We start from the raw sequence: 47,369 nt of genomic DNA on the forward strand, positions 1-47,369 counted from the left end.
CCACGGCTTTCGCCGCGCCATGGTCACACCCCACAAAACACGGAATCACATGCACCTCCACCGTGCCACAAGAGGATCATTCTGCAAGGACCCCTAAGCCACCGATAGCGCGCCTCCGGTGTGGCCCGTCAGGGATGCACGCAAGTCACCCGTGCGTCTATCCCACAGACGTACCACTCCGTCATCGCCGGCCGAGGCAAGCGTCCTGCCGTCCGGGCTGAAGGCCACCGAGACGACGAACTTCGCTCGGCTGACGAGCGTCCTGTGCGGTGTGCCGTCCGAGGCGCTCCACAGCCGGATTCTGCCGTCCATACCACCAGTGGCGACGGTGGTCCCGTCCGGGCTGAAAGCGGCTGTAAACACCGGCGCACTGTGGCCGGTTAGGACGCTCCGCAGCGGGTTGGCGGCAGCAGCATGGAGTACGGAGACCGCTTCCTCGGTCGGGCTCACGCGGTACGCCTGGACCGCAAGCAGTGCCGCGACGTCGGGGTCGCTGTTCTTGATCGCGGCGTACTGCGCCGCCATCTCCTGCGATTGGGCGACCCGCTGGGCTGTGATGGCTGCCTTCCGTTGCCAAAAGGCGACGCCGACGGCGATGAGGGCAAGTCCCAGAAGGCAGGACAGGGCGACGTTCACCCGGTGTGTCCGGCGCAGTTCGGCCTGCTGATGCCGGCGGCTGCGGGCGAGGAAGGAGGAGACAGCGCTCGGCAGGCCGCGCTCTTTCGCCCAGTCGATGCCTTCGGCCAGGTCACTGCCGTCGAGCAAGTCGCCGGGATCGGAACTTTCCGTGTACCGCGCGTACTGCTTGCCGGCACGGTCCAGCCAGTTTTGGAACCGGTGATCGGCGGCGACCCAGCGCCGCAGGTCGCCCCACTCGCGGATGAGGGCTTCGTGCATGAGCTCGGCGGTCGCCGGGCCCGGCGTGCCGTCGGTCTGCGGCATGGTCCTGGTCGTCACGATACGCCGGTGGGTCAGGGCTGCGAGCACCCGGTCGAAGTCCCCGTCGCTGCCGGGGCCGGGCGCGGGGGCGCCCCCGGCCAGCTCACGCAGATCGGTGAGGAGCACCTGCCGGCGTGTTGCGGGGACGGCGTTGGTGGCGTCGGCCGGACGTACGAGTGCGGTGAGAAGGCGCTGGGCGATGGAGTGGTCCGCGGCGGGCAGGCGGTTCAGTGCCGTGTCGCACCAGGTGGTGAGGGATCCAGTGACGCCACCGATTCTGTCGTACGCGCGGTGCGTTAGCCGGCCGTCGTGGCGGCGTTCCCACAGCTGGCTGAGCGTCAGCTGGAGTAAAGGCAGGAGGGTGATGGGGGCCTGGCGGGTGGTGGCCGCGGCAGGATCGGCTGCCAAAACGCCGGCCACGATACGCTCCGCGAGGCCGTCCTCGACGTGTAGCCCGACCGCCCGGGCCGGTTCGGCAACGATGGCGTGCAGGTCCGGTATGCCCAGTGCGGCGGGCACGTTGAACAGCCCGGGCGTGGCCTCCTTCAGCAGCGCCGGGGTCCGGGCGGCCAGCAAGGGGTAGAAGTCGTCGCGCATGACGAGGATCACGATTGCCGCCGCCCGTGAGCGGATCAGCTCCACCAGGTGTTCTTCGGCGGCAGCGAGGTGCGTGTCCGCCTGTTCCCCGGAGTCGGTGAGGAGCTCCTCAAACTGGTCGATGACGACGATCGGCCGTCGGCCGCCGGGCCCGGCCGCCGACCAGCGCCGTACCGCGGGCAGGATGCCGTCGGCCGTCGCCCCGGGCAGCCCGGTCTGTTCCAGCTCAGCTGCCAGGTGCCTACCGGGCCGGGCCAGCAGTGGCACCCACCGGTCACTGCCGGGCAGCCCGCCGTCTGCCAGAGCGGGCAGCAGCCCTGCCCGGACGAGCGACGTCTTGCCGGACCCGGAGGGCCCCAACAGCAACAGCACCTGCTGGTGCCTGCGGAGCTGGGCCAGGCTCTCCGCCACAGCGGCCTGCCGTCCGTGGAACCAGGCAACGTGCTGCTCAGTGAACGGTTCGAGGGCGCGGTAGGGACAGCGGTCGTGCTCCGCGAGCTCCGGCCGGACGGTGCGCAGCACGTGCGTTGGCGTGGCGTAGGCGATGTTCAGGCCTCGGCTCTGCTTGTCTGGATGGGTGATCGAGGTGACCATCCCGATCACTAGGCCGGTGACATCGTCCAGGAGCGGCCCGCCGCTGAAGCCGGTCGTCAGGTCGTTGGCGTCGGTCAGCTGCAGTACGGCCTCCGGCCCCGACTCGGCGGGCAGAAGATCCCCGGCCCGCCCGTAACCGAAGTGCCCGCCACGCGGAGCCTGAGCGGGGAAGCCGAAGGAACGGACCCGGTGCCCGCGAGATCCGGCCGCGGACCCCAGCCTCACCGGCCGGACGCCGGCCGGGGGGTCCTTGTCCAGCCGCAGGACCGCGATGTCCTCGGAATCAGCGGCCCGCCATCCCTCGGGCATGACTCGGGCCGTTGTACGCGGTGTACCTGGAAGGTGCGGAAAGACCAGCCAGACTCTGCCGCCAGGGCCTTCTCCAGCCAGGGCCACCACATGGGCGCAGGTGAGCAGAACGCCTGGCGCGACGATAAACCCAGTGCCGGCGGTGCGGCCGTCCTGTGTCTCGATGCGGGCGATGGAGGAGGCCAAACCGCCCTTGCCGGAGCTCGCTGCTCCGTCGTCTCCCGGTGGATCGGTGCTCTCCGGCCCGGCGGCTTCGGGGCCGCTATATTCCGGTCCGCCGAGGCCTGTCTCGCCTGACCCCGACTCGTTCAAGGCAGCCATGTTCTTAGCCCGGGTCTCAGGCGGTGTTCCCGGCGGGTTCCGGACGCTGCCACAGCACCCTCACCTTGAAGTGAACGGCGGATTCGCTTTTGACGATGACAGCGCCCGCCTGTCCCGAGAGGTCCACACCGAATTCCACCTCTACCTCGTCCGGACCGGCCTGCCGCAACTGGTTCAGTACCGCAGCAGCCGCATCGCGCACGGGCTCCATCACTTGCTGCAGGGTCTGCGGCAAGTCGCGGACGGCGTCCCCGATCCTCCCGGCCTTCACTGGGCCTTCGTCCGACGGCTGCCGCGCCACCTCGAAGAGGATCTTGCCGCCACCCTCGATCGGAACACGTGCAAGTTCTGTCATCGCAACCCCGCCCCACCAGCTGTATCCATGCAATTACGCAGCGAACAAAGCGAAGTCAGGGTATCGACGACCGGGCAGCATGTGGCACCAAACCGGCATTCCGCTGGGGAGTTGGTCATCAGCTGCCACCTTGGCACCACAGAGCGAGCCAGCGACGACCGCTTGTAGACCTGATCAGCCGCGGCCGGTGGCCGGGCTTCATGCAGATCAGTTAGAGCGGCTGGAAGACGGGAGGGTCTGATGCACGATCCGGTGACATCTGAACTGGCTTGCCCTGTGAGGCGGGTGGGAACGATGGCGTTGTGCCGATCCGCGAGGATGTCGTGCGGATTGCGAGGAACCGCGGCCCGGGTGTGACGCTGGAGCAGGTTGCTGCAGACTTCGGTGTCCATGTGATGACGCTGTCGAAGTGGATGCGCCGCGCGGACATCGACGACGGGATGAAACCCGGAACGACCAGGCAAGAGAACGCGGAACTGCGGGAGGCCCGTCGGCGGATCAAGGTGCTGGAGCAGGAGAACGAGGTCCTGCTGCCGGGCCGCGGCCTACCTTTCGCAGGCGAATCTGCCGGGAAAAGGATCTACCCGCTCGTGAAGGAGCTGGCCACGGACGGGTATCCAGTCACGGTCACGTGCCGAGTCCTCAAGCTCGCCAGACAGCCCTACTACCGCTGGCTCGACCGGCCGGTGGCCGATGCCGTGCTGGAGGAGGCCCTTCGCGCGAGCGCGTTGTTCGATGCCCACCGTGACGACCCGGAGTTCGGCTACCGCTTCCTGGCCGATGAGGCCCGCAGCGCGGGGTCGGTCATGGCCGCCCGGATCGCGTGGCGGATCTGCTGGGACAACCGCTGGTGGAGCGTGTTCGGGCGCGGTGACGGTGGTGGGCAGCAGGGCGGGAGCGGCAGTGGGCCCAGGCACATGCAGGTGCTCTGGTCCCGTAGAGCGCCGCCGTCCGTGTCCCGGGGTCGGTGGTCGCCGGCGCACCGGAGGGTGTGGGTCAGTGGCGGGCGCTGCGGTGGTCGCCGCCGCGGTGGTCGCGGTGGTCGCGGCCCCAGGAGTAGTCGTCGACGAAGCGGTCGCGGTCGTTGCGCAGCGTGGCGGTGTCGTGGTCGTTGTTCCACACGTACTGGCGGCGGTCCTGGTACAGGTCGCTGTGACTGTCGTGGCCCTGGCCGGTGTGGATGCGGACGGTGGAGCGGCCTTCCAGCCGGTAGTGGTGGAAGGTGTAGGTGTGGCCGTCCTCGTCCGCCAGCGTCCACCCCTCCAGGTTCACGTCCCGACGGGAGTTGTTGGACCGCGAGGTCACGTACGGGGAGACGGTTCCAGTTTGGATCGCACGCTGATATCCACCCCCACCACCTCGCCGACCTCGCGGGCCATGACCGGTCCGGCGGCCTGGCGCACGGCAGCGAGGATGCGCTGATAGTCCGACGGGGCACGGTCTCCTCCGCATCCGGCGTGCGGTGCGGGATCAGCATCACCGCCCGACCGCCCACCTGCCCCGGCGCCGGGGCAGCCGAGGCGCGCTCGTCGGCGAGCTGCTCACTCACGCGGTCAAGGACACGTTCGGCGATGGCGAACTCGTCCCGCTCGGCCCGCACCTCCGCCAACTGCTTGGCTAGCTGCTCTTCGAGTTCGTCCAGTTCCGCACGACGCCCGGTGATCCGTTCCAGCGGTTCGGGATCCAGCATGCGTCGGATCGTAGAAGGCCGTCCGACCGCCACGGGAAGGAACCAGCGAACCGACCGCGACCGTTACTCACGCGCTCACCGCACTGAGCGTTCCAGTGCACCCCGATGATCGGAAACCCACTGATAGGCCGCCCGAACGTGCCTCACCGCCCCTGCGTCACGGAGCCGGGCCATGGCGACGTCACCGGCATCAGCCTGGGACTCGATGCCCCGCCAACACCGGTCCTGCCACCGCAAGATCGTGGACAGGAGACGTTGCCGGTCCGCCAACTCGTAGCTGTCAACGATCAGTTTCAACCGCCGGGCAGCCTCCTCGACATCGGTGACCGAAGCACCCAGATCGACGTACTGCCAGCAGACATGAGCGATGTCATGGATCCGCGCGCCCGGCGCCGCAAGGTCCCAGTCGATGAATGCCGCTGGTCGAAGCTCTCCCCCGCACAGCTGATAGACCGTGTTCTTCGGCGACAGGTCGTTGTGGCACACGACCTCTTGGTCACCGGCCAGCGGGGTGCCCGCAGTCAGGTCGTGGAACTCACGCACGAGCCGGACGACCGTCGCCAGACTCTCGTCGGATGAGACGGCAGCAGGTTGACGCGGCTCCCACGCCACATGCCCCTCGAGGTAACTGAGGACTTCACGGCCCTCGTCGTCCACACCGAGATACCGCGGAGCACCACTCCAGCCACGGGCTTGAAGCAACCTCAGCAGATCACCCACGAACCTCGTGCGAGCCGAGGCTGGACGGCGCACCGTGTCCCCGACACGAACGACCGCATTGACGAAACCTCCAGGCAAGGGCGACTCAGGCATCCGTCCACCCTGCCCGATCGTTACCTCGAACTGCCATTGACTTGTCCTGACGCTTGATCCGCCCCGGCACAACTCCGCCAGATGATCTACTCCGCAGACAGTCGTCCACGACCAGCGTGAGCACCCCGAAAACCGGTCACACCAGCCCGCTGACCAGCGGCTTCAAGTTGGCGGAGGCTCACTGTCGCGCACTGGTCCATGCCTGCGCCCTCGGAGCAGGCACCGTCCCCGCACAGCTGCAAAAACAACTCACCACCGCTGTCAGCGCCAGTGACATGACGGTCCGCCAAAGCCTCACCCGAAGGGGGCTCTTGCCCGCCGAGAGACAGGCCGACAGCCCCGCCCCGCTCGACTCACCATCGACCGCCGCTACGGCATCGCGGGAACGCAGCCCGGCCGATACGTTCACCAAGTCCTGAGGCGAGCCGAAGCCCGTCATCGTCACCATAGGAGACACCCGCACCGACGCCCCCCGCGCCGTCTAGCCCGGCTCCTCGGCCATGAATTCCGTGACCAGCTCCCCCGGATTGGCATCCGCGGTCAGCCCAAACATCACGTCCGGGTCGAACATGTCGTACAGGATCACCGGGACCGGCCGTCCCAGCACCTCCACGATCCGGCCGCTGTCGTGCAGGTGCCGAGCCGCCCCGACGCACACGTCATAGAACCACTCGACCAGCCGCTCAGGGCGATCGTCCGGCGCATCGTTGTCCTCGTACCAAAGCCCCCGAGACTGCGCCTCCCGCCGGTGCGACTCTGCACCGTCCGGATCACGCCCGACAGCCCTCACCCCTTCAAGCCCCGTCTTCGGAAAGAACGCGTAACTCCAGCGCGCCTCCCAGGCGTCTCCCGTCTCCTTTGCCGATTCCGCAGCGTCAGCCTCGGTCGTGTAGCCGATCGCCACATACGGAAACCGCGGATCCTGATCGACGCTGTCGATCCGGAACGTCACCGCGTAGATCCCGCCGTCCGCCGGAAACCCTCCGACGACCTCGCCGACGATCCGTTCCACATGCTCCTGAAACGCCATACGACCTCCTCCTCGAACAGGCCGCAGATCATAAACTGCCCGGCCCGCGATTGGATCTTGTATGCGGGGGCGCTACTCCCTCGGCTCCTACCTCGCCGTCCCGTAACTGCTTGTCACGGCGTGTCGGACATCGGAGCCTCAACTTCGTGTCGCTTCCTCGGCGGTCTGTCTTGATCGGAGCAGACCGCCGGGCTTGTGACCTGGGTCGTCGCGCACCTTCCGAGTCAGCAGCCCGCAGGTCTCCCACCTGTGTGGTTGCCAGGTGGGAGAGGACGAGCGCGGTGTCGGGCCGGAAGTACGGACACGCGTCGACGCCGCCGGCGAGAGTCTGGACGCGGGCTGCCGAAGCGGAACTCGCGTGGACAAGCCTCCGGGGGTGTGACCCGCTCGATCGCGCCGTGCGGTCGATGCGCTTTCCCGACCCGGTCGGACGGGCGGATCAGCGTAGTCCGGCGAAGAGATCGTTCTCGGGTATGGCCGCGCCGGTGGCGTCCTGGACACGTACGAAGGTCTCCATGCCCATCAACTCGCCGAACCTCTCCTTGCCCATCTTGAGGAAGAAGATGTTCTCGCCCTGACTGGCGTGCGCGGCCAACGCGTCGAACTTCTGACCGCTGAACGCGGTGGTGTCCACCCACGTGGTGATCTCATCGTCGGGGAGGCCGATCTCGGCCATCGCGGCGGCCTCGGCAGGATCCGGCTCCGGCATGTCCTCATGAAACTCGCGCATGATCTCGCCGAACCGCTGCATCATCGAGCGAGGCATCGTCGTCCAGTACACCTTCGGTGTCAGCGCGGTCATCTCCAGCGCCGCCATCGTGATGCGGTGGGCCTGGATGTGGTCGGGGTGGCCGTAGAAGCCGTTCTCGTCGTAGGTGACGACCACATCAGGTCGGTAGTGCCGCATGAGCTCCGCGAGTCGGGCCGCGCCTTCCTGCACGGGGGTCTGCCAGAAGGATCCGGGGGCGTCGTTGCTCGGCCAGCCCGTCATCCCGGAGTCGGCATAGCCCAGCATCTCCAGATCGCTGACCTTCAGGACGGCACAGCTCGCCTCAAGTTCTTGACGGCGCATCAAGGCGACCGCCGCCGGATCGTGCCCGGGATCGCCCGGCTTGACACCCCCCGGTCCGTCACCGCAACCGCCGTCGGTACACGTCACGAGAACCGTGCGGATGCCCTCCGCCGCGTACCGCGCGAGGACCCCTCCGGTTCCGGTGGCCTCGTCGTCGGGGTGGGCGTGTACTGCCATGAGCGTCAAGGGCCGGTCAGTCATGAAACAGTCCTCCTGCAGAAATACCTCTAGGTCCGAGTGCGCGACGGGCGTCCCGCGATCCTGGGGCCCGGATCCTGGCGGGGCGGACGACCTCGTGGTCCCCGTGTTCCCCGCCCGTGCGGCGCCGGTCCCTCGGTCGATGCAACCGTGCCGACCGGACCCGCTGTTCCCGGCGCGGCCGTTTGGTTTTCCAGGCGTTGGCGTTTCAACGCTGGTCAGTCGAGATCACCGCGAACGAAAGTTAGAGCGATGCCCACCGCGGCAGGTTCATCACCAACGAGCACCACACCATCCCTGCAGCCCGGCCCGGGGGCACCCGGGCCACAAGCTGACGGGGAAGCCCGACTGACTCAGCCGCCCAGGTAGACAGGCCCGTAATGGGCTGGCATCATCGCCTGCTTGCCAGCCTGCACGGCACCGATGCGGTCGACTCCCCCACTGTCGACATGTACACCTTCGCCTCCGGCACTCACCACCTGCCATCGACCAACACGGACATCCCCTACTCGCGGTTCCTCTCCGGCATCCGTGGTCGGCAAGGTCACCGCTTCTGGCCTGTACGGCCTCTGCCAGACCGGTGCTACGGACGGCCGACAGAACCTGGCCCGCTTCGTCTACGCGGGGTGCTGTTCACGCCGTCGCAGGCGAAGGCCCCGGCCGCGCTGCTGGGGCACGGCTCGGTGATCACCGCGAAGCTCCTGGTCGCCGTCCCCGCGATCGCCCCGTCCGCCACCTGCCAGATCCGCTTCGTGCAAGGAGGCCCTGCAGGTGACTGTCCAGGACCTGATCAAGGACATCACCGTGGCGGACCTGCCGACGTTCGCCCGCTGCATCCCCTCCCCGGCCGACTTCCTGCTCACGCAGACCGTGTTTGCCAAGGTGTGGGAGAGCCCGTCGGGCTACTGCGCGGGAGCTTCGGTCTACGGGATCAGACCCTACCCGGATGACTGCCGGTTAGATCGTCTTACGCATTCCTCACGATGCGCTGCCGGGACCGGGCTGCGTTACCCTGCGGCCAGCCAAGATCACACCACGTCGGGGGGGCGTTCATGACAGCGCAGGGCGAGGCAATCCTGGCCGAACTCAGCTCTCTTCCAGCTCACGTGCGCGCGGACTACATCCGCATTCTCGAGGCGGTCGTGCGGGTCGCCCCCAGAGCATGGACCCGTCGCAGGGGCGTCCGGCTGCAGTGGATCACACTCCATGACGGCGACGATGACGTCGTGGTGCAGATGGACTCCGGCGAACTGAGCAAGCACGTCGACTGGGACGGTCCACGATCCGCCCGCTCTTTTGCCGGCGCCCTGCGGGAAAAGCTGGGAACCAACCAGTGCGCCGCTCTGATCTATGGGAACGCGATCGACTCGCGCACGTGGGGTTGGGTCCTGCCGCTCCTGGTCGGGCAGCTTCCCAGGCTGGACACGGCGGTGATGGTCGATGTCGAACACCGCACGGGAGTCCGATCCACATTCTCGTTCCCGGTCAGCTACCGGCGTTTGCTCGTACGACGCCTACGGTTCCAGGAGGACGTACGCACGATCCTGCAGCGCGCCAGGAACGCGTGACCCAGTTCCGCGGCTGCCGGGCACCAACCGCTGCCAGCCAGAAAGGCGCTCGCAGTTACCGAGGCACCCATTCCGGTCAGATCACCGCCCCGAGCCACGCCCCAGCACCCCACCGGCACCTGCGCCCCCGCACCCTTGCGGGAGCTCCCCCCTCCCCCGGCCACCCCCGGGCCGGTGCCCCGCCGCCACGCCTCCGCGACTTGGCTGGAGGCACGATCAGCCATAAGGAACGTGGAGGAGCCGGCAACTCGGGGCACTGTGTGTATCACATCGCCGGCTCCGCCCAGCAGTCGGGCGGGACGAGAAAGCGCATAGGCCATCACTCGCGGAAATCCGAGGTGAGACGGGCGGTGCTCGTCACCCTGCCGACGTCGCCCGGACGGCCCCAGCGAGGGCATCGCCGATGGCTCGTGCTCCTAGTGCGTTGGGATGAAGAGGCGCGGCCGCACGAGTGGGGACCATGCCCTCGATATAGCGGTCGGCGGGGGCGGCGCAGATATCGTGACCGGTGCCGAGGGTGTAGGTGTCGACGAAGGCGGCGCCTTGTTCTTCGGCCGCCTGCTTCAGTACGGCGCTGAGGTGGTTGACCGCGCTTTGGATGTAGGTGGCGTCCTGCTTCCAGAAGGGCTGGGCGGGATAGCAGCCGTCGGTGGGGAGGTAGTTGCCGTAGCCGACGACGAAGACCTCCGCGTGCGGAGCCCGCCGGGCGATTTCGTCCAGGACGGCGGTGACGGCCGGGGCCCAGGCGTCGATGCGGGCCCTGACCTTGTCGGTGCCGCCGGCGGTGTTCTCTTCCGCGCAGCTGGTGCCGTGTGGCTGAGGCAGGATGTTGACGCAGCCCAGCACTTCGCTGAAGAGGCCTGTGTCGTTGCCGCCGATGGTGACGCTGACGATGTCGGTGTCCGGCGTCAGTGCGTCGTACTGGGGTGCCGTCCCCGGGTGCTGCGTGGTGCTCAGATGCTCGACGGTGGCGCCGGAGCAGCTGACGTCGGTGAGCTTCGCGGCGAGGGCCTGGGCCGCGATGTGCGGATAGTCGGCCAGGGAACGCAGGCACGCCGGATTAGCCGGGTCGACGGGCGGCACCAGCGGTGCCGCCGCGAAGGAATCACCGAGCGCGACGTACCGCAATGGTTCGGCCGCGGCCGACGTGGCCGTGACAGGTGCCGTGGCCGTTGCCGCACCAGCGGACAGAACAGTGGCCAGAGCTACGCGCAGGGTTGTCTTCAAGAACGCCTCCGATGGGGACGTGCGAGTCGTGGTCCTGCCTTGCTATGAGCATGTCCGAGCAGGCGTGCCGCCGCACGGCGGACCGCGGCATCGGCGGAAGTGACGGCCGCGGATGACGGATGCCGTACCTGACCCGCCACGGCGCCGTGGAAATCCTCGGCGGCTACCCGGACGAGGCGGCCACCAAGGCCTTGCTGGTGGCGCTGAAAGACGGCAATCCCGGCATCCGCCGGGCCGCCGCGTCCGACCTGACCGACCGGGCCGGTCCCGACGTCCACCCGGCGGTCCTGACCGCACTGCGGCAGCCGGAAAGAAACACTGGCCACCTGGGCGAAGCGAACCGCGCGACGCCCCGCAGCTGACAACAGTCGAAGACGCCGCGTCCTAACCTCTCCGCTCTCCTCAGCGCGGTCGGCACCGCCCCCATGACCGCCGCGCCAGCGACCCGCACCCGGTCGAGTGAAGACGGCCAGATCGCAGAACCATCGCGGGCGCCGGCGCGTAGTGCCGTGCATGAGGTAGATGCGCCCCGGTCGGAACCGTGGTGCCGTTCTGACCGGCCGCGTCCACCGCCTACCGCGCCAGCCTGGCCCGCCGCCGCGCCCTGGACCCCTACGAGGCCAGCACCACCACGAACGCGCCGTACGGGAGTCGCGGGCCGTCCTGCCGGGCTGGCAGAGAACGCACAGGGTGCGGCAACCGCACCCGACTTTCTGTCCTGTGGCGGACCGCCGCGCGGCCCCGCTGAAGGCCGCCCTGCTCGCGCGGTCCCACGCCGGGCCGACCAGCAAGATCCACCTGTCCGCAGTCCGGCGCTGCCGACCGATGGCAGGCAACACATCCCGCGGCCAAGACTTGGCGTCTCGCCACCTACCCCCGCAGGCTGACTTGATCAGTCTCTAGGATGCTCATCACCTTGCCGTGGATCCGGCCGGAACTGACGGCCGCCAGACCACCATGACGGCGGGGAGTGCGGCCTCAGCTTGCCTGGTGTTCATGATGACCCGGCAGGTCGATCTCGGAGGCCCAGCGGAAGACGTCCCTGCACGTGAGGGATGGCGCCGACGAGCGTTCGGCGAGGATGACCAGTGCATGGTACACGTGCTCAGTCGGATGAGCTGAAGGCTGTACTGCCCCGGTAGGTGTACAGGCGGAAGACCTCGACGGCCAGTTCGTCGCGGTCGTCGGCGAAGGTGCCCGGTAGTCCGGCAAGCAGTTCGAAATCCTGCTTGCCGATCGCCGCTTCGGCCACGGCGCTGAGGGGCAGAGCATCGAACTGTGCGGGGGACACGGAAGCGTCCACCGCAACAGCATGGGCGGCCAGAGCCACGAAGACCTCGATCAGCTGTCGTTGCCCCGCCCTGCAGGTGCTCGCGGCGACGAACCTGAGCCATGGCTCCTGATCCACCAGCGGCAGCAGGACACGGCCCAAGAGCGTGCAACGAACCCACAGCATGCCGTGGTACGAGGTCATGGTCGAGCCTCTCTCCAGCGAATCGAAGGTCTGAGGCTGGTGCAGCCGTCTTCCGCCGGCCCTCGAACTTTCCACTCCTCGCAGGGCACGTACAGACAGGGAGCAGTTCGCCGTATCGCTGCCCAGGGGAGCCGTCCGTGTTCACAAGATCGAGAACAGGGCCGAGTTCTGCGTGGTCACCGTGACGTCAGCGGGTTCGCATGCAGCAGCGGATCCGTCTGCCAGCGGAGTCTGGAAGAGCACGACAATCAAGATCCCCGACAGCGTCAGGCACTCAGTCGCGGTCGGTGGTCCGCCTCCCTCTGAAGACGCTGTTACTGATGGCCAGACCGGTTCGTTGACTGCTGGGAGTCTCCGGTTGGCGCGGGCCAATGCGGAGACCGGCCCACGGGAAGGCGGCCCGCGCACTGTGCGGTCCGCGCGGCGCGTGGGCGACTTCGGTCGGCGATCACCCGCAGAGCCGGCGTGCTCTCGGGCTGTTGCCCTTGAAGCGCTGACCCATGGCGATCTCCTCGCCGACCACCGACCAGACGGTTTCCTCGTCCTGGAAAGGGAGCGGATCCAAACTGCTCGTCTCCTGACGGATACGTTCGACCTCGCGCTCCAGGCGCTCGAAGCCGGCTTCTTCATCGCCGTCGTCGCTGAAGGTGAACTCTTCGAGCAGGCGCTGGAAGTGGAGGGCGACCTGGACGAGGGAGGAGACGTCTGTGTGGAGTTCCTGCACGGTCCCCTCGTCGGCGCCGAAGGCGTGCACCTTGCCGGACCCGGGGTCGAGGGCGAGGTGGGCGTTGAGCAGCCAGCCGATGACGGGCCATTCGCCCGCGTCCTCCGAGGCGTCCTCGAAGTCCTCGACGTCGACGACGTCCTGGACGAGGGGCAACAGGCCGTCGTTCTCGTCGGGCTGACGCAGCAGAAGCGTCCCGGTGGGGACGCCGACGGTCTGGAGGAGACGGGCGCCCTCGGTGTCCGCTGCGGTGGGCGGGAAGGCGGTGGCGGGCAGGTTCGCGAGCCGGTCCTCGCCGAACAAGCCGACGAGGGCGCTGCGGGTGATGTCGAAAAGCACTGGCGGAACTCCGAACTCGGCGGCGACACGGGCGCCGTAGGACTTTCAATGGACCGAAGCGGTCACATCTTCGCCGCCTCTCTGCCGGAAGAGCTCAGGAGCGCGCCGCCTCCCCTATCCCTCCCTCGTGCTTTGGCGGGCGCCCGAACGGGCGCATCGGCCCGAACCCAGGGTAAAGAGGTGCAAAGTCACCCGAGGAGGCAGGGGAGAGCGCTACAGGCTCCCGCTGCACTTGCTCAGCTTCAAAAGGGGGGATCCTTTGCGTACTCGTCTTGCTGCCTGCGCCGTTGCTGTCGCCGGCGCCTTCTTCAGCGCGCCGTCCGCTTCCGCGGCGACGCTGCCGTCGACCAACACCGCGCACCACTGCGTCCATCACACCCACCGGGGTGTGCGGCTGGACGCACCACAAGAAGCCCGCGGACAAGTACGAGACCGCGAAGTGCAAGGACGCCTCCCTGTCGTACTCGCGGCACTCGCAGGGCACCTGCTCCCACCACCACGGCGTCCGCCACTGGTTCAAGTAGACCATCCCCCGCAACGCGAGTCGCCTCCTGGGCACGCCCATCGCGGCACATTGTGGACGGATCCATGCCGGGGCTCGTCGGCCTTCAGCGGCGCATGGGCTGCTCACGCGTCAAGCAATCCTGGGCATCGCGGACCTGCAATCTGCGGTACCGCAGATTTAACTGAGACCGCGGGATCGGTAGCGTCTCAGTCTGCCTGCGGTACCTCTCCCTCCCTCTCCGGCGGGGCATATTCAGTGCTCGCCGCCGCGTCCAGGCCAGGCCCCTTCTTGTCTCCGTGAGACCGACACCGTCAACCGTTGTCAATCCAGATGTCTGAACGCATGGCGTCTCGGGTCTGCAAACGCAGGTCCAGGTACTTGCGCGTCAGCTCCTCGAACTGGTCGCTGTCGAGACGTGCCCCAGCGCTTACGGCGTCACGCATCATTCGGACTGCGCGACTACACTCCTCAGCCGGAGCGACAACGGTATGCGGAGCGAGAAGCTCCAACTCGTGGCGAGAGGCGTAGCAATGCGTGTAGGCCGCACGTGTCTGCCGGTATCGCTCGCCCGCATCAAGGCCGCGTGTGGCGGCAATATTCCGCAGATCGCTGCCAGCCTGGGCATGAGCTGCGAGGAACTTCGCATAGAGCTCCTGTCGCGTTCTGCGCCACTCAGCTGCCGCCTCTCGCTGAGTCTTCCGGCGCTCTACCAGCAGTGCTGATCCCATGGCGATCACGGCACCGGCAAGTGTGGCAAGTAGGGGTATCCAGGTCATCTCATAACGGTAGGGTGCATTAGCGGCCAACTACCCATCGACGTCCGGTAATTACAAACCAGTCGTAACCACCCTGATGGTCATCCTCCGGCTCTCCCCGACGACGCCAGCCAAGCGGCCGATGCTGCCTCAGTCGTTCTGAGACAGTCGGGGCTGATGGCCCAGAGACGCTGAGACTTCCTCGGTGGTGCTGAGAGAGAGCATGCGTCACCGACACCATCATCAAGTAGCCCGATCTGGTTGACCAGGTCCTGGAGCTACGCTGCCAGCTGCTCCGCGCGGCCGGTGCGCCGGTCTCGGCGAAGACACTGCTGGAGCGCGTCTGGGACGAGAACATCTCGCGCTGTTCGTCCCACTGGGGGTGCCATCGCCCGGATCCGCCCGAGGAAACGTGCCGTGCGGACGGCCGTGGGGGCCGCCGCGCTGCCGTTGGGGATCGAGGCCGCTCAGTACGCCGTGCCGTGGCTGCTGCGCGCCGCCGACGCCCAGGACATCGCCGGCAATCTGCTCGGCCTTGCCCTCGGCATGACCGCACTCGCCCTGCCGTGCCCCCGCGACCGCAGCGCACGGAGCGGGAGCCGGGGCGGTCATACCGTGAGCGCACTCGCTGACCCTTGGACAGGGAGCTAATCCTGTCCTGGGACCGCCATCTCCCCGAGGAGCGACCAGTCGTCCTGCGGAACCGTCGCGTTCACGATGCGCGGCGTCTCTACCAGATGGGGCGGCAGCGTCTGCTGCGCGGCCTTGAAGTGCGCTGACTGCACATGCGCGACCCCGGCCTCGTCGTCGCGGAAGGCCTCGACCAGGACGTACTCCGTCGGGTCCGCCACGCTACGGGACCAGTCGAACCACAGGCAGCCGGGCTCGGCGCGCGTCGCCCGGGTGAAGTCGGCGGTGATCTCGGACCAGCAGTCGGCGTGCTCGGGACGGACTCGGAACTTGGCGGTAATGAAGATCACGGGATTCCTTCGCTGATGTCTGTGTGTCCTGCGTGAAAACAGGCGTTGTGTACGGCACCGGCAGGACGACGAGCCGATCCAAAGGGAGGCGGGCTTTGCCGCCGTTCCCGCCGCGCCGTCAGGACTCATGGCGACACGATCGTACGAGCTCGGCTTGCCGGTGCCGGCTTGCGGACTCCACGACACCGAAGGCGTCGCGGTAATGGCGGATGATCGTTATGGCCGGAGTACCAACTTGCCGTCCGCGTACGGAAGGACCTTGGCGCGCGGCAGGTGCACGAGGACCTCCTCGCCGGCCGGTACTCCCTCCTCCCGCGGGGTCTTTGCCCTGACGAGCTGCCCGGCGACCTCGACCTCGAGCACGCGCTGCACGCCGTGGTCGCTGACGCCCCGCAGCCGGCCGGGGAAGGTGTTGGGGCCGGCGTCCGTGACGATCTTGACGTATTCGGGTCGGACGCCGACCTGGACCTCGGTCGTGCTCCGGGGGATGTCCCAGGCGGCGGACAGCGGTTGGCCGCCCAGCGCGAAGGGCCCGTCGTTCCGGTCCACGGTCAGGAAGTTCATCGCCGGTGAGCCGATGAAGTAGCCGACGTAGGTGGAGGAGGGCGCCTCGAACAGCTGCTCAGGGGTGCCTTGCTGCACGGCGCGGCCGTCCTTCATGACGAGCAGTTCCTGCGCGAAGCTCATCGCCTCGTACTGGTCGTGCGTCACGTAGATCACCGTGGGCCGGAACTGCTCGGTGATCTCTCGGATCTTGCGCCGCAGCGAGTGCTTCAGCTGCGGGTCGATCACGGTGAGCGGCTCGTCCATCAGAACGGCCGCCACGTCGTCACGGACCAGGCCGCGGCCGAGTGAGATCAGCTGCTTGTCGTCGGCGGTGAGCCCGCGAGCGGGCTGCCCCAGCCGGTCCTGCTGGTCCAGGGCCTCGGCGACCTGCAGGACCTTGGCGTCGATCCTCGCCTTGTCCCAGCGCCGGCACTGCAGCGGGAAGGCGAGGTTGTCGTACACCGTCATCGACTTGTAGATGACGGGGAACTGGAAGACCTGGGCGATGTTGCGCGCCTTCGTGGGCAGGGCGGTGACGTCGACGCCGTCGAACAGCACCCGTCCCCGGGATGGTCCGACCAGGCCGGACAGGATGTTCAGCAGCGTCGTCTTGCCGCAGCCCGAGGGCCCGACCAACGCATAGGTCTTGCCGGACTCGAAGGCCAGGTTCAGTGGCTTGAGAGCCCACCGCTCCTCCTCGGCACCCGGCGCGTACGCGTGCCCGACGTCGACGATGTCCAACTGCGCCATGTCAACGCCCTTCCACTGAAGCGAGATCGTATGAAGGTGTGCGCACGAGCGTCCCCTGCTCGTCGAAGGCGAACAGCCGGTCGGGACGGAGCCGAAGTCTGACCAGGTCGCCCAGGGCGACATCGTGGATGCCCTCGATCTGTACGACGAAGGGAGTCTCGCCGACGACCACATGGACGAAGGTCTCGGAGCCGGAGATCTCGACGAAGGTGACCTCGCCCTCGACCCCGCTGGGAGCCAGGCCGACATCGGTGGCGCGCAGGCCGAACTGGTAGGCGGCGTCGGGCAGGTCGGCCAGGTGCGCGGAGACGTGCGTGGCCTGGAAGCCGGCCACCGTGACCTGGCCGCCCTCGACCCGACCCGGGAAGATGTTCATGGGTGGGTCGTTGATGATGGACGCCACCGTGGTGGTCGCCGGGCGTTCGAAGACCTCCTGCGGGGTGCCGGTCTGGAGGATCCGCCCCTCGTGCATGACCAGGACCACGTCCCCGAGCATCATCGCCTCGGCGGGTTCGGTGGTCGTGTAGATGACGATCGTGTCGCCCTGGTCCGAGAAGAGGGCCTTGAACTCGTCGCGCAGCTGTTCGCGCAACTTGTAGTCCAGGTTCGCCAGTGGCTCGTCGAGCAGGAGGATGCCAGTACCGCGGGCCAGGGCGCGAGCCATCGCGACGCGCTGCTGCTGGCCGCCGGAGAGCTGGGAGGGCTTGCGCTTCTCGAAGTCCGCAAGCCCCACGCTCGCCAGGCTCTGCCGGACCCGTCGCTGGATCTCGTCCCGTGACAGCTTGGCCCGCTTCAGCGGGAAGGCCACGTTGTCGAAGACATTGAGATGCGGGTAGTTGATGAACTGCTGGTAGACCATGGCGGTGTCGCGCCGCCACACCGGCGTCTTCAGGAAGTCGGCTCCCGCCCGGGTCAGCGAGCCGGAGTCCACTTTCTGCAGGCCGGCCAGGGCCCGCAGCAGCGTCGTCTTCCCGGCCATCGTCCGGCCGATGACGGTGTGGAGCCGTCCCGGCTGGAAGGTGGCGGTCACGTTCCTGAGGTGGTCGGCGCCGTCGACGGTCAGGCACAGATCAGTGGCGCTGAGGTTCATCGGACCGCTCCCGACAGGTTCCCCTTGGACAGTAGGCGCTCCACCCAGAGGGCGAGCAGAATCAGCGGTGCCACGCCGAAGAGCGCGGCGGCGGACAGCGTCCACCACGGTGGAATGGAGGAGTTGAGGGCGACGACCGCCTGGGGCAGGGTCTGGACCTCGGTGAAGGTCAGCCGGAAGGCGAAGAAGAAGTCGTTCCAGCCGAACACGGCGCAGAACATCGCCGCCACGGTCAGCCCGGGCAGGGAGTTCGGCAGGATCGCCCGTGCGAAGGTCTGGAACGGGGGGCAGCCGTCCAGCATCGCCATCTCGTCGATCTCCCTGGGGATGCCGTTGAAGAAGTCCACCATCACCCAGACCGCGATCGGCAGCAGCAGCGCGACCGTCACGATGACCAGGCCCGGGATGCTGTCCAGGAGGCCACCCCACTGCAGGAGGTAGAAGAAGGGGATCACCAGGACGACGGGCGGCATGATCCGTTGGGAGACGAAGAAGAAGACGATGTCGCTGTTCTTGATGAAACCCAGCTTGAACCGGTACCGGGACAGCGCGTAGGCGGCCAGGGACCCCAGAGCCAGGCTGATGGCGGACGCGGTGATGGTGATGATCGCGCTGTTGACGAAGGGATCGATCACATCGATACCGCCGGCTCCGCCGAAGATGTCGCGCCAGCCGGTGAGGGTGGGCTTGTACTGCACCCACGGGATGTAGGTGGGGCCGCCCTGGACGGCGTTGGCGTTCTTGAAGCTGGTCGTCATCGCCCAGAAGAACGGTCCCGCGACGAAGCAGGCCCACAGGGCGATCACGGTGTACTTGAACACGGGATAAAGGCGCGACCTCATGAGTCCCCCTTCAGCTTGAAGGCCCTGGTGAGCAGGGCGGCGACGACCGTGAGAGTGACGATCATCAGGACGAGGTAGGTCAGGGACATCGCCCCGCCGTAGCCGGTCTGCTGATCGCGGAGCCCCTGGATGTAGAGGTAGTAACCCGGGGTCTCCGTGGAGGACCCCGGCCCGCCGGACGTCAGTACGTAGACGCTGTCGGAGAGCTTGGACGCCTCGATCAGCCGGATGATGACCGCCGCGACCGAGACTGGTGCCATCAGTGGGAAGGTCACCTTCCAGAAGGTGCGCCAGGTGCTGGCGCCGTCGATCGCGGCGGCCATGAACGGTTCCTTGGGAAGGCTGAGCAGGCCGGCCAGCAGCAACAGGAACATGAAGGGGGTCCACTGCCAGACCTCGACGGTCATCAGCGCGACCAGTGCCGGACCGGACTCGGTGAGCCAGGGAATTTTCGTCAGGCCCAGCATGCCCAGCAGATCGTTCGCCGGCCCCAGCGACTCATGGAAGATCGTCTGCCAGATGGCGGCCATCACCACGGGGGTGGTCATCATGGGGACGAGAAAGAGCACCCGCCAGAATCTGCGGCCGCGTGTCTCGCGCCAGACCAGCAGGGCCATACCGAACCCGATGACGTACTGGATCAGGACCGTGCCGCCCGCCAGCAGGATCAGCCGGGTGATGGAGGCCCAGAAGCGGCTGTCGTGCAGCATCGCCGTGTAGTTGGCGCCTCCGATGAAGTTCATCCGAGGGTTGCTGACGTTCCAGCCGGAGAAGCTGACGCGGATGGTGAACAGAAGCGGGAAGATGATGATCAGAAAGAGGGTGAGCAGTCCGGGCAGCAGGAACATGCTCTTGTGCCGGCGCAGGCCGTCCATGGTTCTCCTTGCGGAAGGGGGCGGGCGCCCCCGGGTGGCCGGCCGGTCCGGTCCGACCACCCGAGGCGTCCTGCGGTCGGATCAGGAGTTGTCCTCGAGCGCGACCACGTTGCGATAGGCGCTCTGGACCTTGTCCTTGCCGATCTGGTCCGTGATCTTGGACCATTCCTTTGCCACGTCGTCCAGTGCCTGCTGCGGGGAGCTCTGTCCCGCCAGAGCCGCGGCGACACCGTTGGCCAGCGCGGACATGTACTGGTTGACACCGGGGACGCGCAGGTCGAAGACTCGGTTGGTGCTCTTCTCCATGCCGGAGAGCGTGTCCACGTACGACTCGGCGACGTTCTTGTCCCAGCCCTGCTTCTCCCAGAACGCCGGGTCGAAGTGGGCGTTGCGGTAGGGGTTGACACCGAATCGACCGATGGTCAGGTCGAGGGCGGTGTTGGCCTCGTTGCTGAAGAAGCACAGATAGTCGAAGGCCATCTGCTGGTGGCGCGAGGCCTTGGCCACCGCCGAGGTCCATCCCCACGTGAAGTAGGGAGCCTGGTTCGCCTTCTTGTCCCACGACTTCGTTGTGCGGTTGTAGACCTCGGTCGAGCCCGGCAGCGGCGCCGCCTCGACCTTGTTGCGGATCCTGCTGTCCGGCTGCTGGGCCTGGATGAAGGCGTCGTCCCAGGAGTAGGACAGCAGCGTCTGGCCGCCTCCGAAGGAGAAGATCTCGTCTCCCAGGCCGAAGTTGGCGCCGCCGGGTGCCCAGGTCGACCTGGCCTTCACCATGTCGTCCAGGGCGCGGACGAAACCCGGCGTGTTGATCAGCGGCTTCATGGTCTTGACGTCGAAGAAGACTCCGCCCTTGACGTCGGGGTTCTTCACGTACGGCGCCGCCCGGCTGATGAACGCGGAGAAGGTCAGGTCGTCGCGCTTGGTCACCTCGGCGCTGCCGTAGTTGGCCTTGCCGTCGCCGTCGAGGTCCTTGCCGCTGAAGAACTTGGCTATCTCCTGGTACTCGGCCCACGTCCTGGGGACCTGAAGGTCCTTGCCCGTGGCCTTCTTGTACTCCGCCTGCCGCTCGCGATCCTTCAGTACGTCGGTGCGGACCTTGAGGTAGTGCCGGTCACCGTCCACCGGGTACTGCACGACCTTCCCGTTCCAGGTCGCCACGTCCATGTAGGCCTTGGTGACGTCCTTCATGCCGGGGCTGTTCAGGTACGTCTTCGGCACCGGGGCCAGATACGGGGCCATGTCGCCGATCCACAGGGACGGGTAGAACATGACGTCGTACGCCGGCTGGCCCGCCTGGAGGGGCGTGAGGATCTTCTGGTGCAGCTCGCCGAAGGGGACGTTGACCACCTCGACCTTTCCGCCGGTGATGTCCTCGAACTGCTTGGCGTGAAGCTGGGTCGGCTCGCCGATGACGGGAACGGCGTGGCTGATGATCTTCAGTGTCTGTCCGGAGTAGTCCTTGCGGCTGATCGACTCGTAGCTGCAGGGTCCGGGGACGTCCTTGACCTTCGTCGCCGGGTAGTCCTTGCCGTACTTCTTGTAGCTGATCTCCGAGCCGGGCTTGAAGAGGGCGGCCTTGTCCTTGGGCTTTTGCTGTGCCTGGTTCTGGGCGGTGCACGCGGTGGCGGTCAGGGCCGCGACGGCGGCGAAGGCGACCAGGGCCGTGTACGGTCTGCTGCGCATGGGGCTTCTCCTGCGGTGTCAGGGGATCAAGATCGCTCGGCCGCGTACGGCGCCGGTGTCCAGGTCGTCGAGGGCTTGCCTGAAGGAGGCGAGGGGGTACCGCTGGGTGTGCAGGGTTACCTTGCCGCGGGCCGCCAGGACCATCAGCTCGGAGAGGTCGTTGTAGGACCCTACGAGGTTGCCGATGAAGTTGATCTCCGTGGAGATGACATCGATCGTCGGCACGTGGAGGTGACCGCCATAGCCGATGACGTAGTAGCTGCCGTTGCGGCGCAGGCAGGCCACGCCCGTCTCGACGGCACCCCCTTCGCCGACGAAGTCCAGGACCGCCTCCGCCCCGTGGCCGCCGGTGAGGTCCCGTACGCGGTCGGCTTCGCTTCCGTCAGCGACGAGGGTGTGGTCAGCGCCCAGTTCCTTGGCCAGAGCCAGGGCCTCCGGGCTGCGGTCGATGACGATCATCTCGACCGGCGACAGGGCCCGCAGCACCTGTATGCCGATGTGTCCGAGTCCGCCGGCGCCGACGACCACCGCCGTGTCACCGGGGCGCAGCACCCGGGCCGCCTTGGCGACGGCGTGGTACGCCGTGAGCCCGGCGTCGGCCAGGGCCGCCACCGAAGCCGGCTCCAGGGACGGGTCGAGGGGCACGACCGAGCGGGCGGTGGTCTTCAGGTACTCGGCGTAGCCACCGTCGGCGTCAATGCCGGGGAAGGCCGAGTTCATGCAGTGCACGTCGTCGCCGGCCCGGCAGGCGCGGCACAGACCGCAGGTCACCAGCGGGTGCAGGATGACCGGGTCACCGACCTTGACGTTGGTGACGGCCTGCCCGACCTCCGCGACCCAGCCGGCGTTCTCGTGACCGATCGTGTACGGGAGGGCGACCCCGCTCTTGTCCTTCCACTGTCCTTCGAGGATGTGCAGATCGGTCCGGCAGACCCCGGCGCCCCCGATCTTCACGATCACATCCAGCGGACCGGTGATCTGCGGGTCCGGCACGTCCACGAGCACGGGTGGCTCGTCGTACTCGATGACCTGCACGGCTTTCATAGCGGCTCCCTGCGAGTCGGCGGGTGGGGTGGTGCGCCGATTACACAGGCCGCCGCTCGCAGGTCGATGTCTCAGAATCCGTCCACGGATGTCTCAATGTGATACACGCCGTAGGCGCGACGCCGCTGAGCTGTTCCAATCACTGCAGCGAGAAACATGACGCGCGCCGTACGGGAGTGTTAAATGCCCCGACACCGACCCGGGAACTCACTGAGAGCAGCCAGAGAGCTCTACCTGGAAGTCACCAACGATCCGAGTGCCCGTCCGCTCGTGGTCGCCTCATGGCAACGCTCGATCGAGTACAAGGTGAAGTCGGGCAGCCTTGACGCCCCTTACCTGGACAACCCCAATCTGGACAGCCCCCTGGCCAGGGCGGCGCTGCCCATCCTGGACTCGCTGCACGAGCAGCTCGCCGACGACCCGGTATCCACGATGATCACAGACCGGAACGGCGTCGTGCTGTCCCGGAAGGTGTCCCACGAGGGTCTGACGACGCATCTCAACCGCGTGCGTCTGGCCCCCGGCCATGTGTTCGCCGAGCGCTACGTGGGCACCAACGGCATTGGCACCGCGCTGGCCAGCGGCCGCCCGGTCATGATCGCCGGAAGGGAGCACTACGTCGAAGAGCTGCGCGAGTTCCACTGCGCGGCCGTACCGATCCTGCATCCCACCCGGCGCACCCTGCTGGGAGCGTTCAACCTCACCACCATCCGTCAGGGCTCCGACGGCATGCTGATGGCCTTCGCCCGCTCGGTCGCGGCCCAGATCGAGGCCGAGGTCGCGGCGATCACCTCGCGGCGCGAGCGGGCTCTCTTCCAGGACTACATGGAAGCGTGCTCCTCGGCGCGCCCGGGACCCGTGCTGGCCCTCAACCGCGATGTCATCATGATGAACGAGCAGCTCAGTGCCGCCGTGACCGGGCCCGATCACTACGCGCTTCTCGACCACGCCCGTGAGATCGCCGACCATCCCCGGCTGGAGGGGACCCGCAGCATCGCCCTGCCATCGGGACGGGTCGCCGAACTCAGGGTCAGTCGCTGTCGGCGCGAGGACAGTGACGCGGGCGCCGTCTTCCGGGTCCGGCTGATCGGACGGCCCCAGCCCACACCCGCTGTCTCCGCCGCACCCGCCCGCTCCAACCTGGGACTGGTGGGCTCGGCCCCGCACTGGCTGCGCGCAATCGCCGACAGCGAAGCAGCGTTCGCGACCGGCACATGGCTTCATCTCTTGGGTGAAGTCGGCGTCGGCAAGAGGACACTGGCCGAGGCCCTGCACCGGGCCCACGGCACCGGACGTCGACTGAAGGCGCCGGAAGCACCGCTGTCGGGCTCACCGGCCGTCACCGAGCGCTGGCTGCACGACATCCGAGAGCTGCTTGTCGTGCCGTCCAACGTGGTCCTCCTGAGCGATGTCCACCTGTTGGGCGACCAGCTGCGGCAGCGGCTGACGGACCTGCTGGTGCGGCTGGAGGGCAGGGCGACCGGGCAACTGGTCATGACTAGCCAGCCGTCGATGGTCAGCGCCGACGACGAGCTCGACCAGCTCTGCGGCGCCTCGGTGGAGGTGCCCGCCCTGCGTCACCGCTATGGGGACACCGAACACCTCGCGCGGTTCTTCCTGCGCAAGTACCGGCCGAGCGGTGAGAGCAGGTTCTCCCCGGATGCGCTGACCATGCTCCAGCGATGCCCCTGGCCGGAGAACGTCCGACAGCTGGAGTCGGTGATCCGGGGCCTGGCTCGGCGGCCTTCGGGCCGGATGATCCACGTGGAGGACCTGCCGCCGGAATGCCGGGTGTCGTCGAACAAGGTCCTCACGACCATCGAGGCGCTGGAGCGCGACGCCATTCTGCGTGGGTTGATGGACCGCGACTCCAACGTCCAGCGCACCGCGCAGGACCTCGGGATCTCCCGTGCCACGATGTACCGCAAGATGCGCCGATACGGGATCGTCCCGTCGAACCTGACGTGAGGGGCCGCTCCTGCACGCAGGCCGTGACATGCGGCGCCTTCTGTCGTCTAGTAGGACTCCGTTAGGTCTGCCTCGGTCTTGATGTTGTATGTGGCCTGCTGGGCTGGGATTGGTGGCAGGTGGTGCAGATACCGTCCAGCACCTCAGGATGTCCTGGAGGGCGTCGAGGGTCTGGTAGAGAGTGAGCCCGGTGCGCGAGCTTTTGGGGTCAGACGCTGTTCGGTGAGGAACGCGTGGGCGGCGGTCACGAGGGTGACGTGGTGGCGCCAGCCAGGCCAGGAACGGCCTTCGAAGTGGTCCAGGCCCAGGCCGTGCTTGAGTTCACGGTAGTCGTGCTCGATGCGCCATCGGATCTTGGCCAAACGCACTAGGTCTGCGATGGAGGTGTCGGCCGGCATGTTGGACAGCCAGTAGTCAGTGGGAGCCTCGGCGTCGTTCGGCCACTCGACCAGCAGCCAGCAGTCGGGCAGGACCCCCTCCCACCAGCCCTGCTCGGCCGAGGCAGCAGCCCGGATCGGACGCTCGACGGCGTTACCCGCGGGGCGGACACGCACGGCAGCGAAGCGGGACCGTAACTCTCCCCGTGAGCCCTGCCGCCAGGTGAGGGAGGTGAATGACTCCTGCCCGAGGCCGGCGGCCAGGGCTGCCACCGAGGGTGCGGGGTGGCGGTAGCGGGGCTGGGGCCAGCAGCCGACGGGGCCATTGCGGTCCGGGGCCACGGGCTTCGCGTCGAAAGGGTGAGCGGAGACGTCCGCGCCGATGGCCAGCACATAGCCGATTCCGCGGTCGGACAGTGCGGCCCGCAGATGGGCGTTGGTGCCGTAGGCGGCGTCGGCCACCACGACGGGCGGCGTCATGCCCCACGTGGCCAGTGTGTCGAGCATGTCCAGGGCAAGCCGCCACTTCTCCCGGTGCGTGACCTCGGGCGGGACGCGGGTGAGGGCCCGGCGGTCGGTGTCCGAGGACCACTCCTTGGGCAGGAACAGCCGCCACTGCAGCGGGCAGAATGCGGTATTGGTGGCAGCGTGGACGCTGACCGCGACCTGGCAGTTGGCCCGCTTGCCCAAGGCCCCGCAGTACTGCGGAGCCACAGCGACCGACATTCTTCCGTCCTTGGGCACCGACACATCGTCGATCACCCAGGCCGCCGGGGCGATCAACGGCAGCATCCGTTCGCAGATCCGACGCTGCACGGGAACCGGGTCCCAGGTGGACTGGTTCACGAACTGCTGCAGGTTCTGCTCGTTGCCATCCGGCAGCCGAGCGGCCATGGCCTGGATCGACTTGCGGCGGCCGTCCAGCATCAGCCCCCGCAGGTAGCAGTCGTCCTTGGCCCGCTTCGGGGGTCAATCGGCCCAGGCGTCGTTGCCGTCGGCGCCGGTGGTAGGTCCGCTCGATCCAGGTGACGATCGCGATCCGCAACTCCTGGCGGGTGGCCCAGACGCGGCGGTCGAGGACGTTCTTCTGCGGCAGTGCGAAGAAGGTCTCCATTGCGGCGTTGTCGCCGGCGGCCCCGACCCGGCCCATTGAGCCGACCAGGCCGTGCCGGGTGAGGACGGCGGCGACCTTGCGGGACCGGAATTGCGATCCGCGGTCGGAGTGCACGATGCTTCCCGCGGCGGGGCCGCGGCGGGCGACGGCGGACTCCAGCGCGGCCACCGCGAGGCGGGACTTCATCCGGCCGTCGATGGAATAGCCCACGATGCGGCCGGAGTACACGTCCCTGACCGCGCACAGATACAGCTTGCCCTCGCCGGTCGCGTGCTCGGTGATGTCCGTGAGCCACAACCGGTTCAGCCGTCCGCGGTGAAGTTCCGCCGCACCAGGTCACCGTGGACCGGTGGCCCGGCTTTGGCGTTCTTCCCGCGGCCCCTGCGTTTGCCGAAGACACTCCACCAGCCGTTGTCCCGGCAGATCCGCCAGGCGGTCCGCTCGGCCATCGCCTCACCGGCGGCGTGGGCCTCGTCGAGAAGGAAGCGGTGCCCGAACTCGGGATCGTCGCGGTGCGCGTCGAACAGGGCGTTGGCCCGGTATGCCTGGGCAAGTTCGGCGTCGGTGGCAGGCCGGGCCAGCCACCGGTAGTAGGGCTGGCGAGCCAGCCCGAGCACCCGGCACGTCACCGCCACCGGCACCCGGTAAGGGACATCGGCGGCGGCCAACTCGCGGACGAGCGGGTACATCATTTTGCCGGCAGGTTCGCCTGCGACAGATACGCCGCAGCCCTCCTGAGCACCTCGTTCTCCTGCTCCAGCAGCCGGATCCGTTTGCGGGCCTCGCGCAGCTCGGCCGACTCACCCGACGTCGTTACCGGGCCTGGCGCCCTCATCGGTCTCGGCGCGGCGCAGCCACTTCGACAACGTGATCGGGTGGACCCCGAAGTCAGCGGCGATCTGCTCCAGCGTGACGCCGGGCTCGCGGTTGCGCGCGACCCGCACGACGTCCTCGCGGAACTCCTTCGGATACGGCTTGGGCACTGCAACATCCTTCCAGGCCGCCTCTCAGCAAGCCAGGTCAGGTGTCACCCAACCCTGCAGCAGTCCCCGGTGCAGCTTCGACCGAGTGACTGGCTCCGGCACAGCCGGCGGACGGCCAAAGCCCCAGCTCAGCTACCACTGCCACGTCCGTCAAGCACGCCATCACGGCTGGTCACTCAGCCTGAACTGCACCTAAGCCGAAACAGACATTGACTGACCTACCGCCCTCTAAGTGTGGCCTACAGCAACCTGCGATGTAAGGAGTTCTTAATTAAGGATCGGTAAGACGGGATTTCACTGATCCCACGCATCTGGCCCGCCGCCCCGCCACTCGATCCAATTCGCCCGGACCACATCTAGGTCGTCTGCGCCCTCGAGGCCGGCCGTCTGCAGGAACGCGACGATGTCCCGCAGCCGGAACGCGCGTCCGAGGATCTCCCCGTCGAGCCTCACCGTGCGCCCGCGGTCCTCGTCGGGCGGGTAGACGACAACTCGTGCTGCCATACCTCCAGGGTGTGGGTGCGGGCATCCGGTTGCATGTCGGCAGAGCGCGCCCGCCCCTTGGTCCAGAGGCGGGCGCCGGCTTGTGCGGCTAGCTGGCCTTGGCGTGCTCGCGGAGTTCGTGGACGTTGGCAGCGGTGAGGGTGCCGTCCTGCTGTTCGTAGTGGGAGAGTGCGAGGCCGAGGCCGAAGAAGGTGGGGGCCCATTCGCCTACGAAGATGCCCCAGCGGTCGGCACGGGCGACGTTGACTCCGGGTTCCATCTTGAGGCTGCCGATCCAGGCGGCGACGCTGAGGCCTATGGAGGCCATGCCGGCCATGTAGGCGTGTTCGCTTCGGACGCCCATTTCGTGCATCTTCTTGATGATCATGCGATGGTCTCCGTTCCCTGGGGTTCAGCGAAGCGAGTCCCCGACCGGCATGGCCTTATTCACCCTTTTGTCCGCATTTGCCTGCTGCGCGTCATCCGTGCCACTCATAAGCTTGATGGTGCTCGGGGTCATTGCGGAGGACTGCCATGCCCCGAACCATTTGGAGCGGCGCCATCTCGTTCGGGCTGGTCACGGTACCGATCAACGTGGTCAGCGCGACCGAAAACCACAGCATCAGTTTCCATCAGTACCACCTCGAGGACATGGGCCGGGTCCGCTACCGCAAGGTGTGCGAACTGGAGGACCGCGAGGTCACCGAGGACGAGATCGGCAAGGGCTACGAACTGACCAAGACGCAGGTCATCCCGATCACGGACGAGGAGCTGAGGCAGCTTCCGCTGCCCACGGCGAAGGCCGTCGAGATCGACGCGTTCGTACCGCTGGAGTCCATCGACCCCATTCGGATCGCCGAGGGCTACTACCTCCAGCCCGCCGGCCAGGTCGCGGCCAAGCCGTACAAGCTGCTCGTGCAGGCCCTCGGCCGCTCCCACAAGGTGGCCGTCGCGAAGTACGCCTGGTCGGGACGCGAACGCCTCGGCCTGCTGCGGGTTCGGGACGACGTCCTCGTGCTGCACGCCATGCGCTGGCCGGACGAGATCCGCGACCCCGCCGAGCTGCTCCCGCCCCCGGTGGCGGTGACCGACGAGGAGATCGAGGGCGCGCTCGCCCTCATGGAGACGATGACCGTCGACGAGCTCGAAGGCGAGGAGTTCCAGGACCGCTACACCGAAGCGATCGCGCAGATCATCGAGGCGAAACGCGAGGAGAAGCCACTCCCCGAGGCGCCCAAGCCGGAGGAGCCGGCCCAGGTGCTCGACCTGATGGCCGCACTGAACGCGTCCGTGCAGCAGGCCAAGGCTGGCCGCGGTGAGCCAGCCGAGGATGCGGACGTGCACGAGATGCCGAAGTCGAAGAAGAAGACGACCACGAAGAAGCAGCCGGCCAAGAAGCCCGCGGCGAAGAAGGCTGCCGCGAAGAAGACGTCGGGGCGCCGCCCGCAGAGTGCCTGAGGCGCGACAGGCGTAGGGCTATCGCCCACGCACCCCAGAGGATGTCAGATGACGCGCCTGCCGCGCCCGGGAACCTAGCGTCACCCATCCACGTAGCCCAGCGCGGTGTCCGGCCGGCACTGCGGGCAGGCAGCGACACCCTCGGCGAGGGCCCGCAGCGCCTGGTCGCGCGTGACGCCCTTGCTGCCCTTGCCCGCGTTCCAGCAGGGACCTTCATGGACGTACACGGGGCTGTCCCGGTTGAGGGGCCCTGCTCGACGGCCCAGTCGGGAGCGGGCGGCCGGGCGGCGAGGCCTCGCTGCCGCTCCGTCTCCCGCTGCGCGGCTGCGGCGGTCTGCTGCCGAACCCGGCCAAGGCTCAGGGTGAGCCAGGTCTCCAGAGTGCGGAGACGTGGCAGATCAGGCGGCGGGGCGTTCACGTGTTCGATTCTATGGTGGCGGGCGTGAACGGCGACAACGACCCCGGCCGCTGTCCCGTGCCACTGGATCTTGACCGTTTGCCATCGGACTTTGACGGACGAGTTTGTGTCATCGGAGTTTGACCTGCACTTATGTGCAGTTCCTCGTAAACGTGTAGGTCAGAGCCTTGCGATCGTCATGCAGGCTGCTCGATTTGTGGGGACGGGGGGGGGTCAGGAAGGCTTGACTGCCGAGACCGGGGTGACGGTCACCTTGTTGTCGCACTCGGCCCACACCCCGTCGTTCAGGGCGACCTGGTGCTTCCCGGAGTGCGGCAGCCCGATGACCATCGTCGGATACGTCACCGGGTCCTTGCCCGACACGCAGTAGCCGTCGGCCTCCCCCTGGACCTGGACGAAGGTCAGCTTCACCCACGCCTTGCCGTGCGGCCGGACCGTCACGGTGGCCGCCCTGCCGGTGGGGGTGACCTTGAGCGGGGTGTTGTGGGCGGGGGAGCCGTTGCCGGCGCCCGCGACTGTCGGATGGCCCTTCAGGACGCACGTCCTCCGGGAGACGTTGGTGAACTGCACGACCGCCGCCCCGGTCCCGGTCCCGACGGGCCGGTGGACGGCCTGCCAGGCGCTGACCTGGAGGGCGGAGGCCGGGCAGGCGGGCGGCGGGGTGGAGGTGGTGGTGCTCGCCGCCATGGCGGTGCCGGGCAGGATGCCGGTCACCGCCGCCGCGACGGCCGTGACCGCCGTCGTCGCCAGAGCCGCCCTGCGAATGCCGTTGCTGTGACGCATGCTGTCGTCCCCCTGAGTCGTCTCGTCCGCGGGTTTCGGTCGTCGGTTGTTGCCCCGCGGTACGCGTGGTCGTGGTACGTGAGTGCAGACAGGGCGGAAGAGCGGCAGGGTTCCGTGCGGCGACTACTTGTGACGGAACGGTGACGACAGGCTGCACCCGTGCAGATGGCCGTCAGGGCAGACAGAAGCACCTCCAGCGCGCCACCGGTTTTACCACGCCCCCGGCGCGCACCGAAGGTGCGCTGAGTCGCTGACCTGCGGTGATCAAACTCCGATGACACAAACTCGCGTCCGTCAAAGTCCGATGGCAAACGGTCAAGATCCAGTGGCACGGGACACCGGCCGCTACCACCTCACCCTGTCCTCCCGTGGCCGGGCCGGTACAGCACGGCTGGTGGGCGAACGAGGAGACGGCGTGCGACAAGTTCCGGCGCTGGGCCGGCGCGGTCGGCAAGATGCCCGAGCCGCGGGTCACCCTCGTCGACGAGGAAACCGACACGCTGGCCACCTGGCCAACCGAGCCGTAATCCCACCGGCTACTCGACGGTCGGATCTTCCTGGGCGTGCCGGACCGCCCGCTTCACGGCCTGCTCAACCTCGTAGCGGCTGGCCTCGGTCGCTTCAGCGTGCGCGGTGATCGCCGCCTGGACGGCTTCCGCCGCGGCGCGCCAGCAACGCCACTGCCCGTCGTACTCGTCGCCGGTCAGGCCCGCGAGGCGGGCGCGTTCTTCTTCGGCGGATCGTTCCAGCCTGATCAGCTCGTCTGGGATGTCTGCCACATGCACGGATCCTAAGCGGCTGTTGTCGGGCGTCGACCATCGGACTTACCGCCTGATCGGGTGGAGCTGCTGCTGCACTCCGGGCGCGTCGTCGATCGCAACCGCTACGCAGGTCACGACCAGTTCGTGACCTGCGAGAGGACACCTGTGCGCTTCGCTCGTACCGCCGCCACGGCGGCCGCCTTCGTCGCCCTGCTCATCCCCACGACCGCCCACGCCGCCCCGGTCGACGAGGACTCCGGCGACACGATCACTTCCCCCGTACGAGACGCGCTCGCTCGACTTCCCGTCCGCACCGAGGACCGGACCGGGTACACCCGGGACAAGTTCAAGCACTGGACCGACGCCGACAAGGACGGCTGCAACACAAGAGCCGAAGTCTTGAAAGCCGAGGCCGTCATCCCGCCCGAGCAGGGCCCGAAGTGCACCCTCACCGACGGCGAGTGGTACTCGGCCTACGACGACCGCTACATCCGGGGGCCCGCGGCCTCGACGTCGACCACCTCGTCCCCCTCGCCGAAGCCTGGGACTCCGGCGCCTCCGCCTAGACAGCGAAAGAGCGGGAAGCGTACGCCAACGACCTCGGCGACGACCGGGCCCTGATCGCCGTGTCCACAGCCGTCCGAACCCGGTCGCGGCTTCGGGTGAGCAGGTTGTGCGCAGAGCGGCGCGGTGCCGGGCTGGCACGGGTTCGGCCCGGCACCTGGGTGGCGTACCAGCCCCAAGGGAGGAGAGTGCTCACTCTCCCTCAGCTCGGGCAGATCAGAAGACCCAAGAGCCCTGGCCAACCTGGCCGGTGTTGATGTCCAAGACCTCTACAGAGAGCTTGTGTACTCCGTCGTTGTGGTACTCCGGCCACGTGTTCACCCCGCCTGACCAGCCGGTGTGCGTCATGCCGCCCGTCTGGGTGTTCACCTGCCACAGGTCCACCTTGCACTCGTTGGCGGGCCCGTCGACGTGACCGTAGGCGTACATGGCAGAGTAGGGGAGGATGTACGCATGGCAGTTGCCGGCGAACGCATCCCCGCCCAGGCTGGCTGCTGACGCTGCGCTGGCCGAGACGGCGACGAGGCTTGCTGCGGCAATCCCTGCCATGGCGAACTTGATCGTGCGTCCGATTTCCACGGTTGCTCCTTCGGAGATAGTGACGGGTAAAGGGGCGTATGTGTCTCGTATTTCCTTGACGGACACAGCGCCGTTCCGGTGTTGTGCGTCCCCATCGTTTCGGTTTGGCCCGCGCGCGGGTAGCTTTCTCCGTGTAGTGCAAAAGCCCTGGTGAGGGCGTCAAGACCATGGGGGGTAGTTGATACGCATTCACCTAGGGTCGGAGGGCCTGGGCAATGTCAGGATCTGTGGTATTGCTGACTTCGACGCGGAGTTGACCGCTGCTGGGCGTGCCCTTGCCGGTGGCGGGCAGGCGCGCCTACCGCTGGCCCAGCTCTACTCTCGCGGCACCTCCCCAGACCTCGCTGAGGGTGTCGACCCCATGTACTTCTCCCACTTGTTCGCGCGGCGCCGGCCGACGCCGTTCACCAAAGCCCTGGCCGAGGGAGACGAACGCGCCTACAGCGTCCTGGCCACATCGGTGGACCGTCTGCGCAGCGCAGCGGTCGACCCGCACCGCTCGATGATCACCTCGGCGGTGGCGGCCCGCGCCGCCGACTTGTCGCACCTCTACGTGGCTGGCGGTGCCTCGGCGATGCTGTACCGGCTCGGACACGACATCGGGTTCCGCGCTGGCGTCGTGGAGGTGCCGACGGCTTTCGAAGCAGACCTTGGGCTCGGCGAGCGATCACTCCAGATCCAGCCAGTGGCTCTCAGTCGGCGGGTTACCCTGGCTGAACCCGCCAGCGATCACCTGACCATCCGGATTCCTGCCGGCGCCCCTCCACGCCTTGAGCCGGACCACATGGCCGCGCTCCGATCCCTGCTGGGCGACGGCAGAGCGGAGGTACTCGCAGCGATCGTCACGTCCGGGGGCGTCACCGGACGGCAGTTGGCCTCGCTGCTCGGAGTGTCAGACGCCGCGGTCAGCCGTTACGCCGCCGTGCTGCGGCAGGCGGGCCTGATTCGGACGCTGCGCATGGGGCAAGCCGTCAGGCACATCGCGACACCCCTTGGCCACCACCTGGCACAGCCGTATCGATCTCCGTTGTAGTCGCGACACTTCCAAGCCTCTGACCTTGGTCGTCTGCGTTCGGAATCGGGGTCGTCGGGGTCGGCGGCCGGTGCTGCGGCGGGCAGGACGGGCGCGGGTTCGGGCGTGGTCGACTTGGGCAGGGGCGGGCCGCCGCCGTCGCCGGCGTGGACGCCGGACATCGCCCACTCGCGGGCTTCAGCGTGGGCGAGGTTCAGCACCTGCGTCTTGTGGACGCGGCCACCGAGGACGACCTGCACGCGGCCGGGGTGCCGGGTGGGGGCGGGTGCCTGGTGGAGGAGGTCAGCGTCGCTGACGGGCAGGGGCCGGCCAAGCCGCTGGGCAAGGTCGCGGTGGAGGCGAAGTGCAGCGCCGTCACCCGTGGCGGCGTGGTTCCGCCAGGTGGCGAGGACTCACCTGGGATGGGTGCCAGCCGACTTCGAGCTTCACGGAAACGAGATCTGGAACGGCACTGGCCACTGGAGCTCCCTGCCGCCCGCCGGACTCATCGCCGTGTACGAGGACTAGGGGGATCCTTTGCGCACTCGTCTTGCTGCCTGCGCCGTGGCTGTCGCCGTCGCCGGCGTCTTCTTCAGCGCGCCGTCCGCTTCCGCGGTGACGCTGCCCTCCACCAACACCGCTCACCACTGCATCCACCACACCACCGGGGTGTGCGGCTGGACGCACCACAAGAAGCCCGCGGACAAGTACGAGACCGCGAAGTGCAAGGACGCTTCCCTGTCCTACTCCCGGCACTCGCAGGGCACCTGCTCCCACCATCACGGCGTCCGCTACTGGTTCAAGTAGCACACTGCTGAGGTGGCCTCGTGCAGCACGAGGCCACCTCAGCGGGCTCTTTAGAGGTCGTTTTCTCCCGATGTTTCATCCCGGAATGGGTGTTTGATCCTGTGGTTTCGGGTCCCGCCAGGAGATAGTTGCTTCGCCGGTGAGGCGGCGGGCCATCAGGTCGGTCATGGCCAGCTGGATCATGGCTTCCGAGCGGGCGGGCAGGGTCTCGTAGTCGCGCGCCAGGCGGCGGTGGAACATCAGCCAGCCGTAGGTCCGCTCCACGGTCCAGCGCTTGGGCAGCGGGCTGAAGCCCTTCTTTCCGGGCGTGCGTTGGACGATTTCCATGTCGATGCCGAGGCGGGCGGCGTGCTCGACGAGGTGCTCTCGGTAGCCGCCGTCCACCCAGACCTTACGGATGGTGGGGTGCGCGGCGGCCACCTGGTCGATCAGGTCGGTGCCAGCGACGGAGTCCTGCACGCTCGCCGCGGTGACCAGCACCGCCAGCAGCAGTCCGAGCGTGTCGGTAACGATGCTCCGCTTGCGGCCCACGATCTTCTTCGCCGCGTCCGTCCCCTGGCCTGCGCAGCGGGCCAAAGGCGACTGCTACCTGCAGGGACTGATGCTGGACGGCCGCCGCAAGTCGATCCAGGCCATGGCCTCGCGGCTGCCGGACGGCAACGAACAGAACCTGCAGCAGTTCGTGAACCAGTCCACCTGGGACCCGGTGCCGGTGCAGCGGCGGATCTGCGAACGCATGCTGCCGCTGGTCAACCCGACGGCCTGGGTGATCGACGACGTGTCGCTGCCCAAGGACGGAAGAATGTCGGTCGCCGTGGCTCCGCAGTACTGCGGAGCCCTGGGTAAACGCGCCAACTGCCAGGTCGCGGTCAGCGTCCACGCCGCCAGGGACACGGCCTCCTGCCCACTGCAGTGGCGGCTGTTCCTGCCCAAGGAGTGGGCGGCTGACACCGACCGCAGGACCGTCACCCGCATTCCGCCCGAGGCCGGGCACCGCGAGAAGTGGCGGCTGGCTCTGGACATGCTCGACACGCTGGCCGACTGGGGCATGAGGCCGTCGGTCGTGGTGGCCGACGCCGCCTACGGCACCAACGCCCACCTGCGGGCCGGCCTGGCAGAGCGGGGAATCGACTACATGCTGGCCGTCCGCGCGGACGTGACCGCCCACCCATTCGACGCCCAACCGACAGCCCCGGACCGCAAGGGCCCTGTCGGCTGCTGGCCCCAGCCCCGCTACCGCCACCCCGCACCCTCAGTGGCAGCCCTTGCCGCCGACCTCGGGCAGGAGGCGTTCACCTCCCTCACCTGGCGGCAGGGCTCGCGCGCGAGTGCCGCGACCGAAGCACGGGACCACGGTCTTACCGAGCTGAGGGTGCGTGCCGAGATGGCCCTGCAACAGACCGATCCGGACTCCCTGGGATGGACCCGACTCCGCCGTGCAGTGGTTCTCCCGCGGGGGCTGTTCAACTGGGCCCGAGCACACATCGACGCCGCCCCAGACCTGCGAGACGCCCTGTGGCGAACCGCGCAAGACACCCATCCGGCGATGCGCGAGCACGCCGACGACCCGCACGCGCTGGAAGGTCTGCTGCGGATTCCGCGCACGCGTATCAACACCGCCGGCCCCGTCCAGGTCACCCCACCCGTCGACGCCGACGATAACCATGCCGTCGAATTGCAGGTCCTCGCGATGGACCTGCTCGGGCACCTCACCGCCGATCAGCTCGACCATCCACGAGCGCTTCCCACCCCACGAGACCGAATTCATCACCGCCCTGGCCCACGGCACCGTCCTGCCGGAGCCGCGCGCCCGAATCCTCGCCGACGCCTTCGGGTACTTCTGGCTGGGCGAGCTCGACGCGGCGGCGTGCATCGCCCTGCCTCAGGTAGAGCAGATCCTCAGACAGCTCCTGCGCTCCCGAGTCCCGATCATGTCCGTGGCGAAGGGGAAGACACCCGGCACCGTCGACCAGCTGGGCGGACTCATCCGCAACATGCCGGACGCCGGATATCCCGCGGGCTGGAGCCGCGCCCTGGAGCTTCTCCTCGTCGACCCCGACCGCGGCATGAACCTGCGCAACAACGTCTGCCACGGCCTGATCGACACCCCGCCCAAGCACCGCGTCGCGCTCATCCTCCAAGCGGCGCTGTACCTGCTCAGCCACGCCCACGGACATCGAACCCTCACCCCGCCCGTCCCCTGAGCGTCCAGCAAGGCTGAGCTCAAAAGGGCAGCACGACACCGGCATCGCCGGGAGGTGACTTCGTACGCCGTGATCGATCAGCCAGTGTCCGCGCGGGACACGGGCTTTGACCCGCATCAATGCGGGGCGGCGCTTGCCCGACGCCCCTCGGGCGATGTCCTCCCGCGCGGCGCCATGATCTACGGTAATTCGCATCAGCACCGATTAGTTCAGCAACGGGGAAGTACACACATGCGCAAAACAGCAACCCTCACCATCAGTCTGCTCGCGGCAGCGGCCCTGGTGACCGGATGCGGCAGCGAGAAGAAGGACGCCCGCCCGGCCAAGGCGGGCGAGGCCTCACCGAGCGCCTCGGCGACCGGCGAGGCAAAGGGCTCGTCCTCGGGGAAGAACGGCGTTCCGCACCAGGTGGTCTTTGAGGTGGGCGGCACGGGCCCGGCCAAGGTCATGTGGATCGGGAACACCAACCACTTCGAGGAGGTGACGCTGCCCTGGACGAAGACGGAGTCAGTCCAACTGGAGGGCGCCGAGCTGAAGGTCGGCGTCACGGTGTCGGTGGTGCCCGGCTCGATCGAGGGCCCGGACGGGATGCTCAAGCCAGCCCCGTGCACGATCAAGGTCGACGGCAAGCAGGTCGCTGACAATCAAGACGGCAAGTCGGCCAAGCCCTGCGAATACAAGCTCAAGCACTGACAGCCGGCCCTCTTACATACGCGTCGCCACGTTCCGGCAAGGCGTTTACTGCTCCACCGCACCGTCGAGCGGATGCCCGCCCGACGGTGCGCTGAGGCCGGCCACCTCCGCCCCTCGGGCATACAGGATTCGAGGAACCATGCCCCGCGGTACGACGGTTGCCCGCTGGCACCGAGTGAGAGACTCCTCAGCAGCGCAGGAATGGGCACGGTCTGGCGCACCAGAGACCTCCACGGGTAGCGCGCCGGCGAACCGCCTGACGTCCAGCAGCCGCATGCCATATCGCCGCACTGACCTGCGCCTAGACCTTGCCCACGTTCCGGCGCGGCAACAGAGGCGGGCACGTCTGCCGCGGCAACCAATGTCGTCGCCTGCGCGTCGAACACCACATGGAACGCGAATGGCTCTACTCGCTCATACCGTTGCTGATCGGCGTGAGCTTCCTCTGTGCTGGCGTGTATGGACTCCGCCGCGCCAGCGCGCTGCGACGCACCGGAATCACTGCGGCAGGCCGAGTCGTGCGGCACGACACTAGGCGAGACGACGACGGAGCCAAGTACCACCACCCCGTCGTAGCCTGGACGACCCGGGACGGCCGCGACTGCACGTACCCCTCCAGCTTCGGCCGCGGCACAGTTCTCCACGGCTACGGCATCGGCAACTCCGTCACTGTCCTCTACGACGAGAAGAACCCCCGCCGCTTCGAAATCCGAGGCTGGGACAACCCGTCGATCTACCGGGTATTCACCATCGTCGGAGCGGCGCTCACAGCCGGCACCCTGTCGGTCCTCCTGGTCCTGCTGATCACTGCCTGATCACCTGCGGCTTCCGCAGGAACCCGGAGGTCCAGGCGCCACCGAGCACGTGCACAAAACTCGTCGGCTTCCACTGTCACACCGCACGCATTTCACACACCTGTAGCAGGTGACAGCGGATCTCACGCGGGAGTTGCTCGTGACCCAAATCCTGACCCCGTACACGCCCCGACAGCAGTGGGCCTTCACACGACCGATACCGATCTTGACCCGGTCGCCCTTCGCCAGATGGCCACGGGTGAGTCCGGAGAAACCGCCCGAGCCGAGCTCACCGACTCCGAGCACCTCATCCCGATGCCCACGCCCGGACAGGCCCGAGGCGAGGCACGGGTCTTCCAGGCGCTCATCGCCGCCTACGGCCGCCACCGCCCCACCCTCACCGGCGGCCCGTTCGGCATCCGCAGTCTCACTCCCCGCACCGACGAACTGGTGGTGAGGATCGCGCCCTCGCAGCTGGAAAGGTGGATCGACGGTCTCGCCTACCGGCAGAGCGGATCCGGCGTCGCAGGCCTGCGCTGGGCCGGCCACCGAGACGGGATCGTGCTGACGCTGCCCGGAGCGAGGATGCTCCTCGCCGACATCAGCGAGACCAACTGGCGTGCTGCACTCGGACGCCGCTCCGCCGACCAGAGCAGCCTGATGCTCGGCTGGCCGCTGCGGCGGGCCGCCGAACGCTTCCAGGTCTCACCGACCACGGCTCAACGGTGGGCGAACCGCTACCGCCTGCTCGGCGAGGCGGGCATGACAGACCGCTCCAGCCGGCCCCACCACAGCCCTGGCCGCACGCCGACCCGCACCGAGCGACGGATCATCAAGGTCCGCCTGAGCGCTGGTGGGGACCGGCCCGCATCGCGCACTTCCTGCACCTGGCGCCCTCGACGGTGCATCGCTTCCTGACCCGCTACCGCCTGGCCCGCCTGTCCCATCTCGACCGGGCCACGGGCCGCATCGTGCGCCGCTACGAACGCGCGGCCCGGCGAACTCATCCACGTCGACATCAAGAAACTGGGCAACATCCCCGACGGCGGCGGGCACAAGGTCCACGGCAGAGCCCAGGGCGGCCGCAACAGCTCCGCGCACCGCGACCCCACCCGGCCCCGCACCCGCCACGGCCGTCCCAACCTGGGCTACAACTACCTGCACACCGCCGTCGGCGACCACTCCCGCCTCGCCTACAGCGAGATCCTCCCCGACGAGGGGAAGGAGACCGCCACCGGCTTCTGGCAGCGGGCCCACGCCTTCTTCGACCAGGCCGGGATCACCGTCGAGCGGGTGCTGACCGACAACGGCTCCTGCTACCGCTCACGCGACTGGCGCGACGAGCTGACCCGGGCAGGCATCACGCACAAGCGCGCCCGGCCCGACCGGCCGCAGACCAACGGCAAGGTCGAACGCTTCAACCGCACCCTGCTGGAGGAATGGGCCTACGCCCGCCCCTACCGGTCCCAAGCCGAGCGACGGGCAGCATTCCCGCAGTGGCTGCACACCTACAATCACCACCGCGGACACACCGCGCTGAAAGGCCAACCACCCGCCAGCCGCGTCCCCAACGTCCCGGGACAGCACATCTAGAACGGCGTCAGGGTCAGCCGGATCCCGGTGGGTGCGGTGTCCTGGATGTAGGACGCGAAGTCGGCGACGTCGTCGAAGGCGAAGCCGTAGGCCTTGCCGTCCTGTGTCGCCGCGTGAACGGCCTTCGCGTAGTGGTTCGTCAGGTCGGTCCGGTAGAAGGCCGATGCGTCGGTGACCGGCTGGGCGGGGTTGCTGAGCAGGGTGGATCGGTTGAAGCCGGCGCCCAGGACGGCGGCGACAGGACCGGTGGTGCCGTCGTTCGGGGCGGCGAGGTTGCCGTCGCAGAACAGGACGTCGCGGGTGGACGGTTTACCGAAGGCGACCGGGGCCGGACCGTCGAAGGTGAACTTGTCGGCGCGTACCCGGCCGGTGAAGGTGCCCGCGTTGGTGGTGACCGTGAGGTCCTTGCCGGTGTAGGTGCTCCATACCTGGTCGATGTACGGGGCGAAGTAGTCCTTGGCGAACAGGCCCGCGTCGAGCCCGTGGCCGGGAGCGATGACGCGAAGGTCGTCGACGACCAGGGGGGCGAACTCCGCGACCTGCTTGACGGCGCTGAACACCGCGGCCCGGCCGCCGTCGCGCAGGGTGCCCGTGGTCTGGTCCTTGGCTCCCGTGAGCCGGATGCTCATCGGCACGCTGAACATGTCGACCATGGTCGTGTTGCAGAACATGCCCGAGGCGTTGTGGGTGAACTCGGCGCAGTCGTGCAGGACGCGGTAGTTGGGGTCGGAGGTCACCCAGCCGGCGGGGTACTGCAGCGCCGCATTGCCGTTCCCGTCCGCGACGGCCTTGAACTTCAGTTTCTCGCCGAGCGACACGTAGATGCGGCCGGACATGCGGGGCAGCGCGAGGTCGGCCTCCCCGCTCGCGGGCAGGGAAAGGGCGTAGTCGGTGAAGCCGTCCGCGCCGTTGTCGGACAGCGATATCGGGGCCAGAGTGCCGTCAGGGGTGACCCGGACCTGCTTGCCGTCCTGGTTGCCGACGATGTAGACGTGCACCGAGGCGTTGTCGAACGAGCCGCTGTTGTTGACGATCGTCAGCGGGAGCGCCCCTGCCGCTGCGGCCTTCGTGCCGTTGTCCGTCGTACCGGCGAGGGCGTGGGGAGCCAGGGCCGCCGCGGCGGGCGCCGCTATCGCCGCTCCGCCCAGGGCGATGAGCAGCTTGCGGCGGCTGAGACTGCGCTGGTGACGTGGTGTCATGTTCTTGCGCCTTTCCTTGGTGCGTGTGCCTCGTGGAGGCGAGTGGGGGGTGGGGTGGGGTGGGGTGGGGTGGGCCGTCCGCCATGCGGGGTCAGCCCACGGTCCACTTCTGGTTGACGGTGCCGCCGCAGGTCCAGATCTGCAGCCGGGTGCCGTCGGCCGCCGCATTGTCCTTGGCGTCGAGGCACTTGCCCGCACCGGTGTTGGTGAGGTCGTGGGCGGAGGTGTAGGTCCACTGCTGGGCCCTGCTGCCGTTGCAGCCGTAGAGCTGGACGGGGGTGCCGTCCTCGGTGGAACCGCCGCGTACGTCGAGACACTTGCCCAGCGCGCGGAGGGTGCCGTCACTGCCCAGCGTCCATTTCTGGGCGTCGACGCCGTTGCAGTCGTGCAGTTGGATCGGCGTCCCGTCCGCCGCGGAAGCGCCTGCAACGTCGACGCACATTCCGCCGATGCCCTTGATGGCGCCGCCGGCGCCGGTCGAGCCGGTCGAGCCGGTCGAGCCGCCCGCGTCGGAGGTCGAGACGTGGACGTAGTCGACGGTCATCGTCTGCGGGAAAGAAGTGGCCGAGTCGGGGCTGCCGGGCCAGTCGCCGCCGACGGCGAGGTTCAGGATGAGGAAGAACGGATGGTCGTAGACCCACTTCTTGCCACCGAGGTCGGACGGCGTGCGGGTCTCGTAGGCGTGGCCGTCCACCGACCAGGTGATCGCCGCCGGGCTCCAGTCGACGGCGAAGACGTGGAAGTCGTCGGCGAACGCTTTGCCGTCCGGAAGGGTGTACGCGGCACCGAGCCCGCCGGAGCCGGAGTAGCCGGGGCCGTGGATGGTGCCGTGGACCATGCCGGGCTCCTTGCCGACGTTCTCCATGACATCGATCTCCCCGCTGTCGGGCCAGCCCGCGCTGGGGAGGTTGTCGCCGAGCATCCAGAAGGCCGGCCACACCCCCTGGCCGCGGGGAATCTTGATACGGGACTCGAAGTGGCCGTACGCCTGGGTGAAGCCGCGGGCCGTGTTGAGGCGGGCCGATGTGTACTGGCACGTCCCGTTCCAGCACTGCAGCCCGGAGTCGGTGTTCTTGCGCGCTGTGATCACCAAGTGGCCCTGGCCGTCGAGGGCGGCGTTCTGGTTGCCCGGTGTGTAGTACTGCAGCTCGTGGTTGCCATTGCCCGAACCGCCGGTCTCGAGCTTCCACTTGGTGGGGTCGGGAGCGCTTCCCGCACTGCCGTCGAAGTCGTCGGACCAGGTCACCGCGGTGGGTGCGGCGCTGGCCCGGTTCGCCCCGGAGCCGGTCGTCGTGATGAGGAGGACGGTGACGAGTGCGGCGGCGACCAGTGAGACCAGTCCGCCGAGCGTCCACCGCCGAGCGCGATGAGCTGCCATGGCTGGGATGACACCTTGTCTGTGGGGGGTGCAGGTGGTTCCGCCCGTACGGCGGACCGCGAACGAGGAGGCAGATCGTTCTGCTTGAGAGCGCTCTCTCGGCTGCGGTGAGCCGTGGGGGGATCCCGATGGTACGCACGGCCGTTGCCTCGGCCAACTTGTGCAGGGTGCCATCAAAACCCGCTGAACTGCGGTTACTTGAGGAACGAGCCGAGACTCAAGAACGCTTAAGAAGCGGTTAAGCCTCACTTAAGAAGAGCGACTCTCCGGGACCACCCGCCGGAATGGTCAATCCCGTTGATGTGGCGGCATTCGCGCACAAGGGCCGCGGCCAGCCCGCAGACGGGGCCGACAGTGCAATTGAGACAGGAGACGCTTCGTCCGGCACGGGGAAGCGACCGGCTCGGCCGGCCCCGCTCCCAGCCTGGCTCGTTCGCCCGCGCATCCGGCATCGGCGGGGTGCGGCAGCACCTTCCCAGCACGCGAGGCTGGTGTCCTACGCGCGGACGAGCCGCTCACCCGTTCAGGGCAGGCAGAGGTACACCTTGATCGGCGTGAAGTCCATCCACAACCGTCCTGCGGTCCCATGTCGTAGCCACAGGTGCCGGTCCCGTTGTACCCGGTGCACAGCTTCGCATGAGCGCCGCCGTACTGGTTGTTGAAGATCCAGTGCTTGTTGTACTGACCGCTCAAGTTGTGCGCGCCGTAGCTGTAGTAGACGTGGGTGGGCGTCGACGAGAGGGGTGCACCCTCGGCGTACAGACAGACGGCTCCGTCCGGGCAGTTGTACCGGGTCACCTCCGCCCTGGCCTGAGCAGGACCGACCGCCATCACCACCGCCGTCGCGGCTCCCAACGCCATTACCAGGACGCGGCGACGGACGCCGAGGGAGCGATGGCGGCGGGCGCTGCCTGGGCGGGAGTGCTGAGCGCGAGGCGTGGCCTTGGTGCCAGCACGGATTGGCCGGGACGGGGCCGGCGCAGCTGGTCCGCCCGGCGGCGCGCCCTGGGAACTAAGACGTGGTCTCATTTGGTGAGTCTGCGGTAGCAGATGAGGCTGCAGGCGATGGCTGTGAAGGCCAGGCAGTGTTCGGCCTTTCGCTCGTAGCGGCGGTGCAGGCGACGGCAGCCGGCCAGCCAGGACATCGTGCGCTCGATCGTCCAGCGATGCCGGCCAAGCCGTGTGGATGACTCGATTCCCTTGCGGGCGATGCGGTGCCGGATGCCGCGCTTGCGTAGCCATCGGCGCAGGTGGTCGCAGTCGAAGCCCTTGTCCGCGTGCAGCTTGGCGGGCCGTCGTCTGCGCGGGCCGCGGCGGGAGCGGATCGGCGGGATGCCGCGCACCAGCGGCTCGAGCGCCTGGCTGTCGTGCAGGTTCGCGCCGGAGATGCCGACAGCGAGGGGTAAACCAGTCCTCTCGGTGATCAGGTGGATCTTCGAGCCATTCTTGCCGGGCTACGTCGCTGTATTCGCCGAAGACATCGTCGCGTCCTACCAGCAGTTCCTGAACCACCGCCGATCCCAGAGGCCAGAGGACGAACACCGCGAGGTCACGGCGGAGGAGTGGGCTGACTTCGAGGAGCACTTCGACAAGCGCAAGGTCGAACTCGGCAACTGCGCCCGTCCCTACGATCAGGCTGTCGGCACGAACACGCCTGCATCAGATGCCCGATGCTGCAGGTCAACCCGACCACGTGGGCTCCCGGTGCTGCCGCAGCCAGTTGCTGCGCGGCTGAGGGGCCTCCTTCCGTCAGCAGCCGGAAGCCCGACCCGACCGGATTGGAGCAGTCGAGCAGCACCTTGCCCTCCAGGGCCGCGTGCAGGTCCCGCGCCACACCTACTCCGGCCCCGAAGGACAGCGCGGCCAAAACCACCTGGCCGGACTCGGCCGCCGCGCGCAAACTGCCAGGCTTCGCGCTGCCTCCGATGCGCGTCGCGAGCCGCTCCGCCTTGTGTGCGTCCCGCCCCCCGATGGTCACGTCGTGCCCGGCCCGCACCCAGTGGGTGGCGAGCGCGTCGGCCATGTTGCCCGTGCCCAGTACGCCGATTCTCATCACGTGGTCCCTCTCCGTGCCTCTTCGACCGTTCACACCGACGCTAGAAGGCCGTTCGGGCACCATTTGGTACGTGACGACCGACGCCTTCCTCGCCGACTGCCGCGCCCGCCTCGCCTTCGACCTGCTCTCCAACACCTGGAACGCCGTGGTGCTCTGGGCACTGCGCGACGGTCCCAGGCGCCCGGTCGAATTACGGGAGCGGATCGAGGGCATCAGTTCCAAGGTCCTCACCGAGACTCTGCGCCGGCTGCAGTTCAACGGACTGGTCGACCGGCAGGCAGACCCCGACGCGCCATCACGGGTCGAGTACCAACTCACCGCTCTGGGACGGACCTGGCGCCCATCGGCGCCGTCGGCGCATGGGCCTTCGAGCACGGCGATGAGGTTATGGCCGCCCAGGAAGCAGCATGCACTCCTGACCCGCAGTCCCCTCGTCCAACTTGCTAGACGGGTCAACAGCGTGAACGCAGACGTCGCCAGCAGATGAGTGCACATCCCAGGGCGAGGAAGGCTTCGTGGATGTCGTCGCGGATCTCCCAGCGGATCCGCAGGCGGCGGAACCAGTGCAGATGGGCGAACCGATCCGGGACCCGGCGTCCTTGAAGGGCGAGTGCCGTACGCCGGGCCGCATCCACGCTGGAGAACGTCATGCTTCGTGATCGGGGTCGAGCACCACCCTGAACCTGTTGCCTTCCGGATCCGTCATTAGGGCTTCCATGGGATCATGGAGTTCCACCAGAGAGGCGCCCTTGGCGATCAGCGTCTGAACCTCTTCGGCGACCGTTCCGACGAGGACAGTGACGACGGGCAGCACAGCCGGAGACTCCGCTTCCCCAACGCTGTACTCACCATGGCCCGGGATGCTGCCCCAGAACTTGATCATTTTCTCTGGGTCTATGGCTTCAAAATGAATGTGCATGCTGCTGCCTCACTTTCATCTGCGCAGCCGAAACCGGAAACGGCCTACCGGACCGATCCGGCAGGCCGTTGCGGGTGAACGGGGCTTCAGCAGTCGATCACGGTGTTGTGCCAGTCTGCGATACCGGGTTCGCCGAAGCCTCCGTGGTACTCGACCTGAAGGGTCACCTGGGTGTTGTACGTCTCCTTGTGGCCATCATGCACGCACTTGAGACCCGGGGTGGTGTAGTGCCCGCTACACTTGGTCCACCCGCTGTCCTTGTGCTTCACCGCGTGCCAGTATCCGCCGTCGTACGTTTCGTACCGCTGGAGGTCGACCTGGGCGCGGCACTTGTCGGGCGTCGGAGTCGAGGAGCCCGTGTAATGGCCCTGGGCGTACAGCGGGCCGTTGTGGGTGACCTGGAAGGGCTTCTCACCCAGGAACGTGCACCACACGGCCACGTTGGCAGGGCTCTTCGCGATGGCCTTCCCTGTGCTGCAGGGTGAGGCCGAGCCGGTCGATGACGTCGTGGAACAGGGCCCGGTGGTCTTCGACAGTGCCGGCGGACGGCTGCTGCCCGGTGTGGAACAAGGTGAACACCCAGCCGGATTCGCCGGTTCGGGCCAGGTCCAGGATGAGGCCGCCACCCGCGTCATCCGTGAAGGAGCGGTGCGCGACGCTCTTCGCCGCGCCGGGCCCTCGGTGCGGGGCGTGACCCGTTCGGCGAGGGCGAGTTCGTCCGGCTCGGTCCGCACCTCCGCCGGCTGCTTGGCCAGCTGCTGGGGGCCTCGCCGCGCATGGGTGGGACTCGCGCACAATATCGGGCTGGGCTGTTCGGTGGTGCGCTGCTGCGGGTCCGGGTGCAGGTGCGGGTGGACGGCCTCGAAAAAATTCTTCGCGGTGTGAGGCAACGGTCCGGACGGCTCATGGACTCCTTTTGACATCTAGGGAGGTGCCCATGGGGGATCACAGACAGGCCCGGAGCGAGGACTTCCAGGACTTCGTGGTCGGTCGCTGGCCGCGGCTGATGCGCACGGCATTTCTCCTCACGGGGGAGCAGCATGCCGCGGAGGACCTGGTCCAGTCGACGCTGGAGCAGGCCTTCGTGGCCTGGCGCAGGGTTGGCTCGGCCGACGATCCGGAGGCGTACGTACGGCGCGTGATGATCAACGCGCATGCACGCAGACACAGAAGGCGGCTGAAGGAGTTCCTGGCGCCCAGGGACGTTTCGGGGCTGGTTCGCGAGGTGCCCGACACGGGCGACCGGATCACGCAGGCTGACGACCGCAACACGTTGCTGGCGGCGCTGGCTCAACTGCCTGTGCGGCAGCGGCAGGCGGTAGTCCTCAGGTATTGGGAGGACCTGACGGAGACACAGACGGCGGTGGCGATGGGCTGCTCGGTCGGCACCGTCAAGAGCAGTGCGGCCAAGGGGATCGCCAAACTCCGCGCCGCACCGGGACTGGCCGAGACGGTGACACGTGGAGGGCGTAAGTGATGGACGAGAAACGGGAGAAGTACGACATGACACAGGCGGACATCGCCTTCCTCCTCGCAGATGCCGCCGGCGGGGTCGAGATCGGCACAGCCCCGGTGGAGGCAGTGATGCGAGCAGGCCGGCGCCGCAAAGCACGCCGCTGGGCGGTGGCGGCGGCCACGGCGGTGGTGCTGGCGGGGGCGACGGGGACCCTGGCATACGCCGGGCTGCCCGGTGGGCATGGGGGGCGCGGAGCGCCCGCGGCCACGCGGCCTGCGCCGCCGACGCGGGAGGCGGGTGTGCCGGAGTGGGCGGATCTGAGCGGCGGCAAGTACGAGGGCAAGGCGTGGCAAGTCGGTGTTCAGGTGTGGCCCGCCCCGCACAACGAGAGTGAGGCCGCTGCGCAATGGGACGCAATGGGCAACTTCGGGTACCGGCCTGAACGCGTCACCCGCTACACCGATCTCATCGGCAAGACCTCAGTCTCGGCGATCCTTGCCGACGGGGAAGGCCGAGGGAAACAGGTGCTGTTCAACAAGCTCCCTCCAGCCACGGGCACGCAGTCCGGCCTCACCCTCTTGGCCCAGGTGCGGACCCCCTTCACGCTGGTGATCGGCGAAGCGGCCAAGTCCGCCAAGGAGATCACCTGCCATTGGAAGGACGGCGACAGCTCGGTGGCACGCAGAGGCGAAGAGACGTACTCCATCGACGCCCCGAATGCGGCTCTGCGACCTGCCGCTGCGTACTCCGGTGCCAACTGGTTCGCGTGCGCAGCGCCGAAAGGTACGGAATTCAAGTCTGTGGAGGTGACGAAGTAGCAGCCGTTCACCCCGGGGCTGCCAGCACGTCAGGATGTTTGACCAGGCACTGCCGAACGGGGCTCACCGCGAACGTGCCTGGGGGGGCCTGGTGAGGAAGTGAGCGCGAGGGGCGCATGCTGCCGACGCGAGACCAACGCGTGATCAGAGGAAAGACCGGCCAAGGGAGGGGTGCCCGAGGGCGTCGACGGCGCTCTCGTCATTCCTGATCCGCGGCCGGACCGCGCTGGGCCCAGAGCGCCGTACCCTTCCTTCCAGCAAGTCGCTCCGGCCTCGATCCCCGCCTGGCCGCGGGCCGGGCCGGAGCCCGCATCGCCGGCGTTCTCGGTGGTCGATGCGCTGCCCGAGCCCGATGTCCCCGCGCCGCGGGTGGTCGGCGTCGACGAGTACGCCACCCGCAAGGGCCGCCACTACTGCACCATCCTCGTCGACATCGAGACCCGCCGCCCCGTCGATCTGCTGCCGGACCGGGAGGCGTCCAGCCTGGCGGCCTGGCTCGCCGAGCGGCCGGGCATTGAGGTCGTCTGCCGCGACCGTGCGCCGTTCTTCGCCGAAGGCGCCTCCGCCGGCGCCCCGCAGGCCGTCCAGGTCGCGGACCGGTGGCACCTCTGGCACAACCTGAGCGAGGCCGC

43 protein-coding genes and 11 pseudogenes are annotated in these 47,369 nt (G+C 67.9%); 21 read left to right on the forward strand and 33 right to left on the reverse strand.

Annotated features, from left to right (window positions below; genetic code table 11):
* Positions 1-93: 93 nt before the first annotated feature.
* The 3 genes and pseudogenes from ACWGJM_RS43165 to ACWGJM_RS43175 all read right to left on the reverse strand — a co-directional run.
* Complete coding sequence (locus ACWGJM_RS43165) at positions 94-2,760, reverse strand: nSTAND1 domain-containing NTPase (protein WP_453417245.1); 2,667 nt, start codon at positions 2,758-2,760, stop codon at positions 94-96.
* A gap of 16 nt (positions 2,761-2,776) precedes the next feature.
* Complete coding sequence (locus ACWGJM_RS43170; protein WP_453417246.1) at positions 2,777-3,115, reverse strand: CU044_2847 family protein; 339 nt, start codon at positions 3,113-3,115, stop codon at positions 2,777-2,779.
* A gap of 996 nt (positions 3,116-4,111) precedes the next feature.
* Positions 4,112-4,408 (reverse strand): annotated as a pseudogene (locus ACWGJM_RS43175) (lamin tail domain-containing protein); the annotation flags it as partial.
* Between the two features lie 169 nt (positions 4,409-4,577).
* On the opposite strand from ACWGJM_RS43175, the gene ACWGJM_RS43180 reads away from it, so the two are divergent.
* Positions 4,578-4,736: a hypothetical protein gene (locus ACWGJM_RS43180; RefSeq protein ID WP_453417247.1), complete on the forward strand. Its 159-nt coding sequence runs from the start codon at positions 4,578-4,580 to the stop codon at positions 4,734-4,736.
* A 144-nt stretch (positions 4,737-4,880) separates the two neighbouring features.
* Here the strand turns inward: ACWGJM_RS43180 and ACWGJM_RS43185 are convergent, their stop codons facing one another.
* From ACWGJM_RS43185 to ACWGJM_RS43195, 3 genes are all read right to left on the reverse strand, one after another.
* Positions 4,881-5,462 carry a phosphotransferase gene (locus ACWGJM_RS43185; RefSeq protein ID WP_453417248.1) on the reverse strand — a complete coding sequence of 194 codons (582 nt, stop codon included), beginning with the start codon at positions 5,460-5,462 and terminating at the stop codon, positions 4,881-4,883.
* A gap of 637 nt (positions 5,463-6,099) precedes the next feature.
* The gene (locus tag ACWGJM_RS43190; RefSeq protein WP_453417249.1) at positions 6,100-6,648 is read right to left on the reverse strand and encodes a hypothetical protein; all 549 of its coding nucleotides are present in this window, start codon (positions 6,646-6,648) and stop codon (positions 6,100-6,102) included.
* A 439-nt stretch (positions 6,649-7,087) separates the two neighbouring features.
* Positions 7,088-7,921, reverse strand: coding sequence for a PIG-L family deacetylase (locus ACWGJM_RS43195; RefSeq protein WP_453417250.1), 834 nt, complete (start codon positions 7,919-7,921; stop codon positions 7,088-7,090).
* 768 nt (positions 7,922-8,689) lie between these two features.
* On the opposite strand from ACWGJM_RS43195, the gene ACWGJM_RS43200 reads away from it, so the two are divergent.
* A complete protein-coding gene (locus ACWGJM_RS43200) occupies positions 8,690-8,974 on the forward strand; it encodes a hypothetical protein (protein WP_453417251.1) in 285 nt (94 codons plus the stop codon).
* Positions 8,971-9,486 (forward strand): hypothetical protein, encoded by a 516-nt coding sequence (locus ACWGJM_RS43205; protein ID WP_453417252.1) that lies wholly within the window; start codon positions 8,971-8,973, stop codon positions 9,484-9,486. The genes ACWGJM_RS43200 and ACWGJM_RS43205 overlap by 4 nt, the downstream gene beginning before the upstream one ends.
* 357 nt (positions 9,487-9,843) lie before the next feature.
* On the opposite strand, the gene ACWGJM_RS43210 is transcribed toward ACWGJM_RS43205, so the two are convergent.
* Entirely contained in the window at positions 9,844-10,713 is an 870-nt protein-coding gene (locus tag ACWGJM_RS43210; protein WP_453417253.1) for an SGNH/GDSL hydrolase family protein, read from the reverse strand.
* A gap of 119 nt (positions 10,714-10,832) precedes the next feature.
* On the opposite strand from ACWGJM_RS43210, the gene ACWGJM_RS43215 reads away from it, so the two are divergent.
* Positions 10,833-11,075 (forward strand): HEAT repeat domain-containing protein, encoded by a 243-nt coding sequence (locus tag ACWGJM_RS43215; RefSeq protein ID WP_453417254.1) that lies wholly within the window; start codon positions 10,833-10,835, stop codon positions 11,073-11,075.
* Positions 11,076-11,818: 743 nt separating this feature from the next.
* Here ACWGJM_RS43215 and ACWGJM_RS43220 read toward each other — a convergent pair.
* Together ACWGJM_RS43220 and ACWGJM_RS43225 are read right to left on the reverse strand one after the other, a co-directional pair.
* Positions 11,819-12,187, reverse strand: coding sequence for a hypothetical protein (locus ACWGJM_RS43220; protein ID WP_453417255.1), 369 nt, complete (start codon positions 12,185-12,187; stop codon positions 11,819-11,821).
* A gap of 448 nt (positions 12,188-12,635) precedes the next feature.
* A complete protein-coding gene (locus tag ACWGJM_RS43225; RefSeq protein ID WP_453417256.1) occupies positions 12,636-13,250 on the reverse strand; it encodes an SUKH-4 family immunity protein in 615 nt (204 codons plus the stop codon).
* 386 nt (positions 13,251-13,636) lie between these two features.
* On the opposite strand from ACWGJM_RS43225, the gene ACWGJM_RS43230 reads away from it, so the two are divergent.
* Positions 13,637-13,774 carry a DUF3761 domain-containing protein gene (locus ACWGJM_RS43230; RefSeq protein WP_453417257.1) on the forward strand — a complete coding sequence of 46 codons (138 nt, stop codon included), beginning with the start codon at positions 13,637-13,639 and terminating at the stop codon, positions 13,772-13,774.
* Positions 13,775-14,066: 292 nt separating this feature from the next.
* On the opposite strand, the gene ACWGJM_RS43235 is transcribed toward ACWGJM_RS43230, so the two are convergent.
* Positions 14,067-14,531 carry a hypothetical protein gene (locus ACWGJM_RS43235; RefSeq protein WP_453417258.1) on the reverse strand — a complete coding sequence of 155 codons (465 nt, stop codon included), beginning with the start codon at positions 14,529-14,531 and terminating at the stop codon, positions 14,067-14,069.
* 396 nt (positions 14,532-14,927) lie between these two features.
* Between ACWGJM_RS43235 and ACWGJM_RS43240 the strand changes: the two genes are divergently transcribed.
* Positions 14,928-15,161 (forward strand): hypothetical protein, encoded by a 234-nt coding sequence (locus ACWGJM_RS43240; protein WP_453417259.1) that lies wholly within the window; start codon positions 14,928-14,930, stop codon positions 15,159-15,161.
* Here ACWGJM_RS43240 and ACWGJM_RS43245 read toward each other — a convergent pair.
* From ACWGJM_RS43245 to ACWGJM_RS43275, 7 genes are all read right to left on the reverse strand, one after another.
* Entirely contained in the window at positions 15,158-15,490 is a 333-nt protein-coding gene (locus tag ACWGJM_RS43245; protein WP_453417260.1) for a putative quinol monooxygenase, read from the reverse strand. The two genes, ACWGJM_RS43240 and ACWGJM_RS43245, sit on opposite strands and share 4 nt — an antisense overlap.
* 216 nt (positions 15,491-15,706) lie before the next feature.
* The gene (locus ACWGJM_RS43250) at positions 15,707-16,786 is read right to left on the reverse strand and encodes an ABC transporter ATP-binding protein (protein ID WP_453417261.1); all 1,080 of its coding nucleotides are present in this window, start codon (positions 16,784-16,786) and stop codon (positions 15,707-15,709) included.
* A gap of 1 nt (position 16,787) precedes the next feature.
* A complete protein-coding gene (locus ACWGJM_RS43255) occupies positions 16,788-17,876 on the reverse strand; it encodes an ABC transporter ATP-binding protein (protein ID WP_453417262.1) in 1,089 nt (362 codons plus the stop codon).
* Positions 17,873-18,718: a carbohydrate ABC transporter permease gene (locus tag ACWGJM_RS43260; protein WP_453417263.1), complete on the reverse strand. Its 846-nt coding sequence runs from the start codon at positions 18,716-18,718 to the stop codon at positions 17,873-17,875. The genes ACWGJM_RS43255 and ACWGJM_RS43260 overlap by 4 nt, the downstream gene beginning before the upstream one ends.
* The gene (locus ACWGJM_RS43265) at positions 18,715-19,593 is read right to left on the reverse strand and encodes a carbohydrate ABC transporter permease (protein ID WP_453417264.1); all 879 of its coding nucleotides are present in this window, start codon (positions 19,591-19,593) and stop codon (positions 18,715-18,717) included. Before ACWGJM_RS43265 ends, ACWGJM_RS43260 begins: the two co-directional genes overlap by 4 nt.
* Positions 19,594-19,674: 81 nt before the next feature.
* Positions 19,675-21,276, reverse strand: coding sequence for an extracellular solute-binding protein (locus tag ACWGJM_RS43270; protein ID WP_453417265.1), 1,602 nt, complete (start codon positions 21,274-21,276; stop codon positions 19,675-19,677).
* An 18-nt stretch (positions 21,277-21,294) separates the two neighbouring features.
* Positions 21,295-22,320: an NAD(P)-dependent alcohol dehydrogenase gene (locus tag ACWGJM_RS43275; protein ID WP_453417266.1), complete on the reverse strand. Its 1,026-nt coding sequence runs from the start codon at positions 22,318-22,320 to the stop codon at positions 21,295-21,297.
* A 183-nt stretch (positions 22,321-22,503) separates the two neighbouring features.
* Here ACWGJM_RS43275 and ACWGJM_RS43280 point away from each other — a divergent pair, with 183 nt between their 5' ends.
* Positions 22,504-24,288: a sigma-54-dependent Fis family transcriptional regulator gene (locus ACWGJM_RS43280; protein WP_453417267.1), complete on the forward strand. Its 1,785-nt coding sequence runs from the start codon at positions 22,504-22,506 to the stop codon at positions 24,286-24,288.
* Positions 24,289-24,431: 143 nt separating this feature from the next.
* Here ACWGJM_RS43280 and ACWGJM_RS43285 read toward each other — a convergent pair.
* The 4 genes and pseudogenes from ACWGJM_RS43285 to ACWGJM_RS43300 form a co-directional block, all read right to left on the reverse strand.
* A pseudogene (locus ACWGJM_RS43285) lies at positions 24,432-25,628 on the reverse strand (IS701 family transposase); the annotation flags it as partial.
* A 1-nt stretch (position 25,629) separates the two neighbouring features.
* Positions 25,630-26,762, reverse strand: a pseudogene (locus ACWGJM_RS43290) (IS3 family transposase); the annotation flags it as partial.
* A gap of 294 nt (positions 26,763-27,056) precedes the next feature.
* Complete coding sequence (locus ACWGJM_RS43295; protein ID WP_453417268.1) at positions 27,057-27,266, reverse strand: hypothetical protein; 210 nt, start codon at positions 27,264-27,266, stop codon at positions 27,057-27,059.
* 88 nt (positions 27,267-27,354) lie between these two features.
* Positions 27,355-27,633, reverse strand: a complete 279-nt coding sequence (locus tag ACWGJM_RS43300) for a hypothetical protein (protein ID WP_453417269.1) — start codon at positions 27,631-27,633, stop codon at positions 27,355-27,357.
* Between the two features lie 146 nt (positions 27,634-27,779).
* Between ACWGJM_RS43300 and ku the strand changes: the two genes are divergently transcribed.
* Positions 27,780-28,703, forward strand: a complete 924-nt coding sequence (gene ku, locus ACWGJM_RS43305; RefSeq protein WP_453417270.1) for a non-homologous end joining protein Ku — start codon at positions 27,780-27,782, stop codon at positions 28,701-28,703.
* Between the two features lie 80 nt (positions 28,704-28,783).
* On the opposite strand, the gene ACWGJM_RS43310 is transcribed toward ku, so the two are convergent.
* Together ACWGJM_RS43310 and ACWGJM_RS43315 are read right to left on the reverse strand one after the other, a co-directional pair.
* Positions 28,784-28,930, reverse strand: coding sequence for a DUF6233 domain-containing protein (locus tag ACWGJM_RS43310; RefSeq protein WP_453417271.1), 147 nt, complete (start codon positions 28,928-28,930; stop codon positions 28,784-28,786).
* A 404-nt stretch (positions 28,931-29,334) separates the two neighbouring features.
* Positions 29,335-29,904: a DUF4232 domain-containing protein gene (locus ACWGJM_RS43315; protein ID WP_116152629.1), complete on the reverse strand. Its 570-nt coding sequence runs from the start codon at positions 29,902-29,904 to the stop codon at positions 29,335-29,337.
* Between the two features lie 368 nt (positions 29,905-30,272).
* Here ACWGJM_RS43315 and ACWGJM_RS43320 point away from each other — a divergent pair, with 368 nt between their 5' ends.
* Positions 30,273-30,431 carry a hypothetical protein gene (locus ACWGJM_RS43320; protein WP_453417272.1) on the forward strand — a complete coding sequence of 53 codons (159 nt, stop codon included), beginning with the start codon at positions 30,273-30,275 and terminating at the stop codon, positions 30,429-30,431.
* A 9-nt stretch (positions 30,432-30,440) separates the two neighbouring features.
* Here ACWGJM_RS43320 and ACWGJM_RS43325 read toward each other — a convergent pair whose 3' ends face one another.
* Positions 30,441-30,683 (reverse strand): hypothetical protein, encoded by a 243-nt coding sequence (locus ACWGJM_RS43325; RefSeq protein ID WP_453417273.1) that lies wholly within the window; start codon positions 30,681-30,683, stop codon positions 30,441-30,443.
* A 60-nt stretch (positions 30,684-30,743) separates the two neighbouring features.
* Between ACWGJM_RS43325 and ACWGJM_RS43330 the strand changes: the two genes are divergently transcribed.
* Positions 30,744-31,286 (forward strand): hypothetical protein, encoded by a 543-nt coding sequence (locus tag ACWGJM_RS43330; RefSeq protein WP_453417274.1) that lies wholly within the window; start codon positions 30,744-30,746, stop codon positions 31,284-31,286.
* 159 nt (positions 31,287-31,445) lie between these two features.
* On the opposite strand, the gene ACWGJM_RS43335 is transcribed toward ACWGJM_RS43330, so the two are convergent.
* On the reverse strand, positions 31,446-31,808 hold the full coding sequence (locus ACWGJM_RS43335; RefSeq protein WP_453417275.1) for a hypothetical protein: 363 nt from the start codon (positions 31,806-31,808) through the stop codon (positions 31,446-31,448).
* A 361-nt stretch (positions 31,809-32,169) separates the two neighbouring features.
* Here ACWGJM_RS43335 and ACWGJM_RS43340 point away from each other — a divergent pair, with 361 nt between their 5' ends.
* The gene (locus ACWGJM_RS43340; RefSeq protein WP_453417276.1) at positions 32,170-32,841 is read left to right on the forward strand and encodes a MarR family transcriptional regulator; all 672 of its coding nucleotides are present in this window, start codon (positions 32,170-32,172) and stop codon (positions 32,839-32,841) included.
* Between the two features lie 543 nt (positions 32,842-33,384).
* Positions 33,385-33,627 carry a DUF3761 domain-containing protein gene (locus ACWGJM_RS43345; RefSeq protein WP_453417277.1) on the forward strand — a complete coding sequence of 81 codons (243 nt, stop codon included), beginning with the start codon at positions 33,385-33,387 and terminating at the stop codon, positions 33,625-33,627.
* 75 nt (positions 33,628-33,702) lie between these two features.
* On the opposite strand, the pseudogene ACWGJM_RS43350 reads toward ACWGJM_RS43345, so the two are convergent.
* Positions 33,703-34,191 (reverse strand): annotated as a pseudogene (locus ACWGJM_RS43350) (transposase); the annotation flags it as partial.
* Between ACWGJM_RS43350 and ACWGJM_RS43355 the strand changes: the two are divergent.
* From ACWGJM_RS43355 to ACWGJM_RS43375, 5 genes and pseudogenes are all read left to right on the forward strand, one after another.
* A pseudogene (locus tag ACWGJM_RS43355) lies at positions 34,139-35,005 on the forward strand (IS701 family transposase); the annotation flags it as partial. The pseudogenes ACWGJM_RS43350 and ACWGJM_RS43355 overlap by 53 nt on opposite strands.
* Before the next feature lie 553 nt (positions 35,006-35,558).
* Positions 35,559-35,831, forward strand: a complete 273-nt coding sequence (locus ACWGJM_RS43360; protein ID WP_453417278.1) for a DUF4209 domain-containing protein — start codon at positions 35,559-35,561, stop codon at positions 35,829-35,831.
* Positions 35,832-36,062: 231 nt separating this feature from the next.
* Positions 36,063-36,524 carry a hypothetical protein gene (locus tag ACWGJM_RS43365; RefSeq protein WP_453417279.1) on the forward strand — a complete coding sequence of 154 codons (462 nt, stop codon included), beginning with the start codon at positions 36,063-36,065 and terminating at the stop codon, positions 36,522-36,524.
* A gap of 518 nt (positions 36,525-37,042) precedes the next feature.
* Positions 37,043-37,339, forward strand: a complete 297-nt coding sequence (locus tag ACWGJM_RS43370; RefSeq protein ID WP_453417280.1) for a DUF3592 domain-containing protein — start codon at positions 37,043-37,045, stop codon at positions 37,337-37,339.
* Positions 37,340-37,903: 564 nt separating this feature from the next.
* Positions 37,904-38,911, forward strand: a pseudogene (locus ACWGJM_RS43375) (IS481 family transposase).
* Here the strand turns inward: ACWGJM_RS43375 and ACWGJM_RS43380 are convergent.
* From ACWGJM_RS43380 to ACWGJM_RS43395, 4 genes and pseudogenes are all read right to left on the reverse strand, one after another.
* Positions 38,908-40,110 carry a glycoside hydrolase family 64 protein gene (locus ACWGJM_RS43380; protein WP_453417281.1) on the reverse strand — a complete coding sequence of 401 codons (1,203 nt, stop codon included), beginning with the start codon at positions 40,108-40,110 and terminating at the stop codon, positions 38,908-38,910. The pseudogene ACWGJM_RS43375 and the gene ACWGJM_RS43380 overlap by 4 nt on opposite strands.
* Before the next feature lie 91 nt (positions 40,111-40,201).
* Positions 40,202-41,488 (reverse strand): ricin-type beta-trefoil lectin domain protein, encoded by a 1,287-nt coding sequence (locus ACWGJM_RS43385; RefSeq protein WP_453417282.1) that lies wholly within the window; start codon positions 41,486-41,488, stop codon positions 40,202-40,204.
* A 1,025-nt stretch (positions 41,489-42,513) separates the two neighbouring features.
* Positions 42,514-42,939: pseudogene (locus ACWGJM_RS43390) on the reverse strand (IS5 family transposase); the annotation flags it as partial.
* A gap of 236 nt (positions 42,940-43,175) precedes the next feature.
* Positions 43,176-43,541 (reverse strand): annotated as a pseudogene (locus ACWGJM_RS43395) (NADPH-dependent F420 reductase); the annotation flags it as partial.
* A gap of 73 nt (positions 43,542-43,614) precedes the next feature.
* Between ACWGJM_RS43395 and ACWGJM_RS43400 the strand changes: the two are divergent.
* A pseudogene (locus ACWGJM_RS43400) lies at positions 43,615-43,991 on the forward strand (winged helix-turn-helix transcriptional regulator).
* A 5-nt stretch (positions 43,992-43,996) separates the two neighbouring features.
* Here ACWGJM_RS43400 and ACWGJM_RS43405 read toward each other — a convergent pair.
* The 3 genes and pseudogenes from ACWGJM_RS43405 to ACWGJM_RS43415 all read right to left on the reverse strand — a co-directional run.
* Positions 43,997-44,119: pseudogene (locus ACWGJM_RS43405) on the reverse strand (IS5/IS1182 family transposase); the annotation flags it as partial.
* A gap of 71 nt (positions 44,120-44,190) precedes the next feature.
* Positions 44,191-44,463 (reverse strand): VOC family protein, encoded by a 273-nt coding sequence (locus ACWGJM_RS43410; RefSeq protein ID WP_453417283.1) that lies wholly within the window; start codon positions 44,461-44,463, stop codon positions 44,191-44,193.
* 86 nt (positions 44,464-44,549) lie between these two features.
* Positions 44,550-44,903, reverse strand: coding sequence for a hypothetical protein (locus ACWGJM_RS43415; RefSeq protein ID WP_453417284.1), 354 nt, complete (start codon positions 44,901-44,903; stop codon positions 44,550-44,552).
* 497 nt (positions 44,904-45,400) lie between these two features.
* Between ACWGJM_RS43415 and ACWGJM_RS43420 the strand changes: the two genes are divergently transcribed.
* The 3 genes and pseudogenes from ACWGJM_RS43420 to ACWGJM_RS43430 form a co-directional block, all read left to right on the forward strand.
* Positions 45,401-45,940: a SigE family RNA polymerase sigma factor gene (locus tag ACWGJM_RS43420; RefSeq protein WP_453417285.1), complete on the forward strand. Its 540-nt coding sequence runs from the start codon at positions 45,401-45,403 to the stop codon at positions 45,938-45,940.
* Entirely contained in the window at positions 45,940-46,737 is a 798-nt protein-coding gene (locus ACWGJM_RS43425) for a hypothetical protein (RefSeq protein ID WP_453417286.1), read from the forward strand. The genes ACWGJM_RS43420 and ACWGJM_RS43425 overlap by 1 nt, the downstream gene beginning before the upstream one ends.
* A gap of 366 nt (positions 46,738-47,103) precedes the next feature.
* A pseudogene (locus ACWGJM_RS43430) lies at positions 47,104-47,369 on the forward strand (ISL3 family transposase); the annotation flags it as partial.

The sequence above is a fragment of the Streptomyces sp. NPDC054834 genome (genome assembly GCF_053611185.1).

Coding starts and splice junctions, on each gene's coding strand:
- ACWGJM_RS43195 (WP_453417250.1), bottom strand. CDS start 7,921: ATGACTGACCGGCCCTTGACGCTCATGGCAGTACACGCCCACCCCGAC.
- ACWGJM_RS43360 (WP_453417278.1), top strand. CDS start 35,559: ATGTCCGTGGCGAAGGGGAAGACACCCGGCACCGTCGACCAGCTGGGC.
- ACWGJM_RS43170 (WP_453417246.1), bottom strand. CDS start 3,115: ATGACAGAACTTGCACGTGTTCCGATCGAGGGTGGCGGCAAGATCCTC.
- ACWGJM_RS43165 (WP_453417245.1), bottom strand. CDS start 2,760: ATGGCTGCCTTGAACGAGTCGGGGTCAGGCGAGACAGGCCTCGGCGGA.
- ACWGJM_RS43260 (WP_453417263.1), bottom strand. CDS start 18,718: ATGAGGTCGCGCCTTTATCCCGTGTTCAAGTACACCGTGATCGCCCTG.
- ACWGJM_RS43275 (WP_453417266.1), bottom strand. CDS start 22,320: ATGAAAGCCGTGCAGGTCATCGAGTACGACGAGCCACCCGTGCTCGTG.
- ACWGJM_RS43235 (WP_453417258.1), bottom strand. CDS start 14,531: ATGACCTGGATACCCCTACTTGCCACACTTGCCGGTGCCGTGATCGCC.
- ACWGJM_RS43265 (WP_453417264.1), bottom strand. CDS start 19,593: ATGGACGGCCTGCGCCGGCACAAGAGCATGTTCCTGCTGCCCGGACTG.
- ACWGJM_RS43385 (WP_453417282.1), bottom strand. CDS start 41,488: ATGGCAGCTCATCGCGCTCGGCGGTGGACGCTCGGCGGACTGGTCTCA.
- ACWGJM_RS43340 (WP_453417276.1), top strand. CDS start 32,170: ATGTACTTCTCCCACTTGTTCGCGCGGCGCCGGCCGACGCCGTTCACC.
- ACWGJM_RS43270 (WP_453417265.1), bottom strand. CDS start 21,276: ATGCGCAGCAGACCGTACACGGCCCTGGTCGCCTTCGCCGCCGTCGCG.
- ACWGJM_RS43205 (WP_453417252.1), top strand. CDS start 8,971: ATGACAGCGCAGGGCGAGGCAATCCTGGCCGAACTCAGCTCTCTTCCA.
- ACWGJM_RS43220 (WP_453417255.1), bottom strand. CDS start 12,187: ATGACCTCGTACCACGGCATGCTGTGGGTTCGTTGCACGCTCTTGGGC.
- ACWGJM_RS43315 (WP_116152629.1), bottom strand. CDS start 29,904: ATGCGTCACAGCAACGGCATTCGCAGGGCGGCTCTGGCGACGACGGCG.
- ACWGJM_RS43380 (WP_453417281.1), bottom strand. CDS start 40,110: ATGACACCACGTCACCAGCGCAGTCTCAGCCGCCGCAAGCTGCTCATC.
- ACWGJM_RS43425 (WP_453417286.1), top strand. CDS start 45,940: ATGGACGAGAAACGGGAGAAGTACGACATGACACAGGCGGACATCGCC.
- ACWGJM_RS43255 (WP_453417262.1), bottom strand. CDS start 17,876: ATGAACCTCAGCGCCACTGATCTGTGCCTGACCGTCGACGGCGCCGAC.
- ACWGJM_RS43295 (WP_453417268.1), bottom strand. CDS start 27,266: ATGGCAGCACGAGTTGTCGTCTACCCGCCCGACGAGGACCGCGGGCGC.
- ku (WP_453417270.1), top strand. CDS start 27,780: ATGCCCCGAACCATTTGGAGCGGCGCCATCTCGTTCGGGCTGGTCACG.
- ACWGJM_RS43420 (WP_453417285.1), top strand. CDS start 45,401: ATGGGGGATCACAGACAGGCCCGGAGCGAGGACTTCCAGGACTTCGTG.
- ACWGJM_RS43280 (WP_453417267.1), top strand. CDS start 22,504: ATGCCCCGACACCGACCCGGGAACTCACTGAGAGCAGCCAGAGAGCTC.
- ACWGJM_RS43365 (WP_453417279.1), top strand. CDS start 36,063: ATGCGCAAAACAGCAACCCTCACCATCAGTCTGCTCGCGGCAGCGGCC.
- ACWGJM_RS43250 (WP_453417261.1), bottom strand. CDS start 16,786: ATGGCGCAGTTGGACATCGTCGACGTCGGGCACGCGTACGCGCCGGGT.
- ACWGJM_RS43300 (WP_453417269.1), bottom strand. CDS start 27,633: ATGATCATCAAGAAGATGCACGAAATGGGCGTCCGAAGCGAACACGCC.
- ACWGJM_RS43215 (WP_453417254.1), top strand. CDS start 10,833: ATGCCGTACCTGACCCGCCACGGCGCCGTGGAAATCCTCGGCGGCTAC.
- ACWGJM_RS43410 (WP_453417283.1), bottom strand. CDS start 44,463: ATGCACATTCATTTTGAAGCCATAGACCCAGAGAAAATGATCAAGTTC.
- ACWGJM_RS43190 (WP_453417249.1), bottom strand. CDS start 6,648: ATGGCGTTTCAGGAGCATGTGGAACGGATCGTCGGCGAGGTCGTCGGA.